Here is a 57,216-nt window from a genome sequence, read left to right on the forward strand (position 1 = left end):
TCAGCTTCAGCAGAATACGCATTTCCGGTTGAACTTCGAACTGTTCCAATGATCGGCGATTTTGTCGTAGTTATTTGCTTGATCTATGGGATTCATCTTTATGCCTAACGCCCCAACCATGGGCGGATTGAGCAGGCTAAGATAAGGAGCGGAGCGACGAAAGCCTGCGAAAAGCCGTCCACGTGAGTTGGTTTGTTAGCACTCAAAGCCTAGTTCCGCGCGCATAGTTTTGATGATTTTGTTTCTGGTATTTACCAGCGCCACGCCCAATTCAGTCATCCGGGTTTTACTAGGTGTCTCAAAGTTGAACTGACCAGTAGCGAATGAGTCTGGCGTTAGGCAGGTTCTAAGTTCTTCTAGCATTTGAGGCTGAAGATTCATCATGTTTTGATACGTTCCCTCAAACTCATCGAGCAACACTGTTAACTCGTTACTGCAAACTATTCTAAGGCTAACAAGTTCGTTGGTGGCCTTTTGAAAGCCCTCGTTGATATCTTTGGTGAAGGCGTTCAGCGTTTGCTGATACTCCACCATCGCCTCTGGGGAAGAATTTGACTCGTATAACTTGCGTGAAGCATTGGGCAGTGTTTCCGATAAATACTTGTCATAATCTTGCCCCGCTAGACGCGCAGCTTCTTCCATTTTCTTAAAATACCCTTGGTACTCTTCCTTACGGGTATCAAAGAGTTTTTCCTCTCTTTCGCGTTTTACTTTGTATTTGTGCAGCAATAATGGGAAAAGCCCAGACGATAGCAAGACCATGAATGCTGGAATTATGTACTTTGGCTCTATCCACATTGATGCAGTTGAGCATGCTTCCTCAATAGCCAAATATTCCTCCTGAGTGCTAACGTTTAGATAACTGGAATCATTCCTTGTTTAAACACGGAAGACTTCCTCTTTTTTTTGTAGCATGTTTAGTCCGTCTGCACCACCTGCCATACCGGTTCTCTGGTGTTGCGCGCAATTTTCTGCTGATGAAAAGCGGTAAAGTTCCTCTTTTTTGCTGTTATCAGGAAGTTGGTCTATAACTGTATTAATATACAGCATGCGGGCATACTGTGATGGCAAAATCCCTCTCTCTTCAGTCTGCGGCAGAGCAGATGTGTATTCATCGTGACGCAGGGCGAACCATTAACACTTATATCTGATAGAACAGTAGTTTCGCCATTTGCACCAGATGCACTGCCCCTTACAGATAGTTGATATGAAAGTGGAAGCGTATCTGAATTATCTGGGAAACAAAGGGGGCAGAATTTGCTGACTCGACAGCCGAGGCGATGCGCGTTCCCACCTTATTCCATGCATAAAAAAGCCCGCAATATTGCGGGCTTCTTAACGTTACTGCATTTAACAGCGCTAGCTTTTGGCTTTGCTGCCTGTACTGGCAGACTTATTGCCGGTTGACGATGAACGACGGGTGGTCGTTTTACGCTGTGTCGAACTACCGGAGCCAGCGCTTTTGGTTTTCGCCGACGTGGCACGGTCTGGTGCTTTGGTAGAACGGGTACTGTTGCTGCTGGTGCTACTGCTAGTACCACTAACGCTTGATTTTTTAGCCGCGGCGGCTTTGGTTGCCGCAGCCTTTTTGGCCTGCTCTGCTTTTTTAGCCTGCTCAGCTTTTTTCTGTTCCTGCTCTACATTGGCAACCAGCGCTTCTAACGTATTTAATGCCTGATCCAGTTTATTGGTGGCACTTTCAAGCTGCTGTTGGCCAGGATTAAGGCTGGCACGAATGGCGTTTAATCGCTGATTCAGCCACTCGGGTAACTGCAAACGTTTCTTCAGGTCTGCTTCTACCAACTGGCCACGGCTTACCAGACTGTCCATGGTCGAGCCGGTGCCTTCAACCAGTCGATCGATTTTATCTGCCGCCACATCCCGACTGGTGTCATATCCACCCAGGCCTGCCAACCAGGTATTGCGTCCGCTTTTCTCGACTTTCTTGACTGTTTTCACCATGACTCTCCTTTTTAAGATCGGTATTGGTCACCTCTGCCTGTGAGCAGGGTGACCATAATATTCAGGCCATTCCCTGGCATATCGTCCTTACAACGATTGCCTTACGCCTTGTTTTGCTTCTCGGCCAGTGTTGCCACTGCCGCAGTCAGAGCGTCAATGCGGGCAGAAAGCTCGTCGACTTTCTGTTCCATTTCCGGCTTGTCCAGACCCAATTTCTGGCGAACTTCGGCAACACGGGCTTCCACATTGGTTTTGGCCTTGATTTTACCTTTTGCTTCAGTTTCCAGTTTGGTGCCTTTAACCACCAGCTCATCAAACATTTTTGATGCGTCGGCGTTCAGTTTTTCGTAACGACCCTGCACTTCGTCCAGGCTCTTACCGTAAGCACCGAGGCCTGCCAGCCAGATTTTGCGGGCAAAGTCTTCGGCGTCATTTACTGTGTTTTTAATGCTGTCTAGTTTAGTCATTGTTTCGCTCCGTTATGTATCGACGCTGCTAAGATTACGCCGGTAAATTAGAAACCGCATACTAACTGAACGATTTTTATTCTGAGGCATGCTGTTAACTGACAGCACTTTGATATTTAAGTGTTTTTTATTTCTTCTTAAGAAAGGAATAAGCACTGGGACCGCTCCTCGTTTGTAACATTCTTTTTCAGTCAGGGAACTGTGATGCAAACAAAGCCTCCAATGCCCCTGAATTTGGCACTAATCTCCGCATTCACCTTGGAAACAGTGCAAGTGACCCCATAACCACTGACTAGCAGACTGTGTTTAACGCATGATCAAAGCAGAGAATGCGGCGCAATGCATCGTTTAAGCAAAACAAGATTTGGAAGGGCAATGGCAGTAGAACAATTCAAACAACTTCAGACCTATCTTGATGCCCAGGTACTGGGCCAATCTACGCTCACAAGAAATATTCTGATTGCCCTGCTGGCAGACGGCCACCTGTTGGTAGAAGGTCCGCCCGGGCTGGCTAAAACCCGGGCCGTAAACGCTCTGGCCACCGGTATTGAAGGTGATTTTCACCGCGTTCAGTTTACCCCGGACTTGTTACCAGCCGACCTGACAGGTACCGATATCTATCGCCCGGAAGACGGTAGCTTCGTTTTTCAGAAAGGTCCGCTGTTTCATAATCTTGTACTGGCCGATGAGATCAACCGTGCCCCGGCCAAGGTTCAGTCGGCATTACTGGAGGCCATGGCGGAGCGTCAGATCACCGTAGGTAACAAAACCTATCCGTTGCCTGAGCTGTTTCTGGTTATGGCGACACAAAACCCCATTGAGCAGGAAGGTACCTACCCGCTGCCGGAAGCGCAGTTAGACCGCTTTTTAATGCATCTGGAAATTGACTATCCGGGTGCTGAAACAGAATTAGAGATACTGCGCCTGACCCGCAACGAGGCCCTGCACCTTAAACAGGTGGCGGCCCCGAATCTGCGCCAGCAGGATATCTTTGCTGCACGCGAAGAAGTACTGCAGATTCATCTGGCCGAAGCGCTGGAGAATTATCTGGTGCAACTGATTATGGCCACCCGGACACCCCAGAAGCTGGATCAGGAGCTGGCTGGCTGGATTGAATTTGGTGCCAGCCCCCGCGCAACTATCTCTTTGGATCGCTGTGCCCGCGCTCACGCCTGGCTGCTGGGCCGTGATTTCGTCGGCCCCGATGATATACAGGCGGTTTTCAGTAATGTTCTGCGCCATCGGTTATTACTCAGTTATGACGCCGAAGCGCAGGGGATTACCACCAATCAGGTACTGGCCCGGATCCTGGAACTGGTACCGGTACCCTAGGAGCAGGCAGTGCAGGATATCACCCACTGGCTGAACCGCCATCATACCGACGGCGTTAATCTGGCATTGGACGAATTGCTCTATTATCAGGGCAAAACCGCCATGCTGGATCTCAAGCCGCGCAAAACCATACAGTCAAAACTGGCCGGAACCTATCTGGCCAAAACCCGTGGGCGAGGGATGGAATTCGACGAGGCCCGCCATTATCAACCCGGTGACGATATACGCGCCATTGACTGGCGGGTAACAGCCAGAACGGGTAAGACGCACACTAAGCTCTACCGGGAAGAAAAAGAAAGGCCTATCTTTGTGCTGACCGATCTCAGTGCCAGCATGCACTTCGGTACCCGCTTCGTGTTTAAATCCGTACAGGCTGCACATTTGAGCGCCCTGATTGCCTGGGCGGCGCGGAAGCGGGGAGATCGTATCGGTGGGCTGATTTACAATCAAAGCGAGCATCTTGAATACAAGCCGATGACCCGGCAAAAAGCCGTTCTGTCACTACTTAACGGCCTGTTACGGCTGCATCCGCAACAGACTGAGCAGCCTGCGCAAATCAGTTTTGCCGAATCCTGTGCCCGAATGCGGCGAATGGCTCACCCCGGAAGCCTGATCTTTCTGATCAGTGATTTCAGCCAGTTTGATGAGCAGGCCCGCCAGCATTTATTTCAGCTAAGCCGCCACTGTGAACTGGTGGCCTACCCTATCAGCGATCCATTTGAACATGAATTACCGCAAGTGCGTGTACCTCAGGATGTCAGTATTACTGATGGCAACCGCACCCGCAGCCTGACGCTGGGTGAAACAACCACGGCGCAGACATACAAAGAGCGGCACCAGCAGCAGCTTGAACATATCCATACTCAGCTCAGGCAATGTCGTTGCCAGGTATTGCCCATCAGTGCAGGGCTGTCGCTGGAACAGCAGTTAGGGGGTAAATTATGACCCCATCACCACTGGAACAGCTCAAAGACATACATCTGCCCGAGCCAGTCAGTTGGTGGCCGCCAGCACCCGGTTGGTGGATCCTGGCTCTGCTCAGCCTGGCGTTGATCATAACCGCCGTGCGCTGGCTGATAAGACGCTATCGCTATCGTGCAGCCATACGTGAAGCTCTTACGGAGCTTGAGCAAATCAGTGAAACTGACAACCACTGGCCACAACAACTGAATGCCTTGCTCAAGCGTCTGACGCTGAGTTATTTTCCACGGGCACAGACTGCATCCTTGCATCAGCAACAGTGGCTTGACTTTCTGGGCTCAAAATTACCAGAGAAAAAGCGGCAACATTTTATTCAGCAATATCAGCATGTGCTGGACTCGCTTTACCAGTCGGGTTCAGCCAAATTAACCATCACAGCGGGTAAAGCGTTAGTCAGTGATTGGATCCGTCAGGCATTGCCACCTTCGAAAAAGGAGGCCCGCGATGTTTGAATTTGCCTGGTTATGGGTACTGTTGGCTCTGCCCCTGCCCTTATTGATAAGAATACTGCCGTCCCGTAAGAAAGTGCAGACTGCGGCACTGAGGGTGCCCCGGGTAGACAATGATTTACCTGGCGTAAAATCCGCGTCCGGTCAGGGCACTGCAAGTTTAATACTGGCATCGGTTGCCTGGATCTGCCTGGTGCTCGCTGCGGCGCGTCCGCAGTGGCTGGGCGAACCCATTAACATTCCTGCCAAGGGGCGTGATCTGATGATTGCGGTGGACCTTTCCGGCAGTATGAAAGTCGAAGATATGGTGGTAAACGGCCAACAGGTAGACCGGCTGCGAATGATTAAACACGTACTCGGAGATTTTATTCAGCGCCGCGTAGGGGATCGTCTTGGACTGATTCTTTTCGCCGATACTGCTTATCAACAGGCTCCGCTGACCTACGACAGAGAAACTGTTGTCCAGTTGCTCGATGAGACTGTCATAGGGCTGGTCGGTGATCAGACTGCCATCGGTGATGCCATTGGCCTGGCGGTCAAGCGCTTCGAAGCAAGGCAGGAGTCTAACCGTATTCTGATCCTGCTTACCGATGGTCAGAACACCGCAGGAAATATCAGCCCCGAACAGGCCAATGAACTGGCGATCGCTAACGATGTGACCATCTACCCCATTGGTGTCGGAGCCGACCAGATGCTGGTGCAGAGTCTGTTTGGTAATCGGCGCGTCAACCCTTCTGCCGAGCTGGATGAAGATATGCTGACTCAACTGGCAGAAAGTACCGGCGGCCGCTATTTCCGTGCCCGGGATACCCAAAGCCTGGAGGCCATTTATGCGCGCCTTGATGAGCTTGAGCCGATTGCCCGTGAAAGCAGGCAAATGCGCCCTCAAACTGCACTATTTTACTATCCGTTAGCATTGGCATTGTTGCTTAGCGCACTGCTTTGTCTGCCGCCTGTCTGGCACTGGTTAAGACATTCAGGGAGGGCTCGGGCATGATGTGGTTAAATGAATTGCACTTTCTGCGCCCCTGGTGGCTGCTTACTCTGGTGCCGCTAGCGCTGCTGTTTATTGTGCTGCATTATCTGAATCGGCATCGGAGTGGCTGGCAGCAAGTGCTTGCACCCCATTTGTACCAACACCTGCTGAGCACACAGGGCGGCATTAAAAATCGCCCGCCGCTGTATCTGCTGGCTATCGGCTGGTTACTGGCCAGTGTTGCGCTGGCCGGTCCCACGTGGGAACGCTTACCTCAGCCGGTGTACCAGCTACATACCGGAAAAGTGGTGATTATGGATATGTCGTTTTCCATGCGAGCCACCGATATCAAACCCGACCGTCTGACAAGGGCCAGATACAAAGCCATTGATTTGATTAAACAAATCACCGAAGGGGAAACCGGTCTCGTGGCCTACGCCGGCGATGCCTATGTCATCAGCCCGCTCAGCAGTGACAGCGAAACCCTGATCAGCCTTATACCGGCCCTGTCGCCGGAAATCATGCCGCTTCCCGGCAGTGACCCACAAAGTGGCCTGCAACTGGCGGTAGAGCTGTTGCAAAGTGCCGGGTATCAGGAAGGGGAAATATTCTGGATCACCGATGGTGTGGAGATGTCGCAGATCGCGCCTCTGAGCAGATTGATCAACCAAAGCAATTACCGCCTTTCCGTACTCGGTGTCGGTACTGAAGATGGTGCTCCTATCAGCTTACAAAATGGCAAATTAATGAAGGACGGCAGTGGCAGCATTGTGATCCCTAAACTGGAGACCTCTGATTTGCAGCTTATCGCACGACAAGGCGGGGGTGTATTTACTGCACTTCGCCCGGATAACGGCGACATCGACACACTGATCAATCAGTCCTTGCTGGGCAGAGACAAAGCCGAACAGGAGCAGGAAGAAGATCATCAGGGTGACCAGTGGTACGAAGCCGGCCCCTATCTGCTACTCATTCTGTTACCACTGGCCGCCTATGGGTTTCGTCGCGGTCTTATGAGTGTGGCCATACTCTGCCTGCTGCTGCCAGGGTTTTATGTTCCCAAAGCACAGGCGGGTCTGTGGGACGATCTCTGGCAGCGCCCGGATCAACAGGGGCAACAAGCCTTTAACAATGAACAATACGATGCCGCCGCCAGTCAGTTTAACGACCCCTTGTGGCGCGGCAGCGCCCATTACCGGGAAGGTGACTACGCGGCGGCTTTAGAAGCCTTTTCTCAGAGCCAGAGCCCACAGGCGTGGTACAACCGGGGTAACGCCCTGGCCAGACTGGGAGAACTGGATCAGGCCATTGAAGCTTATGAAAAAGCCCTGGAGGCTGATCCTGATCACGAGGATGCCCGCTTTAATAAAAAACTGCTGGAACAACAGAAGCAACAACAACAACAGGATCAGCAATCTTCAGATCAGCAGCAGGATTCAGAACAAAATCAGCAACAGGATGAGAGCCAGCAGGGCGATAATCAGAACCAGCAAGGCCAGCAGGATCAGCAACAATCGGATGATCAGCAACAATCCGATGATCAACAGCAGGGTGAACAACAGTCTGAATCTGAACCGGAACAACAGGACCAGCAAGAACAAGCGCAACAAGAACAAGCTGACAAAGAAGACGAGTCGGCTGAACAGGAAAATGACAATCAACAGCAACAGGCCCAGGAGCAGCCGCTTAGTGACGAAGAACGTGAACAGCAGCAACGGCTTGAAAAGCTGTTACGCAGAGTTCCTGATGACCCGGCTTACCTGCTCAAACGCAAAATGATGCTGGAAAACCAGCAACGTCGTCGTCAATCTTTACCCAACAGATTACAAAGGAATTGGTAATGCAGAATTTCACCCGACCAATCAAATCTTACTGGGTCATGCTGATCGCCTGGTCATTAATGGCTTTGCCGGCCCTGGCGGATGTTACCGAAGTAACGGCAAGCGTGGATAAAAACCCGGCGATGGTGGATGAAGCCATTATTCTGGAGGTGTCCGCCAATGATGTGGTAGACAACAATCTGTTTGATTCCTCGGTGTTGCTCAAGGATTTCGTTGTCGGGCGTACATCGGTCAGTACCCAGACCCAGATCATCAATTTCGACATGACCCGAACCACCCGCTGGACGACCAGATTGATACCCCGTGAGCCCGGCCGTTATACCATTCCGGCTTTCGAGATTGCCGGCCAGCGTTCTGAGCCAATAGAGCTGATGGTATTGCCGGCCAGTCAGGCCACGGCCAATCAGGCCAGGGACATCTATATTGAGACCGAAGTGGATCTGAACAAGGTGTATTTGCAACAACAGATTCACTATGTGGCGAAGCTGTATTTATCCAGAGATCTGCAACGAGGCAGCCTCACTGCTCCAAAACTGGAGAATGCCGATATACGCCAGATCGGCAAGGACAAGGAATATACAGAAATCTCCAAAGGTCAGCGCTACCGTGTGATAGAGCGGCGTTTCGCGATTATTCCCCAGTCCAGCGGAACGTTTACCATCGAAGGGCCTATCTTCGATGGTGAAATCACCCAGTCCGGCAATCGCTCCTATGGCTTTTTTAACCAGTCGAAGCCCGTCAGCCGGGTCGGTCAGGCCATTGACATAGAGGTTTTGCCTATGCCGGACAATTACCAGCCACACTGGTTACCCAGCGAATACGTTGAGTTGCATCAGGAGTGGCAAGGTGCCGGTGAGCAGTACAAGGTAGGGGAACCCATTACCCGCATCCTGACGCTTACCGCGCTGGGTGTGGTAGAAGAGCAGCTGCCCGAAATAAACAGCCAGTACCCGGATGAGTTTAAGAGCTATCCGGACCAGGCCAGCACCAGCACAGTGGAAAAGGATGATACCTTAGTGGCTCAGCGCCAGGAAACCATAGCCATTATTCCAACCCGGGCGGGCGAATTAACCATCCCCCAGGTCAGGGTTGCCTGGTTTAACACGCTGACAAAGAAAACCGAATATGCCACCTTGCCTGAGCAGACATTGACGATAGCGCCGGCAGAGGTCACCCCGGGCACCGCCACCCCAACTCCGGCCCCGGCAGAAACAACTGTCGAAGATCCCCGTGGAGTTGATGAGGAACCTCAGCGCGATGGGCTTTCACCCGGGCTCCGTTCCGTGAATGACTCAGACTCCACAAACTGGTGGTCTGTCGCCACTATCCTGCTACTGGCCTTATGGCTATTGACCCTGCTACTCTGGTGGTGGAAAAGCCGTCATAAACAGACTAAGACTAAAGCTAAACCTAAGGCCGTCGGTGCAGAGAATGAAAAAAATCTGTGGCAGCAATTACAGCAGGCTGTAAAGCGCAAAGACAGCCAGGCAGTGATTACAGCATTGACACCCTGGCTGCGCTGTCACTTAGGTATTCAGGGCAATCTGGCCGATTGCCAGCAGCGACTGCAGGATGATGCTCTGAACGAGCAGATTAACCTGCTTCTCGCCAGCCGTTACGGCAAGATCCAGAATAACTGGCAGGCCGATAAACTGATCGCTTTATTGCACAAACACCGTAAAGCATCAGGAAAATCAAAATCCAGACCCGGCCACCAACTGGTGTCATTAAATATTGAATAACAATAAGAACAACATAAACAGGACCAGTATTATGCAGCATAGACAAATATTTCAGGCCAGTTTAATCGCACTGGCTATCGCCGGCTGTAGCCCGGCTCAGGAGTCACAAAAGCCGGCAACGGCTGAGAAGGTGCAACAGCAACAAAGTGAATCAGAGCGTCTGGCGAACTTTTTTGAACAGAGCTTTAAACAGGATCTTGAGCGCGCGCCCATGCGTCAGAGCTACCTGGGGATTAAGTGGGATTATGATAAATGGAACGATATCTCACAGCAGCACGAAGAAGAAACCGCCAGACTGCTCAAAGAACGCATGGCTACCCTGGAAAGCTTTGATACAGAGAAACTCAGCGATCAGGAAAAGTTGAGCTATCAGGTTTACAAAACAGACGTTAAGCGCAAGCTGGCTAATGACAAATTTCGCTATCATACCTATATCATGGATCAGTTCCGCGCCTGGCACACAACGGTACCGAGCTTTCTGATCAACATTCATAGTGTTAAAACTCTGGATGATGCCGAAGCGTATATCGCCCGCCTCAACGGCGTTGAATCACTGTTTAATCAGGTGATTGATCAGTTAAGAATCCGTCAGGAGCTGGGTGTGTTTCCACCTACTTGGTCTTATGACCAGATGATTGATGCCGCGAAAAATGTGATAACAGGTGCGCCCTTTGTCGGGATGGACAAATCATCCACTATCTGGAATGACTTCCAGAACAAAGTGGCCAGGCTGGATATTGGTGAAACCGAAACCCAGGATTTGCTTGAACAGGCCAGAACAGCCTTAATCACTAAGGTCAGGCCGGCTTATGAGAAGTTGATTGATGAACTGGCCCGGCAGCGGCAACTCTCACCTGAAGGTGATGGTGTCTGGCGTTTGCCTGATGGCGACAAGTGGTATAAAAACCGTCTGCAATGGTTCACTACTACCGATCTTAACGCCGATGAAGTGCATCAGATTGGCCTGGATAATGTCGCGCGGATCCATAATCTGATGCGCGAAATTATGCAGCAGGTGGAATTTGACGGTAACTTAAGCGAATTCTTCGAGTTTATGCGTACCGACGAGCAGTTTTACTACCCTGCCACTCCAGAAGGCCGTAGCCGCTATCTTTCAGAAGCCAAAGCCCTGATCGACACCATGGAACAAAAAATCCCTGAATATTTCGGCTTGCTGCCAGAGGCTGATATGGTCGTCAAGCGGGTAGAGGAATTCAGAGAAAAATCTGCAGGTAAAGCGTTTTATCAGAGCCCCGCCAAAGATGGCAGCCGGCCAGGCACCTATTATGCAAACCTGTATAATATGAGAGACATGCCTACCTATCAGATGGAAGCGCTGGCCTATCATGAAGGTATTCCGGGCCATCATATGCAACGTGCTATTGCACAAGAGCTGGAAGGTATTCCTGAATTCCAGAAATATGTATCGTTCACTGCTTATACCGAAGGCTGGGGACTGTATACCGAAGAACTCGCCAAAGACATGGGCTTTTATGAAGACCCCTACTCTGACTTCGGTCGTCTGGCCATGGAACTATGGCGGGCCTGTCGTCTGGTAGTGGATACTGGCATCCACGCGAAGAGATGGACTCGCGAGGAAGCGATTGATTATCTGATTAAAAATACCCCTAACCCGGCAGGCGATGCCACTAAAGCAATTGAGCGCTACATTGCCATGCCCGGCCAGGCTACGGCCTATATGATCGGCAAGCTGAAGATTATGGAACTTCGCCAATGGGCAATGGATGAGTTAGGTGATGACTTTGACTACCGGGGCTTTCACGATGAAATACTCAAAGATGGTCCGGTACCCATGAGTATCCTGGAAAGCAAGATCCGTAACTGGGTGGCAGAAGTCAAACAAGCCTGAAGTAAATAAAAAATTGAAAGTCCGGCAAACGCCGGACTTTTTTGTATTTATACTGGTACCACGCACTTTAAGTAGCAAAACATTATGTTTTTACGAAAGCAAAGCCCCTCCCCCCCGGTCAATACAGACATGATAAGCAAACAGAAACGCTACGAGACTCTGGTGCAGGCCATGCATAGTGATATCTATCGCTACGCATACTGGCTGGTGGGCAACAAGGCCATTGCTGAGGATATTACTCAGGAAACCTTTTTACGTGCCTGGAAGTCACTGGACTCCCTGAACGATGAGAAAGCCGCTAAATCCTGGCTGATCACCATATTGCGTCGCGAAAATGCCCGCCGCTTCGAGCGTAAGCAGTTTGATCTGGTGGATATGGATGATGTGGCCCTTTGTGATGGCGGACCAGATCATGATACTCAACTGGAACACCAGGAGCTGCACAAGCTGATGAGCGGGCTGAGCGAGGAATACCGCGAGCCTCTGATTCTGCAAATCATGTTTGGCTTTAGCGGTGATGAAATTGCAGCACAGCTGACACTGAACAAAAACACCGTAATGACCCGACTATTCCGGGCCAGAAATCAGATTAAAGAGGCCTTGGAAAGTAGTGAAAAGACAAGAGGGCGTAACAATGGATGATTTAGAATTCCGCCGTACCATTTATGCCGACCCCTATTGTGACAGAGACGATGTCAAACAGGCTGCCGGGAACGATCCTGCAAAGCAGCAATTCTGGGATGAAATGAAGCGACTGGATAAAGCTCTGAAAAATACGGCAAAAGTTCCGGTGCCTGACGGTCTGGCACAACGCGTATTGCTAAAGCAGTCTATGCAAGCCCATAAGCAGCAACAGGTAAAGCGCCGCTGGCACTTGTCTATCGCCGCATCAGTGATTTTCATGCTGGGTGTGAGTTTTACCTTATGGCAACAACAGGACGTGGATTTGTCAAAACATGCGCTGGCCCATGTTTACCATGATGCGGGCGCACTGCAGGTAGACGAGAATGTGCCTCTTGAACAGGTGAACGCCAAGCTGGCGAGTTTTGGCGGCCAGTTTACCGACGATATCGGTAAGGTTTATTACGCTAACTTCTGTGACTTTAACCGGGTCAAAAGCCTGCACATGGTGATTGAGGGTGAACATGGTAAAGTCACGGTGTTTGTCGTACCCCATAAAGACAACCAGAAACTGCAGCAACAATTTAACGACGAACGCTATCAGGGCCGGGGGATGGCACTGCAACAGGCAAGTCTGATAATGGTGGGAGCCAATCAGCAGTCATTGCAAAAAATCCAGAATAAACTGCAAAGCCGGTTATTGTTCGCGGCCTGATACACAGCACGTTAATCACAAAGAACAAAGAGGTTGATCATTTAAGTTATCAGCTTTCAGTCCACAGCCATCAGTTCGAAAACTGAAGACTGATAGCTGATAACTTTTCTGAAAACCTCTTTGCCTTGTTCAACGAAGACAGAGAACTTACATTTTCTCCATGGTTTCAATCCCAAGCAGTTCCAGACCTGTTTTCAGAGTTCTGGCGGTCAGACTGGCAAGCAATAACCGGCTCTGGCGCAGCTCTGCAGCCACATCGGTTTTGAGGATTGGACAGGCCTCGTAGAAGGTCATAAACAGACTCGCCAAATCAAACAGGTAGCTGCATAAAACATGGGGGGCAGCGTCTTTTTCAACCTGCTGCAGGGCCTCGATAAACTGCATTAACTGTACCGCCAGCGCACGCTCCTGAGGCTCGCTAATTATTAACTCACCGTTAATCCCTTCCTGAGCGACTCCGGCCTTGCGAAAAATACTCTGCACCCTGGTATAAGCGTACTGCAAATACGGCGCGGTATTGCCCTCAAAACTGAGCATGGTATCCCAGTCAAAAATATAATCGGTGGTACGGTTTTTACTTAAATCGGCATATTTGACTGCACCAATGCCGACTTTACGCACAATTTCTGCGCGCTGCTGATCATTAAGCTCTGAGTCTCTTGAGGCTAGCAGCGTTGCCGAGCGTTGTACCGCTTCATCCAGCAAATCGGCCAGCTTGATGGTAGCGCCACTGCGCGTTTTAAATGGCTTGCCATCTTTACCCAGCATCATCCCAAAAGGGCAATGCTCATAGGTGGTGCTTTCACGCAACAGACCGGCTCTGCGCCCCACAATTTCAGTTTGTCTGAAATGCAGTGCCTGACGGGCATCGGTGAAGATCAATATGCGGTCGGCATCTAAATCGAATGAGCGATAACGCATCGCGGCCAGATCCGTAGTGGAATACAAATAACCGCCACCGGATTTCTGAATAATATAGACCGCCGGTTTGCCTTCTTTATCAGCCAGTTCAGGTAAAAACACCACCTGAGCCCCCTGGTCTTCCACCGCAATATTTGCTTCCTTCAACTGCGCCACAATACCTGCCAGCTCTTTGTTATAGGTACTTTCGCCCATAATATCGCCGCGGCTGAGTGTCACATTGAGTTTTTGGTAAACCTCTTCACTGTGGGCAATAGAAACGTCGATAAACTTTTGCCATAACTGACTGCACTGGGTGTCGCCACCTTGCAGCCGCACCACATATTCGCGGGCCCGGTCGGCAAAGCCCTGTTCTTCATCAAACCGGATTTTGGCCTCACGGTAGAAATCCTCCAGATCTGACAGTGCCGTTTCCGCCACCTGATCCGAGGCCAGCTTGTCGCTCAGATGAGCCAGTAACATGCCAAACTGAGTGCCCCAATCTCCCATATGGTTCTGACGAATGACCTTATGCCCCATAAACTCCAGGGTCCGGACCACAGCGTCACCGATAATGGTGGAACGCAAATGGCCCACGTGCATTTCTTTGGCCAGGTTGGGTGAGGAATAATCCACTACGATGGTTTGCGGTGTTTCTTTATCGATGCCCAGGTGTTCGTGCACAAGCGCATCACCCAGTTTTTGAGCCAGCCACTGTGGACGCAAATGAATATTAATAAAACCGGGACCGGCTACCTCCAGTTTTGCCACCATATCGTCAAGCTCAACGGCGCTGAGGATCTGCTCTGCAATATCTCTTGGCTTTTGTTTCAACGCCTTCGCCAGTGCCATGGCACCGTTAAACTGGTAATCACCAAACTCAGGGCGGGTACTGCGGGTCAAAGGCAGGTTAGTGTCTTTGGGCGCATCAATCTTACCCAATGCCTGCTTAAATCTGTCCAGTAATAGCTGTTGTATATTCATCGTTAAGTTCAACTCTTTTTTCACCACAGAGGCACAAAGAACACGGAGGTGGAGAACCGTTTTTCAGGTTTATGTGAAAACTGCATCAACATTCATTCCCAACGCCCTCTGTGCCCTCCGTGACTCTGTGGTTAGATGTTAATGTTCGCGGGTTTGTACAAACTTAATATCAGGATGGCGTTCCTGTGCCAGTGACAAGTTGACCATCGTCGGCGCAATGTAGGTCAGGTTATCGCCACCATCCAGCGCCAGATTCGCCTCGGCTTTGCGTTTAAACTCATCGAGTTTCTTCGCGTCATCACAATATATCCAGCGGGCGGTACTGACATTCACCGGCTCGTAAATAGCTTCCACCTTGTATTCGGCTTTAAGCCTGGCCACGACTACATCAAACTGCAACACGCCCACTGCACCCACGATCAAATCGTTGTTCTGCATGGGTCTGAATACCTGTACGGCACCCTCTTCAGCCAGCTGAATCAATCCTTTCAGTAATTGCTTCTGCTTGAGTGGATCGCGCAGACGGATACGTTTAAACAATTCGGGCGCAAAGTTAGGAATACCGGTGAATTTCAGCATTTCACCTTCACTGAAGGTATCGCCAATCTGAATCGAACCATGATTGTGTAAACCGATGATGTCTCCTGCATAGGCGGTATCCAGCGCTTCACGATCACCGGCCATAAAGGTCAGTGCGTCGGAAATCCGCACATCCTTGCCGATACGGCTCTGGAACAACTTCATGCCTTTTTCAAAGGTGCCTGAAACAATCCGACAAAAGGCAATACGGTCGCGGTGTTTGGGGTCCATATTAGCCTGAATCTTAAACACAAAGCCGCTGAATTTTTCTTCTTCGACAGAAACTTCACGCTGAGCAGCCGCTCGGTTGAGGGGACGCGGCGCCCATTCCACCAGCCCATCGAGCATATGATCCACGCCAAAGTTACCCAAAGCGGTACCGAAAAACACCGGCGACAGTTCACCGCGCAAAAACTCTTGCTGGTCAAACTCATGGGATGCCCCCTGAACCAGTTCCAGTACCTCACGTAACTCCTGGGCATAACTGCCGATAGCCTCGTCCAGTTCCGGATTATCCAGCCCCTTTATTATGCGGCTGTCCTGCATGGTGTGGCCCTGGCCGGTCTGGTACAAAATGGTTTCATCACGAAGCAGGTGGTAAACCCCTTTGAATTCCTTGCCCATGCCGATGGGCCAGGTAATGGGTGCACACTTAATTTTCAGCACCTCTTCCACTTCATCCAGCAATTCCACCGGGTCACGGGTGTCACGATCAAGCTTGTTCATAAAGGTGATAATGGGCGTATCACGCAATCGGGTCACTTCCATCAGTTTGATGGTACGGGCTTCAACCCCTTTAGCCGAATCGATTACCATCAGACAGGAGTCCACCGCTGTCAGGGTCCGATAGGTATCTTCTGAGAAGTCTTCGTGCCCGGGCGTATCCAGCAGGTTCACCAGATGGTCATGGTAAGGGAACTGCATCACCGAGGTGGTAACAGAAATGCCTCGTTCTTTCTCCATTTCCATCCAGTCTGATTTGGCATGTTGACCGGACTTCTTACCTTTTACCGTACCCGCCTTTTGCAGGGCTTTACCGAACAATAAGACTTTTTCCGTAATGGTGGTTTTACCGGCATCGGGATGCGATATGATGGCAAAGGTTCTGCGCTTATTAAGTTGTTCAAGATAGCTTTTACTGGCCACGTTACTCTCTGTTGATGTTGCTGTGCCAGATTCTCTGGCAGCGGTCAGAAATGGAAATCATATGGTCACGGATTGTAGCCGAATAGTTGTTCTGTGTCGCCCCTGAGCTTGACCAATAATCGCTGCAACAGACAAGTCTGACCCGTGGAAGACGCTGTAGCTGCCGGCCGCTAAAGTATCGTGATACTTTAATACACAGTCGGAGTGATCTAAAAACTCATCAGGCGCATAATTGACAGCCACAAAGCGGTCGAAGGAATGAAACAAATGGAAAGTTTTGATAGTCAGCAACTACAGTACTTTTTCGAACAACTCTGGCGAACATCCGATGAACCATTCTGGATCTGTAAACCGGTTGCGGATGACTTTGAAATGGTGATGGCTAACCAGGCCGCTTTGAATATCGAGCCAGCACAGCAGCCCGGCACGTTGCTTAGTGAAATTGCGGGACAAGGGCCGGAGTGGAACGAGTTAATAGCCAACTATCATCGTTGCCTTAACAGTGGCCAGACTCAGATTGTTGCACAGCGCCCCAGACTCAAGGGTAAAAAATTCTATTTCGAGGCCATATTAGTCCCTATCCTCGACAATTCTGGCAAAGTCACACATATCTGGGGCACAGCCCGCAACCTTACCCGCTTTATGGAAGTGCAGGACGAACTGCAAACGCTGAATAACCAGTTGGAACAGAAGGTGGCCGAACGCACGCAGGCGCTGCATCAGGCTATGGCCAGACTGGAGCATCAGTCATATACCGATTCCCTCACCGGCCTGTCAAATCGAAGACGCTTTAATCAGGTTCTGGAGTTGGAAGTATCAAGACTAACCCGGAGCAATGGCACACTGTCGCTGATGATGCTGGATATTGATGATTTTAAACAGTTTAATGACACCTACGGGCATCCTACAGGTGATAGCTGTCTCGCGCAGATTGGTGGCTTGCTGCATCATGCGATAAAACGTCCCACCGACCTGGCTTGCCGATATGGCGGCGAAGAGTTTGTCATTATTTTACCGGACACCACCGTTGAAGGGGCGCATAAACTGGCTGAAGATATCCGCGAAGCGCTGTCAACACTCAGCATTAATCATAATGGCACGGCGATAAACGAAAACATCACCATGAGTATAGGGTTAGTCAGCTGCGCACTTCAGGAACAGAGTCAGCTGAAAGATGTGATAAACACCGCAGATTTACTTCTGTACCAGGCCAAATCCAGGGGCAAAGATACTCTGGTTTTTAGTGATAAAATTATCACCGGAAAGAGCGAATGACTCTGGCCAGACAGCACGTTGGCCGCTGACAGAATGTCACAGCTGCGCAAATGAATATTTCATAATCAGCGCATCTTCGCGGCCTTCTGCACAGGGATAGTAATTTTTACGCCTTTCGATAAGTTCAAATCCGGTTTTATGATAGAGATGAATAGCGCCCTGATTAGACACCCTTACCTCCAGCCAGATTTCTTCGATATTCTTTTCCCGGCATTGAGAAAAAAAATGCTTCAGCAACAGATAGGACATCCCCTGCCCCCTGGCTGAAGGGGCAAGGCCGATATCCATCAGTGTGGCTTCCCTGAGCACCTGCAGGCCCACGTAAAAGCCTATCAACTGCTCATTGGCGGTCAGTTGCCAGGCGAAATACGGTGGTGCCAGACAACTGGCGAAGGTGGAGCGAGACCAGGGATAAGAATGACAGGCACATTGCAAATGAAACGCACCGTCATAGTTGTGGCTATGGATCTGGCTGAACGTCAAAGGTGCTGTTGTAATAGCTGCCATAGCTGTCTTTTGAGTTCGGGGCTGTGAGCTAATATCTGCGGCGTGGGAGCACAGAGTGTATTACCATCAAAGCTGAGCGTATCACCAATCTGCCACTGCCATTCCTCTGTTCGCTGCTGCGATTTCAGCGCCAGCTGAATATCTTTAAACATCGGGTGCTGATTATCCACCATTTCACACGGATTCGGTGCTGACACCGCTGCCGGCATCTTATCAGAGTCTGTGTGATTATCAGTTAAAGGCCGATCGGCTTCAGGTTGACTCGCTGGCGATGTCGCTGCAATCGGCGGCTCCTGCTCCGGGCGCTCAGATGGAGCTGAAACTGCAGCCGTTTGGCTCAGCGACTCGTCACGGGAAAAGGCCAGGTGTTCGGGCGAACGCAATTGCCACTGAACAATACCGAGTTCAGTCAGAATCGCTTGTTGATAGGAACTTAAGGCTTTCATCTGATAAAGCTTACCATGAAGTGTTCAGGTCAAAGAATAAAAACAACAGCACAAAACCGGGGACCTTGCAGGCATGCGACCGCCAGGGAGGGCGGAAGTGCAGGTTATGCAGGAGCACCATGGCGTATGGAACACCATGGAACAGCTTTAGCTGGCCTGCGAAGCAGGTGAGTTACAGGGAAGTAGCTTATAATCACCAGCCCGTCCATCCATGGACATAAAAAAATCTGCGATTGAGGCAGGTTTCTTGAAAGCTGGCAGGGGTGGAGGGACTCGAACCCCCAACCATCGGTTTTGGAGACCGCTGTTCTACCAATTGGAACTACACCCCTGCAATGGAGGCAGAATTATACCCATGCACAACCAAAGGTAAAGAAAATTCCCTGTGATGAGTTTCGATCGCACAAAAGTTAATCACCCGTCTGTTCCCTGCCAGCTTCAGCGGCCAGATACCATAGTTCCGAGGTCAGTTCTGCCAGCGGTAACATCGTCTGAGTCTGTAGCCAAAGCGCGAGGCTGTCCTGCTCCATTGCACTGGCATAGCGTTCGACCAGCGCTCGCGCATAGCGATCATCCAGCTGATTAACCAGAACCGCACAGGCCAGATCAAATTCAGCCACCGAGCGGGCCTGATACTCCCAGTCCAGCACCATACCCTGGGGCTCAATACAAATATGAGCAAAGGCCAGATCATGGTGACAAAAGGTGTTTTTAGATAGTGCCCGCCAGTGCCGCTCATACTTCGCCACGTTATTATACAATGCACCGCAGCTTATTCTGGCGAGCTTAAGATATCGGCTCCAGTCTGATATCAGATCCAGTTCAGGGCAATGAACAGGTTGTTGATGGATACGTGCCATGCGCCCGGCCAGTATCAGCACTTTCTCATCAGTGCTGACATCAATATCCTCTAGGGTTTTAAAGTCCTGCCAGGCTTCCAGCACAAATTCACCGGTTTCAGAAAAATACACAGGCTCAGCCGCCAGCCCGGCCGTAGCCAGTTGTTTCTGCATGGCAAAAAGGGCCCGGCGGTCTAGCCGGGTTGGCGTGTTTTTAGCAAAACATTTTAAAAAATAACGGTGATTACCTGCCTGTAATTCATAGCTACTATTTATTGCGCCGCATGGCAGTGCCTTAAGCTGAAAATCCGTGCCGATAAAATCCAGCAGACGCAATTCAGCGCTGACAGCTTCAGGCAGCATAGGGGCTTGGCGACTGATTCAGGTAACTGCCGCGCCATTTGATATAGCCATACACGGCAAAACCGAAATAGCCCAGGAATAAAACGGCAGTGAGCAATAATCCCGACTGCCAATACAACCATGCAGCCAGCATATTGATGACAATCCAGTATAGCCAGTTCTCCAGCACTTTCTGCGTAACCAGATAAGTGGTAAACAGGCTGAATACGGTCACCAGCGCATCCACATACAAAAACTGTGCATTGAAATACGGGCGCAGCACACCTGCCAGTAAAATCGAAATCAGCAATAGTGTTACCACAGCAACCAGATGGTAGGCCAGAGGGCGCGTTGTTACTTCTTTTTCGCCATTGTCATTGTCATTGTTAGCTAACGCACGCCAGTGCCACCAGCCATACACTGCCATCCCAAGATAATACACATTCAATACCGTCTGTAATGGCAACGTGTGCTCCCAGAATAACCAGCTGTAGATGGCCGTACTGACCAGTGCGCAGGGCCAGCACCAGATATTTTGTCTGGCAGCCAGCCATACATACGCCAGAGCCAAAACCACAGCGATAATTTCCCAGCCCGACTGACTGGCCCACTGGCTGGCCAGTAACGCCATTGTGTCGCTCACTGGCCGCTACCCATGGCATCGCCATTTAAGAATTTACACACAAAAATGGCCTGGCCAATTTCCTGATGGCTGCGCTGCATCTCTTTGGCCAGAATCTCCATGGTGGGGAGATAATCGCCACTGACCCGGGTACTGGTCATGCTGGTGTCCACCTCCAGTTGCGGATACTGATTCAAGCGTTCAATAAAGTTCTGGATCGGCGCAATATATTTTTCCGCCAACGGATACAGCGATATCTCCGCTACCAGTTTGTTTGCCTGATTGTTTTGCATTGCTCTTCCTTAAAATAAATAGTCCAGACTGATACCCAGCATACGGCCGTCACCGAACTGATAGTAGGGTTTGGGGATCTCATAATACTCACGGGGATCATTGCTGAAACCGCCGAATCCACGTACCTGATATTCACGGTCGAAGATATTGCGCCCCCACACTGAAAGAGTCCAGTCCTGCTGTGAGTAGGACAAACGGCTGTTTACCAGTACGGAACTGTCAGAGCGCTCATCATGGCCATCAGAAAAATAGAAACTGTCTTTACCATCGGCCTCAATATGCCAGCGCAGGCTGTCAGTGATATCCCAGTCCAGCCCCAGATTAAAGGTATAACGGGGGGCCTGGGCCTGATCTCGCTCTTCCACATAAGAGCCATCGGCGCGATCATAGCCCTCGAATGTAGCCCGCAGCCAGCCGACGTTTGCAAATACACTTAATGAAGAATGGAGCTGCCATTCTGTTTCCAGTTCCAGACCGTAATTGGTGCCATTGTCCGCGTTATCAATAATATCGATAAAAGTGGCGGAACCGTCGTCTCTGTACTGCAGATCGTAATCGCTGATTTGGGTATCTTTGCGCTCCATATAAAACGCCGCCAGACGCACATGGCCATTGTCCGTATTACCTTTTACGCCAATCTCATAATTCCAGTTGTATTCAGGAGAAAACAGTCGCTGTTCCTCACTCACCCGCTCGTCGGGATTAAAACCACTGGCTTTATAACCACGATAAATACCGGCATATACCATTGCTCCGCTGGCTACAGAATGGTCCAGCACCAACTTACCGCCAACAATGGTATCTTCAAGAGATTCAGTGAAACCGGCGTTGTTATGGTAGTCAATGCGAAAACGATCGATCCGTAACCCTGCGGTCAGGCGGGTGCTGTGATTAAAATGCGTACGGGTCTGTGCATAAAAGGCCAGGTTATCAGGCTGATAGGTGCTCTGAAAATCGTTCTCGGCATAGGTATACTGGCGCAGCAAGTCTTCATCAACGGATTTGCCATACAGGCCCAAGACCCAGTCGGTGGTACCAGTAAAAAGCCGGGAACTGTCATCGGAGATAGCCCGTAGCTCCAGAGATTTGGTGTCACGCTGGCGATAATAGGCATCGAAGGAGCTGTACTCCCAGGGATGAAAACCTACATAGGTCCAGTCTTCATCATAGCCATAATCAATATCCGAATCGGACAGCGCGCCGATAGCCAACAGCCGCCCCCAGGACAGTTGCCAGTCGGCCTTCAGGCTCAGCGCATCGGATTCCTGACGGTCAAAGCCAGGTTCATCGGAGCGGGTTTTATCATCGTTATCCAGTGAAAAGGCATCGTAGCCATTGTCGATATCAAAGTACTGGTAATTCAAATCCAGACTCAGATCTTCGCTTGCCTGCCAGGCCAGTTTGATTCTGGATGTCAGCTCGTCGCGATTGCCGGTGTCATCCCGATCCAGATGGATGTTTTCAATAAAGCCATCACTTTTATATTGCTGCAGTGCCACCCGGTAGGCCAGCTTGTCAGTAAGATCGCCGCCATGAGCCACACCGGCCGACCAGGTGTTGTGCTCGGCCAGACTCAGACTCAGGCGCGAAGCCTGATCTGCACCTGCCGGTGTAGTCTGGATCTTGATCGCACCGGCCAGAGCATTGGCGCCAAATTCGGTGGCCTGAGGGCCTTTTAATACTTCAACCTGCTGCACATCAAACAGAGTGCCGATGGCGGCAACACCGGAAAAATCCACATCATCCACCACCACACCGACTGATGGATTAACGGGTTCAGAAAACTGGCTGCGCTCACCGATACCGCGGATCTGCACATAACGACCGCGGGAAGCACCGGAGGCAAAGTTGACATTGGGGGCCACATTCAGGATCTGTTCAAGATGCTGGGCCTGACGCTCGGTAATCTGCTGCTGACCAATGACTGAAATGCTGGACGGCACCACCTGTAGATTTTGCGCATTGAAATCAGACGTAACCAGAATATGTTCAAGGCCGGTAGCTTCGTCGCTGCTCGTCTGTGCGTTAGCAGAAAAAGCCAGTGCCACGGCCAGATATAGAGTGTTTTTTACTGTTGTCATTCAGGGATCTTCTCGTTTAGTGTGAAAAGATCCGGTATTACGGCAGGTCAATGGGAGATATTTGGGGCAGGCCCCGAACCATTCCTACGCCGGTATTATCCGGATCAGGTTTAAGGGTTCCCACCACTGCATCTTTCAGCAGATACGGATCTCAGCCTTGCGGCACCCCTTGGCTAATGGACTTGTGCATTGAGCGACAAATCTGGCGCGGATTGTAGCAAGCCTGCATACAAGCGCAAGCTGCAAATACTCACCAGACAAGGTATAGCAGATTATTGTTGGCTCTTATCCTGCCATTTGATAGAAAATCAGACCGGATGTTTTACTGGTTTTGACTGGCTGATGTGGGCCGTCAGCACCTGCTGCATGGCGGCCTTCACTGGCATATCCAGCGGCTCACAGCGGCTGCGGGGCAAATAAAGTAAGTGCCCACCCACCTGATAACTCAGTGGCACATAGACGGCAATCACATCATCGTCATTGGCAAAATCAATATCCTCATTGGTGACAAAACCAATCATACGAATATCCTCGTGCATCCTTACCAACACCACTTTTTGCAATTCGTGCTGATCTGAGCTGGAGAATAAGCGCATAATATCCCGGGCGCTGCCATACAGGGTTTTCACCAGCGGTATGCGGTTAAGGCTGTTTTCCAGCCACTCAAATATCTGTCGCAGTAAATAGGCCTGTACCAGCAGCCCCAACAAAAAAATAATCACTAGACCGGATAACACCCCCATCCCGGTGACATACCAGCCCGGTGGCAACACATATTCCAGCAAAGGGCTGAGCAAGGATTCCGCCCAGCTGAAAAACCAGTACAGCGCCCCCAGGGTAATGGCAATAGGAAGCGAAAAGAGTAACCCTTTGGCAAAGGTCTGAGAGATGGACGTCATCGGTGTTCCTGGCAGTGTTAAATCACAACAGCCAATGTAGCACTGGTAAGGGCAAAGGGAAAATGGTCAAACCTGAGGAGGCGCTCTCACCCTTTGTGGCCTAGTGCAAACACATGCGCAGAAGTCACAATCACCTTTGCGCAGGCCCAAAGTTATTGGGCCGATGGCATTAACCCCATAGCCTGACACCAACCAGCCCCTGTGATAACAGGTAAAGTGCAATAGTCAGGTTCAGAAATATCAGCAAGCCATAGCAACAGCACGATCCTGGGCAGATAGGCGCTAAGCAGACTGACCTTTTTCAGTGTATGGGGACCATAATGCAATACTTCACCGGCGACAGGATCCTCAGTCTTGACCAGTACCACTTTGCCTGTTGATTGCTGCTTAAACCCGTTAGTGGCATCGGCAATAAGCCGGCGTTCCGGGCCAGCAAAGGGTACCGATAATTGTGTACTGTTTTCAGTCACACGCAGTGGCCAGGGAATAAGACGCAAAAAGGAATCTGCCAGCTCTGCCACTTTGTCATCCAGCTTCAGCACGCCTTGATCAACCAGCTTCAGGACAGAGAGACTCACCAGCATCTTGGAAACAGAGCTGAAACGAAACTGCGTATCCTGATTGATGCGGGTATGCTTTTTCAGGTTCGCAAAACCAGAGCCGTGAAACCAGAGATTACCGTCAGCTTGCAGCAGGCTCACTCCGATACCCGGTGTATTTGTTTCTGAGCGAATCTTATCTATTGCCTGACCGAGATCCTCCAGGTTATCCGGTACAGGTTGGCTTGCCCAGGCCTGGGAAATTAACAGCAGGTACAGCAGTAAAAATAGATTCTGAATAAGTTTGGTATCGACAAAAATTACCCGCCTTTGTGGACTGTCACAGGAGATGCGTTAATTTATGCCCGGCTGGAGAAAAACAGGCCCGTGTTATACCGATACAGCCTGACATCTGAAGAGCATGTGCGCGCAGAAACCGGCTATCTGGCTAAAGTCAGTATTGATAAACAGCGCCATATTATGATAGACCCGCAACTGAACGCCTACGTTGTTGAGGTTGATCGTTCCCCTCGCCTGCTGACCCAATTACCCGCTGTGAAGCCCAATCGCTGGCAAATAAACGGAGAATGGCTGTATTACACGGCTCACAAAGAAAATACCGCACTTCTGCACAGAGTTAATATCGACACAGGTAAAGCCGAACACAAAGAGCTGGCCAAAAACCGCTTTCGGTTAAACTTTGATCTTAGCCATAGCGAATCCAAGCTGGCGGTAGTCAAATCCCGGCTGGCAGACAGTGATCTGGTAGAAGTCAGGCGTTAAGGTGGGTAGTCGGTCCAGTGCCGCTGCTCACTGTCCTGCAGACTGCGCACACTGACCCATATCAGACCAGCAAAGCTAATTGGCGCGTTTCATGTGTGGATACCTGCAAATAAAACTAACGAATCAATATCACTAAAGAGTGAATCCAAAAAGTAGTCACCCAAATGTTCTCCTTGCTGCTGGTAAAACGAACGGCCATTTGCCAAATCGTTTAGCGCAGCATCGAGAACCGCTATTTTCATTTAAATTTATCACGCAGCTGTTGTTTAGCTTTATCCCAGTCATGAATGACTTCAGTTCCCTCTCTTACTGAGTGCTCCGTTTTCTGTAAAACTTGCTGATGCCAGGATGGTGATGCGGGAATGGTCTCAGGGTTGGAAGTCAGTTCCTGCCACAAGGTTTCCATGACTTGAAGTTTCTCGGCAGTAGATAACTGTTTTAGCTGTTCAACTGTGATCATAAAATCAGCAAGACCTTAGTAAAACCTTATGTCAGCTTAGCAATGCCAGAGAAATAACTCAATCGAAGAAAGATTGCTCCGGATCATACTTCTTACCTTTGAGCACAATCAAGTAATCGAGCAAACACATCCCTGATGATCGGCCCCCAGCTCGGTCTTCCACGACCTAGGGTTCAGGCGGGCGGCGCGGTGCGCCTGAAGATTCCACCTTCGCCCCTTCGGGCCGTGCTTCGCGCGTTCACCAAGCATTGCAGGAGCAATGCAGAACAGCTTTAGCTGGCCTGCGAAGCAGGTGAGCTACAAGGATGTAGCGAATAAAAACGCTCCCGGCGTTTTAGTCGAACCTTAGGAGGTTCTCACCCCATTGGGCCGCGTATAAACGAAAAAAGCCCCGATAAACTACATCGGGGCTTTTTTCGTTTATATGGCGGACGCAGGAGGATTCGAACCTCCGACCGCTCGGTTCGTAGCCGAGTACTCTATCCAGCTGAGCTATGCGTCCTGAAACTTTTTAACTTTAGCAGCTGACTGCCAAAGCGAGGGCGCATTTTACAGAATGACCGGATTTATTCAAGCATTAGTATTGCCCTTCTCTGTATTCTCTGCCTGTCCAGCACCTTTGAGCACAGTATTAGTACAGTTTTACTTTGTTGTGTCATCTAAGGCTGCTGGGTGCCTCCGTGGTGGAAAGCTCTTGTTTGTGATTTTAGTGTTTTACGTGGTCGGATTTGGACGTTCGGAGCGCCTTCAATTTACCTGCCCAATAGATTTACCGGCACTTTCAGATAATGAACACCATTCTCTTCCGCCGGCGGCAGTTCGCCGGCGCGGATATTGACCTGAATACTGGGAATAATCAGCCTTGGCATACCCAGGGTTTTATCCCGCTTTTCACGTTTTTGCACAAACTCCTCAATAGAGGTGCTGGCACTGATATGGATATTGCTGGTCTTATGTTCCCCAACCGTGGCCATATAGCGAAGCTCCCTTCCCTCTGGCTGATAGTCGTGGCAGACATAAATCCTGGTGTCATCATCCAGCGCATATAGCTTTTGTACGGATTCAAATAACAGTTTGGCGCTGCCACCGGGGAAATCACAGCGTGCCGTACCGGCGTCGGGCATAAACAGGCTGTCGCCCACAAAGGCATTACCGTCAATCAGGTAGGTCAGACTGTCATTGGTATGGCCCGGCGTGGTAATCACCCGGCCTTGAAAACGCCCCACTGAAAAGGTATCGCCCTCGGCAAAAAGATGGTCGAAATCCCGCCCCTGCACGTCCTGCGTATCTCCTAGATTAAATAAGCCCTGAAAGGTCTGCTGTACCTGAGTAATACCGCTGCCAATGGCAATTTTACCGCCCAGTTCGGCGCGGATATGTTGGGCAGCCGTCAGGTGGTCTGCATGAGCATGGGTTTCCAGAATCCACTTTAAAGACAGCTCATTGTTTTTCACCGCCTGAATCAACTGGTCGGCAAATTCAGTACTGGTGTGCCCGGCCGCGTAATCAAAATCCAGCGCCGGGTCGATAATTGCCGCTTCTTTGGCTTGTGCATCAAAAATCAGATAAGACAGGGTTGAGGTGTCCTGATGAAAAAAAGCCTGTACCTGTAATGACATCTGTTGCTCCTCATTAACTGAACGCCCTTGTAATTTAGCAAAATACGAATTACTATACAACCAATGGTTATAAGTTATTCCTTTTTGGAGTTTTGGTGACACTGGTCTTACTTGCAGCATCCAGTATAGGTCTTAGTCTGGGCATTTTTGGCTCCGGCGGTGCCGTGCTGGCATTACCCGTACTGGTGTATCTGGCAGGCCATGAGCCCAAGCTGGCTATTACCGGCGCACTGTTTATTGTAGCGGCCATCAGCTCGCTCTCATTGCTGCTCAGTCGCAGCAAACGTCTGGTTGACTGGCAACTGGCTTTACGCCTTGGCATCACCGGTATGCTCGGTGCCTACATGGGTGCCTGGCTTGGCGGCCTGGTCTCTGGTGTAATGCAATTAACAGTATTTGCGTTACTGATGCTGATGGCCAGTCACTTTATGTACAGTGGGAAAGTCCGCCTGGATGATAAACAAGCCAGTCTGCCCATAATGCTCGGTGTCGGCACCGCAGTAGGCATGCTCACGGGTTTTACCGGCGTTGGCGGGGGATTTTTATTGGTGCCCGCTATACTCAGGTTTACCCCACTGGATTTTTTTCGCGCCAGAGCCACCAGTTTAGTGCTGATTAGTGCCAGCGCCTGGACAGGCTTTGCTAAAAACGCCTGGTTGTTGCCTAAGCAAAGCGAACTTGACTGGTTACTGTTACTGTTAGTGGCCGCAATGGGCGTGGTCGGCAGCCTGCTGGGGCAGCGCTGGTCAGTTAACTGGCCACAGCACAGGTTACGAAAAGGCTTTGCACTATTACTGGTGATATTAGCCGCATTTATTCTGACTCAGACTTTAGGAGAATACTTATGATTAAAACCGCACCACAGTTAGTGGCTGAAGCCAAAGCCGGGATCAAAGAAGTGCCCATCAAAGAACTGGAACAACAGCTTGCTCATCAGATTGTGATCATCGATGTGCGCGAGCCGCAGGAGTATGCCCAGGGTTTTGTTCCGGGCGCGGTTAACCTGCCCCGCGGCATTCTGGAAACCAGTCTCACCGAACTGCCACAGGTGAAAGGCGCAGAGTCGCCATTGGAAGAACTGGCCCAGCGCGAGCTTTACCTCTATTGTCGAAGCGGCGCTCGCAGTGCTCTGGCCACCGAGTCATTAATGAGAATGGGCTTTGATAAAGTCTACTCGGTAGATGGTGGCTTTGAAGCCTGGAAGAAAGCGGATCTTCGGATTGAGACCCCTTAACACGATCTGAAAAGGCTGTCGTGTAATTTAGAGAAATCTGAATTAATAATTGACAGCCTGTTTTTTTGAACTATATTTCGTTTATTTCTAAATTAGCAATTACTGTATTTAAGGGTGGTTATGGCTGACAAACTAATCGAACTGGTCACGGCGAAACGCAAGCTGGTGTACTGGGGCTTATTGATTCTGACCCTGGTTTTTGTCGCCCAGTTGCCGGGCATCCAGATCGATACCGATCCGGAGAATATGCTGCCGCAGGACAATCCCCAGCGAGAATTCCATAATCAGACCAAAACCCGTTTTTCCATGCACGATATGGTGGTGGTGGGTGTGGTTAATCCTGATGGTATTTACAATCCAAAAACCCTGAGCCATCTGGTCAGCCTGACTGAATTCGCCACAGGTATCGAGGGTGTGGTGCAGGCCGATCTGATGTCACTGGCCAATGTGGACAATATCGATCAGCAAGAGCCTGGCACTATCCGCTTTGAGTGGATGATGAAAACCGTCCCACAAACCGACGAGCAAGCCCGTGAAATTCGTGACAAAGCCGAACGCCTGCCGCTTTTATACAATACGTTAGTCTCCGGCGATGGCCAGGCCGCGGCACTCTATGTGCCCATTACCGATAAAAACCAAAGCTATGCCATTGCCCAGCAACTGCGCAGTAAAATCAGTGAATTAGACAGCCAGGACGAGTGGCACATTACCGGCTTGCCGGTGGCCGAAGACCGGTTCGGTTATGAGATGTTTGTGCAGATGGGGATCAGTGCGCCGCTGGCGGGGCTGACTATCTTTATTCTGCTGTGGGTGTTTTTCCGCAATATCCCCTTTATTATCGCGCCTATGATCGTCGCCATGGCAACGGTGTTGATCACTATGGGCCTGCTGATCGGCATGGGCTTTACCGTGCATATTATGTCATCGATGATCGCTATTTTCCTGATGCCCATTGCGGTGGTGGACTCGGTACATATTCTGTCGGAGTTTGCTGATCGTTATAAGCCCGGTGACGAGGTCAAAAAGGTATTAAAAGAGGTAATGGGCCACCTGTTTACGCCGATGCTGTTTACTTCCATTACTTCTACTGTCGGCTTTCTATCGCTGATGATCACCCCTATCCCGCCGGTACAGATCTTCGGTGCCTTTGTGGGCTTTGGAATTATGCTGGCCTATTTGCTGACCGTGATATTTGTACCTGCTTATTTAAGCGGTCTGAGTGAAAAAACCCTGCTGAATCTGACTCAGAAACTGCCCGATGAGAGTCAATCTAAACTTGCGCCTGCGCTGGTGCGCCTCGGCAGGCTGGCGGGCAGCCACGCCAAACTCTGGCTGGCTGGTTTTATTGCGCTGTTTGCACTCGCTGTGTGGGGCATCAGCCAGATCCAGATCAACGACAACCCGGTGCGCTGGTTTAAGGCCGATCACGAACTGCGCATCGCCGATCGGGTGCTGAATGAACACTTCGCCGGCACCTATGATGCTTATCTGGTGATGCAGCAACAGGGGGATGCCAGTGCAGATGTTAAAGCCCTACTGGCAGAAATCGCAGATAGTGAAGAACTGTCACAAAATACCGCCAACTGGCTGTTACAGCAGCAACAGCAATTTGATGCCAGCAGCAGCCTGTCGACGCTGATCAGTGCCATTTATGATAAAGGCTTTGAGCTGGATATGGATGAGTCGGATCGCCTCACTGAACTGGCCCTTGAGCTGGAAAAACTCGAGAGTCAGAGCAAGGCCTTTTTAAACCCGGCTGTTCTTAACTATATGAGCGGTTTACAGCAACACCTTAAAGACAGTGGTCTGGTGGGTAAGTCCAACTCCCTGAGCGATATCGTAAAAACCGTTAACCGTGAGCTACGCAGCGGTGAAGACAAAGACTTTGCTTTGCCGGATACCGCCAATGGCGTATCTCAGACCCTGTTGCAATATCAGTCTTCTCATCGCCCACAGGATCTGTGGCATTTTGTGACGCCTGATTACCGTCAGAGTCTGATTTGGCTGCAACTGACCAGTGGCGATAATAAAGATATGACTGCGGTTGTGGCCCTGGTGAAAGACTATATTGCCGCTAACCCTCTTCCCGACGGCCTGCAAACAGACTGGGCCGGTAAGGCTTACTTAAATGTGGTCTGGCAACAGCAAATGGTAGAGGGCATGCTCGATAGCCTGGTCAGTGCCTTTGTGATTGTGATGCTGATGATGATGTTGCTGTTCCGCTCAGTCAGCTTCGGTATTCTGGCCATGTTGCCATTAACCCTGACTATTACCCTGATTTACGGCCTGATCGGCTGGATTGGCAAAGACTATGATATGCCAATAGCCGTGCTCTCAGCCCTGACCCTGGGCCTGTCGGTGGACTTTGCCATTCACTTTATCGAACGCTTCCGGGCCACCTGGGCCAAACAGCAGAACTGGCAACAAAGCCTGAAACTGATGTTTGAAGAGCCCGCCCGGGCCATATCACGTAACGCCATTGTGATTGCTATGGGTTTTACGCCTTTGCTGTTTGCGCCCCTGGTGCCTTATATCACTGTGGGCGTATTTCTGGCGTCGATTATGGCAATTTCGGCACTGGTCACCCTGGTGATGCTGCCTTCAGTGATGGCGCTGACCCGTAAGTGGTTATTTGGTAGCGATAAATAAACAGGAGAAATACGATGAAATTACCCTACAAATGGTTATTGCCGCTGTCATTGCTGCTCAGCCCCCTTGCTCAATCCCAGCAGGTGGATGTGCAGGATATTGTCAAACGCGCCGAACTGGCCGCTTACTATGCCGGTGACGATGGCCGCAGTGCCGCGCGTATGTTGATCACCGATGCCCAGGGCCGCAAACAAATGCGCCAGTTTGTGATCCTGCGTAAAGATCGCGAAGATGGCGGTTCGCAGGACATGATGGTGTTTTTCTCCCGCCCCGCCGATGTGCGCGATACGGTATTCAGAGTGGTAAAAAACACCGATCGCGATGACGATCGCTGGCTCTACCTGCCGGGTCTGGATCTGGTGAAGCGCATTTCTGCCGGAGATAAACGCACCTCCTTTGTCGGTTCACACTTTTTCTATGAAGATGTATCCGGGCGCAGCACCTCACAGGATAACTTTAGCCTGCTCGAAGAAACAGATAAGCAGTATGTACTGGAAGCTAACCCCAAAGATCCTGGCTCAGTGGAATTTACCCGCTATCAGGTGAGTATCGATAAGGCCACCATGCTGCCGGTTAAAATCGACTTTTTCGACAGCAAAGGCGATAACTATCGTCGCGTCGAGGCTTTAAAAACGGAAGAAATACAGGGCTATCCCACTGTCACCCATTCCAGGGTTCAGGATCTGCGCAGTGGCGGCGAAACAGAAATGCAATTTCGTTTTATCAGTTACGATCTGGGCCTGCCAGATGATGTATTTTCTGAGCGCAGCCTGCGTAATCCACCCCGTGACTGGCTGGAGCTGAGAGACTGATAATGAGTTCAGGTCGTATCCACTTATTCGCTGCGCTGATTGCTCTTGCGCCCGGCTTTGCTGCCTATGCCCAGCAAAATACTGATGACGGCTGGCAATTGAATTCCGATTCAGAACAGAACTCAGCCCAACAACAGGATGACTGGGGCTGGGAAGATGACGACTGGGGAATTGAAGAAACTTCTGCCACACTGCCCCTGCACGGCTTTGCGGAACTGGCACTGGGCAGAAGAACAGACGCCAGCCCTTACCATGATGCATTGAGTCTTGGTGATACCCGGTTGCGTCTGGAAACCAGTTATCAGTGGCAGGAAATCAACTTCGAGGCCAAGGCCGAAGGTCGCTACGATGCGGTACTGTCTGACTGGCAGGGCCGTATCCGTGAGCTGTCCGCACAATTCAGCTTAGGTCAGCAATTCGATATCAAAGCCGGTCGGCAGATCCTGACCTGGGGCACCGGGGATTATCTGTTTCTCAATGATCTGTTCCCCAAAGACTGGCAGTCCTTCTTCGCCGGGCGCGAAGATGAGTATCTAAAGGCACCTTCTGATGCCGTCAAAGCTTCTGGCTATTTCGACTGGTTTAATCTGGATCTGGTCTACAGCCCGGAGTTTGACAGCGACAACTATATCAGTGGCGATTACTTTTCCTTCTTTAACCCCTGGGCCGGTGGAGTAATAGCCCCACAACCCGGCTTTAATGCACAACAGCCCTCCGGCGATGAATGGGCATTGCGGCTGTTTCGTAATATTGAAGGAAAGGAGCTGGCCTTGTATGCCTATGATGGTTATTACAAAAGCCCGGAGGCCCTGAGTCCGGAGGGTATTCCCACTTTCAGTGCCCTGCAGGCTGTTGGCGCATCGATTCGCATGACACTGGGCAGCGGTCTGTTTAACGCCGAAATCAGTCGCCATCGCAGTAAAGATGATCCCACGGGTGATAATCCCCGCATCCCCAACAGTCAGTGGCGCGTACTGCTGGGCTATGAACAGGAACTGGTGACCCGGCTGACAGGAAGCGTTCAGTTCTACCTTGAACATACGCAGGAGCACAGTGCGCTGGTGGCAAACTCGCCTTTTGTGGATTGGGAAGCAGAGCAAAACCGTGTGGTACTGACCAACAGACTGACCTGGAGAAACAGACAGGATAATTTAACCCTGTCCTTTTTCGGCTTTTACTCCCCCACAGATGATGACGGTTATCTGCGCCCGGCGCTGGATTACCGTGTGGATGACAACTGGAGTATGAGTGCCGGAATGAACCTGTTTTTTGGCAAGGATGAGCACAGCTTTTTTGGTCAGTTTAAGGACAACAATAATCTCTACGGGCGGATTCGATACAGTTTTTAACAGAGTTCAGTGGTCATTAAGTGAACCACTGATTTAACATTAACCTGGGAGTAGTAGTAATGAGTGCAGAAAGAGCCCTGACTGCCTTTGCCGGTTTTATGGTGTTATTATCCGTGGCCCTGACGGTATGGGTGCACCCATACTTTGTCTGGTTGACGGTGTTTATTGGTGCCAATTTATTCCAGCAGTCATTTACCGGATTTTGCCCGGCCACCATCGTGCTGCGCAAGGTGTTTGGCTTTAAAACCGAAGCAGAGCTGGCCCGGCAGAAATAGTCCTTGTAGCAGGTAACGCATGTGGAAAATATAACATTACATCAGCAGGAAGCCGCCGAGGCGGCGGCCTTTTTGCGTTCTTTGGGCAATGAGCACAGATTGCAGATCCTGTGCAGACTGGCCAGCGGAGAATTGCATGTGGGAGCACTGCACCAGAGCTTTGATTTAAGCCCATCGGCATTTTCACAACACCTGGCAGTCTTACGTCAACAAGGCCTGGTGGAGTGTCGTAAGGAAGCGCAGACGGTGTATTACCGCATCAAAGATCCTGACACCATGAAGTTTATGCAATTGCTGCAGGCTAAGTTCTGCCCTGACTACTAGAGCGCCGATAAAACCCGGTTATAGATCCTGATTTTCATCAGGATCTGTTTAAGTCCGGCTGAGTTTTATAGTGATCAGTGCAAGTTGGCCTCTCGCAAAGGCGCTGAGACGCAGAGGATTAACTCTTTGATCTTCTTTACCTCAGCGCCCCTGCGTCTCTGCGAGAATATGATCTTTTTCGTGGCTTTACTCCGGACTGTCCCTGTCCTACGCCCTGCGGACCGCCATACACTACTGGCGTCAAAATCGCTCCAGGCGATTTTTTCAGGTGGTTGGTGTTCTGTTTTCTCTCTCAGAGGCGCAGGGGCGCTGAGATGTTAAAGTACATGCCCTTTAAACCTCAGCGCCTTTGCGGCTCTGCGAGAATAGTCCTTTTTTGCAAAGAGAAAAAATCAGGTATCCATATTTAACCGGCGCAGCTCCTGCTCGGTTTGCTTTTGCAGTTCCTGCATGGTTTTACCATGAGGTGTAGGGGCTTTGGTTTGTGGGTCTACCCGCACAAACACAATATCATCGGCAAAGCAGATGGTTTTCTTGGTGGCCTTATTGCGTACCAGACAGGAAACGGTAATAGAGGTACGCCCGACTTTTTTGGTTTCCAGGCCAAATTCCACCACATCCCCTGACAACGCCGGGCTTTCGAAGCTGATCTCACCAATATGCTTGGTCACAAGATAATTGCTTTCCAACTGGCAAATAGCGTAGATTGCCGCTTCTTCATCTATCCATTCCAGTGCCCGGCCGCCAAAAAGGGCATTGGCATAGTTAAGATCATTGGGCATTACCAGACGACGGGATAAAAAGCGCATTCGTATTCCTCGAGTATTTTCAATAAACTCAATTATATCAGCTATTTTGTGACTCAGGAGACCCAGTGTCCGCACCAACATTACCAGATACCTGGCTGCAGCAGCGCCTGAGCGGACGATTTCATCGCCAGCTGGTGTTAATCAGCGGCAGTGAAACCTGGACAATGGCCCGGGCTGAACAGATCCGCCAGCAATTCTCCGGCCGCAGCCTGTGGGTTGGTCATCAGGCTGATAAAGCCGGCGTGGACTGCGGAGCTTATCGTCACTATCTGGGGCGGGAATATGACCTGCTGGTTTACAACGCTTTTTCGGGCTTGCGCGCCAATGCCCTGATGGCGCTGTCTGGTACCGTTACTCAGAATGGGCTGATGTTGCTGCTTTGCCCTGATTTTAAAAGCTGGCCGAGATTTACCGATCCCCAGTGGGCTAAGCGCTTTTCTTACGGTTTTGACCACAGCAACATACAAAGCCGGTTTATCCACTGGCTGCTCGAACAAGCTGAATCTGACCCAAAGGTTTTACATCTGACTGAACAGGGTATTAGAGGGGAAATGGCCCCGCTAAGCATTGCGCAAGCGCACCCTGACGGCCCTTGTATCACCCAGGACCAACAGCGGGCCGTAGAGGCCGTGATTAAAGTAGCGACCGGGCATAGAAACCGCCCGCTGATCCTGACCGCCGATCGCGGCCGGGGCAAATCTTCGGCGCTGGGCATTGCCGCAGCCAGACTGATAACCTCTGAGAAAAAAAATATTCTGATTACTGCGCCCGCTATAGAGCAAACCGAACAGTGTTTTATCCATGCTGCCAAAAATATTGAGAGTGCGCAGAGACATGCCTATCAACTGACTGCAAAAGCCGGTGGCAGTATTCGCTTTCAACCTGTGGATCAGATTATTCGTGAGAAAGCCGGGGCCGATCTGTTAATGGTAGATGAAGCGGCGGCCATCCCTGCGCCGCTGCTTAAAACCCTCGCCGAAGGTTACAGCCGGGTCGTATTCAGCAGCACAGTGCATGGCTATGAAGGCTGTGGGCGCGGCTTTGAACTGCGCTTTAAGCCTGTGTTGCAGAAGCTGCGTCCGCAGGCCCGTTATCTGCACCTCAATCAACCTGTACGCTTTCAACAGGGCGACTGTCTGGAAAACTTCTGGTTTAAGGTGATGCTGATGGACAGCACTAAAAGGCAGTCGGATGTATCGCCCATCAATACCGATACGCTCGAATTCCTGCAACTTCAGCCAGATAAACTGATTAAACAGCCGGAATTATTGCATCAGCTATTTGAGCTGTTAATCAACGCCCACTATCAGACCAGCCCTGATGATCTGGTGCGCCTTTTAGATGCACCGCAAAGCCGGCTTTTTGTATTAAAGACTGAGGACAAAATCATCGCTGCGATATTAGCCGACGAAGAAGGGGGGGACAGGCTCAGTCCTCTTTACACTGATATTACCCTGGGCAAACGCCGCGTTCAGGGCCATCTGCTGGCGCAGAATCTGAGCCATTGGCTGAATGACAGTACATTGGCCGGTTTGCGCTATTTACGTATTGTGCGTATCGCGGTCACACCAGAATATTGGCAACAGGGGCTCGGTAGTCATTGTCTTGTTGAACTCAGGCAATATGCCAAAGCCCAGGACTTTGACATGATTGGCAGTTCATTTGGCGCAACCGGCCAGCTGATGGGGTTCTGGCAAAAAAACGACTTTGTGCCCTGCAGACTGGGGCTGAAACAGGATATGGCCAGTGGTGAGCATAGCATGGTCGTACTGCTGGCATTATCAGATAACGCCCGGAATAGTCTGCCTGCTCTGCTGAAGGAATTTCAACGGGAGTTTATTGCACTGTTACCCGTTTTTTTTAGGGCTTTAGATCCCGACCTGGTACAACATATTGTGCTGCAATTTCCTGCAATGGACCCCATTTCCGACGGTGATATTCAGAAGCTGAGCCGGTTTAGCAAGGGCATTGGTGCACCCGATAGCGTATTTGTGCAATTGCAGCAGCTGAGCCTGTGGTTATGTCAGCAGACTGTACCCGCAGATAATGGCACCCGGGCGCTGATACGCTATAGCCTGCAACATCAGTCGCAGCAACAGATCTGTGAGGAGTTTAAACTCAACGGGCGCAAGGCATTCGCATCACTCGTGCGTCAACGTGTAGAGACCTATCTTCATCACTGAACACTATAGTTGATGACAAACCTGTCAAAGCAGCGTAAAAAGCACTATCTGAATCCGACGTGTCACCAATTTGACTGCTGTTACACTTCCCCGACAGGGACTCACCAGTGATGTTCTGGACAAGCTCGCCAATGACCTGAATGAAAAAGGTTATTGCCTGACGCCCGCTCTGTTCCCCATAAATCTTGCCCAGACGTTGCTTACAGAAGTACATCAGCTTAACCCGTATCACTTTGAACCTGCGGGTATCGGGCGTGAATTACAGCAGCAGCAAAATCAGTTTGTACGCACCGATGCCATACACTGGCTTAAAGGGCAGACGGCAGCCCAGCAAGAGTTTCTTATGCTGATGGAAGAACTGCGCATGGCGCTCAACCGCCGTCTTTTTATGGGTCTGTTTGATTATGAATGCCATTTTGCTCACTACGGCCCGGGGGATTTTTACAAAAAGCACCTGGATGCGTTTAAAGGCAGGACCAACCGGGTATTAAGCACCGTATACTACCTGAATCCGGGCTGGAGTCGCGCCGATGAAGGTGAGTTGCTGATGTATGAGCGGGGTAATAGCCACCCCTTCCTGGCAGTGACACCGCTGTTCGGTCAGATGCTGATTTTCCTCAGCGAGCGCTTTCCTCATGAGGTGAAACCCGCCCGGCGAGACCGATACAGTATCGCCGGATGGTTCCGCGTTAATGGCAGTATCGGCGGGGCGATCGATCCGCCCGCATAAACACCCGGAACCGGGGCTAAAAATAGGTATCGCCAATTCCCTGAGCAATCTTGATCAGGCCCAGTTGCATATCATCAATAAAGTCATGCAGTTTTTCCTGTTTCAGCGATTGCGGGCTGGCCTGGCGCAACTGTTTGCTTAACGCGTCAATTGGCACAATCACATTCTCGTGACCTGGCAACTCCTGCAAACAGCTTTTCACCTGTTCCAGTGAATGGCAAAGAGAACGGGGGAAACGCGGCTCAAGTAACAAAAACCTGAGCACGTCAGCACGACTAATACGCAAACGCATTTCACGCCTGTACATCTGGTATGCCGACAGGGATTTGAGCACCCCCATCCACTGAATATTCTCAAATGCCGGTTGTTCGTGACTGAGTTCCCGCAACAGATTGGCCGATCGCACGTCGATAATACGGGTGGTCATATCAGCCCGCTCCAGATTACGGCCCATCCGCAAAAAGGCATAAGCCTCGTCATGAGTCATGGTGCCCGCTAGCATACCGGTAATGGTTTGATTGCCACGAATAACACTAATCAGAGACTCGTAACGATGGCGCCGGGTCAACGCAGACTGGCTGTTGCTCTTTGCCGTCAGGTACAGTGCGTTTATTTGTTCCCAGCACTCGCGGGGAATGATTTCTCTAACGGTGCGGGCGTTCTCTCTGGCCGCGGTGATAGAGCTGATAATTGACCCGGGATTATAACTGTCTGCGACCATATATTTAACGACACTGCGTTCGTCGGCCTGCTCATAATGCTCATGGAAATCCTCTCTGACAGACAGAATGTCGATAATCGGCTCCCAGCCCAGCTTTACTGAACTCGGAATATCGAGCAACAGATGCGAGTTTACATTGATGAGCCTGGCGGTATTTTCCGCACGCTCAAGGTACCTGACCATCCAAAAAATACTGCTTGCTACACGAGATAACATAACTATGACTCCATATCCACTATCCAGGTGTCTTTGCTGCCGCCGCCCTGAGAGGAATTGACCACAATTGAACCTTTGCGCAATGCCACGCGGGTTAGCCCGCCGGTGGTCACCTGAATGTCCTTAGCGCTGAGAACAAAAGGACGTAAATCCAGATGTCGGGGCTCAGCCTTGTTATCAATCAAAGTAGGGGCGGTAGACAGAATCAGCATCGGCTGAGCTACATAATTACGGGGGTCCCGACGTATCAGGCGTTTGAATTTTTCACATTCGGCTTTGGTACTGTGAGGGCCGATAAGCATGCCATAACCACCTGACTCATTAGCCGGCTTGACCACCATGTTCTGAATATTTTCCAGAACATAGTCCCGCTCATCTTTGTTTATGCACTTGTACGTCGGTACATTCGAAATAATCGGTTCTTCGTTAAGATAGTAACGAATAATATCGGGAACAAACGCATAAACGACCTTATCGTCTGCCACGCCAGAACCTGGTGCATTAGCCAGTGCCACATTGCCGGCCTTCCAGGCGCGCATCAGCCCCGGCACCCCCAGCATCGATTCGGGATTAAATGCCTCAGGGTCGATAAAGTGATCGTCGATACGACGATATATCACATCCACCCTCGCCGGCCCTTCAATGGTGCGCATATAGACAACATCTTCTTCATCTACAAACAGATCTCGTCCTTCAACCAGTTCTGCTCCCATTTGCTGGGCAAGATACGCATGCTCAAAATAGGCTGAATTGAAAATGCCGGGCGTCAGCACCACGATCTCCGGTTGTTCAATATCGCGCGGGGATAACTCACACAATGTGTCGTAAAGGTGCGACGGATAGTCATCCACAGGTAAAATATTGTACTGCTCAAACATCTCCGGAAAGACACGTTTCATCACCTGACGGTTTTCCAGCATATACGAGACACCGGAAGGAACACGCAGATTATCTTCGAGGACGTACACTTTACCCTTGTTGTCTCTGACTAAATCAGAACCGCAGATATGCGCCCAGATACCGAGTGGAGGTTTTACGCCTTTGCACTGGGGTAAAAAGTTTTTAGATTTTTCGAGCAGATCGGCCGGGAAAATACCGTCTTTAACAATTTTCTGATCGTTATACAGATCATCAATAAACATATTCAAAGCTTTGACCCGTTGCTTCAGGCCTGCTTCTATCTCCAGCCACTCTCGCTTATCAATGATCCTTGGAATGATATCAAATGGCCATGCCCGGTCGATGGAGCCTTCGTCTTCATGATAAACCCTGAAGCTGATGCCCATGACATGTATCGCAGATTCCGCAGCCGCCTTATATTCTTCGAGATCTTTATCGTTCAGACCACGTAAGTAGCTGCATATTGTCTCGGCAGCAACCCTTGGCTTTCCCGACGCCCTCATCAATTCATCGTAAAGATTGCTGACCTTGTAGTTTCCCCAGCGAATCGCCATACCGGCACTCTCCTTTTGTGAATCAACCTTAACTTGAAACGGTACACAGTATAGATACTGGCAGTTAACAGGCAGAATGCAAAAATGATTGTCTTTACTATCCTCTAAAGGGAAAATGCCGCTGGTATCCATTTATGCTCTCAACGGCATGTCTTATTAGAGGTAACCTGTGACATATTGTCTGGCGATTAGCGTTAACAAAGGACTGGTATTTGCGTCCGACTCCCGCACTAATGCCGGTGTTGACTATGTGGCAACATATAGCAAAATGCACCGGTTTGTGTGGCCACAAGAACGCAGTCTTGTATTGCTGACAGCAGGTAGCCTGGCCACCTCGCAGGCTGTGGTCAACGCCATACAGTCAGATCTTGAAGATCCCGACGCTGCCTTTAACCTGCGCAAAGGAAAACACCTGTATGACCTTGCCAGCTACATCGGTACCTTGAGTCAGAGAGAACAACAACTGCATGCGCCTGCCCTTGAAAAAAGCAATGCCAGCGCTGAAGCCAGTTTTATTCTCGGCGGCCAGATTAATGGTAAAGCCTGTGAAATCTATATGATTTATCCGCAAGGCAATTACATAAGTGCCTCGGAAGATACCCCCTATCTGCAGATAGGCGAAAACAAATATGGAAAGCCCATACTGGATCGGATCATTACGCCAACAACCTCATTGGAAGACGCGGCGCGCTGTGCGATGGTGTCACTCGACTCCACCGTGCGCAGTAACATCAGCGTGGGTTTACCCATTGAACTGGCGATCCACACCAACAACAACATTGAACCGGTCTGGCACAGTAAGTACGCGGCGTTCAGCCCCATGTACAAATCACTACAGAAGCAGTGGAATGAGGGACTACGTCAGGCTTTCTCAGGTCTGCCGAGGTTCGACTGGGAAAAAGACAACTAACAGCCCTTATCCGATGTTAGTTGTATTTGCGGCACCGATGACTTTATGTACAAAACGAAGTTTATCGGTCGCCATAGTGGAAATCACAAAGGGATAGGCATCATCCAGGCCCATGCTTCGATTAAGGGCGTTTAATACAGCCGTCAGACGGCACCAGTCATTAAACAACTGATTAAAGTGCGCTTCATTTTTTGCTTCATCACTTTGTGGCAGCTGCTGCAACGGGTTGATAACCTGATGAGAGGAAACACTGAAGTCAAAATCACTGGCAGTTTCCAGCGTGTCCACCATATGCAGATAGTGGGCCCAGCTCTCAGCAAAGTCTTCCCAGGGGTGCATGCTGGCGTACGCACTGATCCACACTTTATGCCAGTCAACAGAAGGCCCCTGAGCATAATAGTTCTGCAAAGAAAGCGTATAGTCCAGTCGCTCGTCACCAAATAAAGTTCGGAACTCTTCCAGCCAGCCACTGTTTTTAATTAATCGGTCCCAATAGTAATGACCCGATTCATGCCGAAAATGCCCTACCAAAGTGCGGTATTGTTCATTCATCTCTTCACGCACCTTCATCCTTGAACTGTGCTCGGCTTCGCGCAGATTAAGGGTAATCACTCCGGCATTGTGCCCGGTGGTAACAAAGTTTTTTACCGTCAGTTCATTGCCGTATTCGTCTTCAGTCTGATCTTCCATGAAGGAGAAACCCAGACCCTGATTAGGATCCTGCTGCCTTGATATCACCGGCAATTCAAGCTTATACAACGTATATAACAAGCGGCGTTTTGCCTGCTCCATCCGAAACCAGAGTAACTTATTATTTGGCTGGTCCAGGTTAGGGATCGTCTGGGTCATGCGGCAAGAGGTGCACAACTCATTGGTATCTTCATAAGGCACCATCCAGTTACACACATCGTACATATGATAATTTTTACACTGACGATAAGCGCGCCCATTGCTCGATGCTTGCCAATATCCATTGCGGTTTTTTGTAAACGCACTGAGCTGGCGGTCATCGGGAAGAAAACCGAGCATCAGCCCACAATTAACGCAACGGGTGTTGGCGAAATGTAAGGTATTACCGCACTGACATGAGAAGGTTTTCATATTCGTTGCTAAGGTGCCTCCGGCACTATTTCAATTAACACTCCTTCATCATGTTGTATTTTAACCGATATAGCAATCCGGGTTGGCTTCCGCCAAAATACAAACACATTAACGGCTACTGCCCAAAACGCTTACCACCACCTTGCAGATAAGCCTGCTCTTCTGAGGAAGACCTGCGATTCAACACCCTGTTCCGATGAGGAAAACGACCAAACTGCTGAATAATATCACGGTGTTCCAGCGCATACTTATAGGCATTCTGTGCCGCCTGATGTTGCGGGTCATCAGGATATGCCTCCATCAACTGAGCGAACATGGCTACGGATTGTTGCTGCGCCTGTATCTCTTCTGCGTGCTCAAGTGGATGATAAAAAAACAACCGCTCAACCAGAGTAAGATGCTTATCGTATCCGCAGGTTATTCCCTCGTAGCATAAAGTCAGAGCTTTATCGTCGAAGGCAAAGGCTTCGGGCTTACCGCGATAAACATTACGACTGAACTGGTCGAAGAGCAGAATCAGTGCCAGGCATCCCCTGGCTGTTTCAGCCCAATGATCCAACTCTCCCTTGTCCGCCCGTTGCAGTGTTGCAGCGAACTGCTGGCGAATAACGTCATCGGTTTGCCCGGAAGAGGCGTACCACATTTTCTGTTTCTCTCTGGCTGCCAGTTCATCACGGATGTCACCGAACCAGAAATCCAATATCACCTGATAGTTGTTTGAACGCACCATTAAAAAAATTTTCCATTACGTATTGAAACCCAATTCATTAGCCCTATATAAGAATTGTCGATGCCGAAAGGGTCGACATTAACCGCCGCCGAATAATCGGGGCACAACAGGGCAACTGCCCGAAACCATATTGCTTGATGAGGATATGATTATGCGCAATATAGATCTCTCTCCACTTTACCGTTCTTTTATCGGTTTTGACCACCTTGCATCCATGATTGATGCTGCCTCTCGTAACGAGAAACAACCCTCTTACCCACCCTACAATGTAGAATTGCTGGGAGAGGATAAATACCGTATTACCATGGCCATCGCCGGGTTTGATGAATCAGAGCTGGAGATTCAGGTTGAAGAAAATACCCTTCAGGTTACCGGCAACAAGCCTGCTCAGGAAAAAGATCAGGAGCGAAAATTCCTTCACAAAGGAATTTCAGAGCGTAGCTTTGAACGCAAGTTCCAGTTAGGCGACCATGTCAAAGTGCTGGCGGCCGATTTGAAAAATGGACTGCTGCATATTGATCTGGAAAGGGTTATTCCTGAATCGAAGAAGCCCAGGAAAATAGAAATCGGCAGTCAACTGCTGGAAAACTCATAGGCTGTAGACTCTCGCTTGCCATCGCGGGCGAGAGGATAGTGGCTAAACAGTAATCATGAGTGAGTCCTTCCCTGGACGTAAACGGGCGATAGCATCGCCCGTTTTTTATTTCTGCACCAGAAACTCTAGTATCAGGTTGTTGACCTCTTCTGCATGAGTGATTGGCGCCATATGGCCACCAGACACAGGTCTGGCCGTTAACCTGGGAAGCTGGTGAGCAATAACAGCAGCCACCGCGTGAGCGGACTGGCGACTGTTTTTACCCGTCATTAATAACACGGGCTGTTCAATTTTTGCGTACTTCTCCGGTGTATAGGTCTCTCCTAACAACGCCTGAAAATCTAACTTTAGCTTATTTACCTGCTGTGAAAACAGCGCCTGCATCTGCTGCGGTAAACCGGCAAAATATCCTGCTCCGTTCCAATAATCCACAAACGCCTGTGCAGCTTCACTTGCTGCTTTGCGTGACATATCTGAAGCCAGCCCCTCGACCTCCTGGCGGGCGGGATTGTCTTTATCCAGCAGGTGAAACGCCACTGGTTCAAACAACATCAGAGATGTAACCCTCTGATTCTGCTCTAAGGCGAGTTTCAGAGCCAGAGCACCGCCATAAGAATGGCCAAGCAAGTGAAAGTGCGCTATCTCCAGTTCATCCAACACCTGCATCACCCGGCGGGCTTCTGTTGACAGGCTAAAAGACCCGGCATCTTCTGCATCGGGCCCCTCGCCATAGCCAAACAGATCCAGATTCACTACCCGGTAATCTGCTTCAAGCAACGCAGTCAGTGCTCGCCACTGGCGCGCGCTGCTCATTGAGCTGTGCAGCATGACAATGGCCGGACTGTTATCTGAACCTGACGGGTAAACCCCTTGCATCTGTATCTCCTTCTAAAAAGATTATTTCTCTCGCTAAGGCGCAGGGAGATCAATTGTCCCGTTTTTGAATCCTCTGCGGCTTTGCGCCTCTGCGAGATCATAATTATGTCTTTCATCCCACACCAGGCGTAAACAGATCCTGATTGCCATCAGGATGACAGTTGTGTCTGATAGCTGCTGGCTGACAGCTTTAAAAACAAAACGCCGGTAGGAGTGATCCAGTACCGGCGTTTTTTATCTGTATTCAGAGCTCTGCCAATGCAGTCTGTTATTTTTAATCGAGCAGCTTGCTCAACTCTTCACTAACCTGCTCTACCGGCTTAGTACCATCAACTTTATGATAGGCACATTTGTCCTTTTCTGCTTGTTGCTGATAATAGTCAACCAGTGGCTTGGTCTGCTCATGGTAAATGGCCAGGCGTTTGCGTACAGTTTCTTCCTGATCATCGGGGCGGACCACCAGGTCTTCACCGGTAACATCGTCTTTACCGGCGACATTGGGTGGGTTGTGTTCAATATGATAAACGCGACCTGAAGCCGGATGTACACGACGACCCGCCATACGGGAAACAATCACATCGTCTGCCACATCAAACTCGATTACATGATCCACATTAATACCCTGGTCCTGCATCGCATCAGCCTGAGGAATAGTGCGGGGGAACCCGTCAAGCAGAAAACCGTTTTCGCAATCGGCCTGAGCAATACGCTCTTTTACCAGACCAATAATCAGCTCATCAGAGACAAGCTTACCTTCGTCCATGATCTTTTTCGCTTCCAGGCCAAGTTCTGTGCCCGCCTTTATCGCTGCTCTTAACATATCCCCGGTGGATATTTGCGGAATACCAAACTTACCCATTAAAAACTGGGCCTGGGTACCCTTTCCTGCGCCGGGAGCGCCAAGCAAAATAATGCGCATACCTGGTCCTCTTACTGGTCTGTTAAAGTTAGATGAATATTAAACAAAGACGGACTTTACACATTAAGCCCTGAGCTGACAAGGCGAAAAGGCACGGTATTGGTGCATATCCGACCATAGTGTGACTCTTCCGCTGCCCCTGATTGTCATCAGGCGTAGGCTATGTGTGTGTTTTGTATTTTTTTCGTGCGCTTCGTGGTCGAAAAGCCTTAAACCACGAAGGGCTCGAAGAGCACGAAGATAGCTACAACGTCGCGCTTTAAAACCTTTGCGACTTAGCGACTCTGCGAGGTCTACTTCTCTCGTTATATCGGGATTAAACCGTTCCTGACAGTAAAAACGGGCCCGAAGGCCCGTTTGTTCAGCTTTTTTAAAACTTTACTTTACCAGGCTTACCAGTAGCTGGTTGACCTTGTTCACATAGCTGGCAGGGTCTTTCATACTGCCCTGCTCTGTCAGTGATGCCTGGTCAAATAGAATGTCGGTCAGTTGCGTGAACCTGTCTTCATCCTGAATATTGGCCAGGGTTTTAATCAACGCATGCTCAGGGTTTACTTCAAAGTGATAGCTCACCTCCGGCACCGGCTGGCCTGCCGCCTGCATCAGTTTAACCATCTGTGTACTCATTCCCTGATCATCAGCCACCACACAGGCAGGAGAGTCAATCAAACGATGACTCAGCTTCACATCTTTGACTTTATCACCCAGTGCCTTTTTAACCCGCTCTGTCAAACCTTCAACGTCTTTCTCAGCTTGCTCCTGGGCTTTCTTACTCTCTTCGTCTTCCAGTTCGCCTAAATCCAGATCACCTTTCGTGATCGACTGGAATGACTTTTCCTTATAGTCGGTAAGATGTGACATCAACCACTCGTCGATCCGCTCTGACATCAACAACACTTCAATGCCTTTCTTGCGGAAAATCTCCAGATGAGGACTGGTTTTCGCTGCGGCATAGCTGTCTGCAGTAATGTAGTAGATCTTGTCCTGGCCTTCCTTCATGCGCTCGATGTAATCATCCAGAGACACCTTTTCCTCAGAACTATCATCTTCCGTCGAGGCAAAGCGAAGCAGCCCGGCGACTTTTTCCTTATTGCTGAAATCTTCTGCAGGCCCTTCTTTAAGTACATTCCCGAACTCTTGCCAGAAACTCTGGTATTGTTCAGGTTGGTTCTTAGCCATCCGTTCGAGCATCTGCAGCACTTTTTTGGTACAACCCTGGCGCATAGCCTGTGAAATACGATTGTCCTGCAGAATTTCCCGGGACACATTCAACGGCAAATCATTAGAGTCCAGTACGCCTTTTACAAAACGCAGATACGTGGGCATAAATTGTTCTGCGTCATCCATGATAAAGACGCGTTGTACATAGAGTTTCAGACCGTGTTTCTGCTCTCTGTTCCACATGTCAAAGGGTGCCTTAGCGGGCACATATAACAAACTGGTGTATTCAGTTTTACCCTCAACTTTATTATGAGACCACAACAGAGGATCGCCGTAATCATGAGAAATATGCTTGTAGAACTCTTTGTATTCCTCATCGGAAACTTCTGATTTATCCCTGGTCCACAGAGCGGTTGCTTTGTTAATGGTTTCCCAGTGAGCAGGCTCCGCAGCGATCTTTTCACCATCAGGACCATCACGTTCTGGCACTTCTTCTTTGTACATCTGTACGGCAACACTAATATGGTCAGAGTACTTTCCGATGATCGAACGCAAACGCCAGTCATCGAGAAATTCTTTCTCATCTTCTTTCAGATGCAAGATGACATCAGTACCGCGTTCGGGCTTATCAATATCAGCAACCGTAAAATTGCCTTCGCCTTCACTTTGCCATTCCACACCGCGATCGGCTTCCTGACCCGCCGCCCGGGTCCGCACAGTTACCTTATCTGCGACAATAAAGGCAGAGTAAAAACCCACACCAAACTGACCGATCAATTGGGAATCCCTGGCCTGATCACCAGAAAGTTTACTAAAAAATTCAGCCGTTCCTGATTTGGCAATAGTCCCCAGATGTTCGATAACATCATCCCGGGTCATACCAATACCATTGTCAGAAATGGTCACAGTGCCGGCATCTTTATCCACCGACAAGCGAACGCGTAGTTCACCATCATTCTCATACAAGCTATCATCAGACAAAGCTTTAAAGCGCAGCTTATCTGAGGCGTCAGCGGCATTAGAGACCAGCTCCCTCAGAAAAATTTCTTTGTTCGAATAAAGGGAATGGATCATCAGCTGAAGTAATTGCTTTACCTCAGTCTGAAAGCCATGGGTTTCTTTATGGGCTGTTTCGGCCATAAACTCAACTCTCCTGGTTCGTGTAATACTGCCACTCAGGCGCACTGGCCCTTGCAGCAGACTGAAAAAAATGACTCGAACTAGGAGATAGGGATTAAGTAGAGAAAATCAATGGCTGCAACAGAAATTACAATATTCTGCGACCAGAGAACGCATGGGTGAGGGTCGAACCGTCCAGATATTCCAGCTCGCCGCCCACCGGAACCCCATGAGCAATGCGGCTGGCTTTGATATCTCTTGAACGGCACATCTGGGCAATATAATGCGCCGTTGCCTCACCCTCCACCGTAGGGTTAGTGGCAAGAATCACTTCCTCAACGGGGTTGTCATCCAGCATCTGGGCAAGATTATCGAGACCAATTTCGGCCGGCCCGATGCCATCAATAGGTGACAAATGCCCCATCAACACAAAGTACAGCCCTTTGAATTCACTGGTTTGCTCAACGGCCATGACATCCTGTGGGCTTTCCACCACACAGAGGACACCAGCTTGCTGACGTTTCGGGCTGGCACAGATATCGCAAAGCCGAGATTCGGTAAAAGTACGGCATTGCGCACAATGTTGCACATGCTCCATGGCATTTCGCAGGGCATCAGACAGGGCCAGCGCACCGTCACGATTTCGTTCGAGCATCTGAAATGCCATACGCTGAGCTGTTTTCTGACCCACGCCCGGCAAATACTTAAGGCTGGTAATAAGTTCATTAAGTAATGGACTGAATTTCATGCACTTTTCTGTCTGATGACTAAATTAAGCAGGCATTATGAACCTGTCATAATGCCATAAAGAAGCTCAATGAAACGCCTTAAAACGGCATTTTCATACCCGGAGGCAGTGGCATGCCGCCCGTCACAGATGACATTTTTTCCTTGGTTGTTTCCTGTATGCGCCTTACTGCATCGTTAGTGGCCGCAGCAACCAGATCCTCGATCATATCTTTATCATCTTCCATCAGACTCTGATCAATTTCGACTTTGCGTACATTATGATTACAGGTCATTGTAATCTTAACTAATCCAGCACCTGCTTCACCTGTCACTTCAAGATCCGCCAGCTCTTCCTGGGCCTGCTGCATGCGATCCTGCATCTGCTGGGCCTGCTTCATGATATTACCCATTCCGCCTTTAAACATAATTACCTCTTTCTATATCAGCACGCTGTGCCTGTTGTGTTCTCTATACCCGGATAACCTCATAGACAGAGTATTATCTGGGTACAATACTTTGCGCCACCAGTGACGCACCAAATTCATTTTTTAACAGGGTTACGCCTTCATCGGAGTCCAGGATCTGCTCGGCAAACCGTTGGCGCACCTTTTTAATCTCGACACCCAGAGCAAAAGGCGTATTAACAGGCTCTCCTTGTTCAACCTGCATTTCAATCTCATGGCCCAAAGCCTGTTCCAGCGCCTCCGCCAATTGCTGATGTGCCGATGGCGTGTAAAGATGTTGCTTGCTTTGCTGCAAGGTCAGCCTGACGCGATTACCGGAGATATTGCAACGACTGTGCAAGGCTAATTGCTTGATCAGGCCACTGACAGGCATTTTCTCAATAAGCTGGCTCCAGCTGTCAATTTGTGAGGCATGAAGTACTTTTTCCTGCTCACCCACAAATACCGGAATCTGCATATCAACCTTCAGCACGGCTTCATCTTCTTGCTGGTATTCGGCCAGTATCGCATCTGTTTCCAGCTCGCCCTGTAACTGCCTGACATTCTCTTTGTCTGACTCTGGTGAGTCAGGTTCAGTCAATTGCCCGCCAGGCTCTTCAGCAACGGGCGCGATGTATTCATTATCCGTTGGCCCGGCATCTGCCTGTGATACGACAGCGCGTTCAGGTTCGCCTTCTGCTTTTTCTCGCAGGCCAGGGTCATTGAGTAACGTTGACGTGTTCTCAGAAAACAGTGTTATATCCTGCTCCGGCGCAGGTTCAGAATCAAACTGTTCAATGGCGTCATCGTCCCAGGGCGGCGGAGATTCATATTCAGATGCGAAGGACTGCCCCCCTCTGAGTATGTCAGTACCAGCCTGGTGAACCTCAGGTGCTTTTACAGCTGGGTTGTTGTGCCCGGCTTGTTGCTCTGAAACGGTTCCCTGTTGATGCTTAGCATCCGGTGAGACTATCTCTGCAGACCTGGTGACATCACCCGGGAATCTGAAGGGTGTTTTCTTGTCAGCCTGTTCAGCCTGGACCTGTTGTTGTGATTCGCTGCGCAGCTTTTTCCTCAGCGCCAGTAGTTGTTCTGTTCTGCTTAAATTTGGCTCTGGCTCTGGCTCTGGCTCTGGCTCTGGCTCTGGCTCTGGGAACACAGCATCATTATTCTGTTCAGTTTGTTCAACCCTGGAAGGATGCAATTGTTCAGCCTGCTGCCATATTTGTTGTTGTTGCGCTTCCAGTTGTTCAACATCTTCCTTTGTCTCAGGCGCTTGTGGCGATTGCGATGAGCCACTAGGGCTATCCGGCATCAGCTGCTCAATTTCTGCCAGTGTTTTTTTTTGAGATGAAGGAGTGAAGGCCAGCATTCTTAACAGGGTCATTTCCAGGCCAGCCCGGCCATCTGCGGCGTAAGGCAGATCTTTTCGCCCCTGCAGGGCTATTTGATAGAGCAGTTGTACCTGCTCCGGATCAAGGCCTTTAGCCAACTGATATATAGCCCTTGCTGTCACCGTCTCCAGTTTACAACTGTCTGGCACCAATTGTGTCAGGGCTATCTGATGCAGTAAGCTGAGTATTTCAGCCAACAACTGGCCATAGTCAGGAGCCTGAAAGGAGAGCTCATCTACTTGTTGCAGTACTTTTTCAGACTCGCCTTTTATGACACTGTGCAACAATTTCAGCACCTGATTTTTATCCATCAGGCCCAGCATTTCCACAACCACACGCACCGATACCTGGCCATTCCCCTGAGCAATGGCCTGATCAGTAAGGCTCAGTGCATCGCGCATACTCCCCTGGGCTGCGCGGGCAATCTGGGCCAACGCCTCAGCATCAAACTCAAAGGACTCCTGGCTAAGGATATGCTTTAACTGCTGTGTAATCTGCTCTCTTGACAGTGCCTTGAGATTAAACTGCAGGCAACGCGATAAAATGGTTACCGGGAGCTTTTGCGGATCGGTGGTCGCCAGCAGAAACTTCACATGCGGAGGGGGTTCTTCCAGGGTTTTTAGCAGCGCATTAAAACTGTGTTTGGAGAGCATATGCACTTCATCGATCAAATAGACCTTGAAGCGCCCGTGAGTAGGACGGTACTGAACATTATCCAACAGTTCACGGGTGTCTTCTACTTTAGTGCGTGATGCCGCATCAATTTCCAGTAAATCAACAAAACTGCCGGCATCTATTTCCTTGCAGGTTGAGCACTGGCCACACGGATTTGCACTCTGGCCTTGTTCACAATTGAGACTCTTAGAGAAGATCCGCGCAATGGTGGTTTTTCCGACCCCCCGGGTCCCCGTGAACAGATACGCGTGATGAAGGCGATCATTGTCCAACGCATTAGAAATAGCACTGACGACATGCTCTTGCCCAACCAGTTGAGCAAAGTTTGCGGGGCGCCATTTACGAGCAAGAACCTGATAACTCATTGAGTCTGTTAATCTCCCTCGAACTCACACAAAAAATGGCAGTTGATTTTCTGTTCTGATAGCTTCGCTGCACCACCGAGATCAGGCAGGTTAATCACGAAGGCTGCATGCTCAACAATACCACCAAGCTGGCGAACCAAGGTTGCCGTTGCCAGCATCGTGCCCCCTGTCGCTAAAAGATCATCCAGCAACAGCACCTTTTCATTACTGCCTATGGCATCTCTATGCAACTCTAAAACATCTGAGCCGTATTCCAGTTCATAGCTTTGCTGAATCACCGCCCTGGGTAACTTATTAAACTTACGTACAGGCACAAAACCGGCGCCAAGCGCCTTGGCCAGAGGTGCACCAAATATAAACCCCCTGGCTTCGGTACCGGCTATCTTGTCAAACTGATGGCTCTGGTAATGCTCAGCCAACAGATCAATGCAGCTGGCGAAGGCCTTTTTATCCTGCATTACCGAGGTCACATCGCGAAACTGAACGCCCGGTCGGGGATAATCCGGTACAGTGGTAATCACAGACTTAATATACTCTGCGCTCATACACCCTGCCTGTATTCGGTTTTGGAGTTTTCAGAAATAATAAACACCCCAGGCCAGTATGACATGCAACAAAGGCAGGGCCAGTAACACCACCAGCACTGCCAGAAAGTATTTCATGTTGAAAGGATCTTTGAATTCTTTATCTTGATGCATAATGCTTTACCTTGATAAACAACAGCCGCAAATTTTAATCCAAAGCCAGTTGAATTGATAGGCGTTAAGCGTCATGCCGTTAAGAATTAGTCAACAATACCTGCTTTTGTAACAAAGACTCAACGGCCTGTTTAACCTGTTGATGTAACTGTTGCGGAGGAAATTGCGGCATCGCCTGTTCCATGGCACTCAACAAAGTATCGAATTGCAGAGGCCCCTGTTGTTCAATATGGTTAAGCATAAAGGCATTAACCTGATCGATCTCGGTAAAACACACCTGATCCTGATTGTCTCTGCAAACAACAAAAAAGTAAGGACCACTGGCCTGCAGCGGCTGGAAGTCAGGACAGATTCGGTGAACGGGAAACTGATAGCTCAATACCCAAGCCAGTTCAGATACCTGAACTCTGTGATACTCCCCTTCCCCATCCCAGTAATCTCCTGAGAGATCATCCTTACTTGTGCTGATTGCCAGTTCAACCCACTCATAATGGGCCAGCTCTGCCAGAAAAGGAGGATCGGAGGAAACAACCTGATATTCATTCGCCAGGAACTCGACAAACTCTTTGCTGATATCAACAAAATAGGGGGAACGACAGTGATGCTGATGATAAAAAGTACGGCATAGTTTCAACCACTGATCCTGCTCATACAGTGATTGCAGCACCGGGAAGCCATTCCCAAGAAAACCAAGAATATTATTGAAGAACAGGTCGCGATAAATAGCCATTCGCCTGCTTTCCAGATCTGGTGGGGGGGCACAGGTCTCCGGGTTCTTCAGGTGTTGCGCGAATTGTTGTTGTAGCTGATGAAAATCTCGCATCAGGCTCTTTTCCCCATTGCTGGAATATGCTTTTCCTGCAAAGCCCCAATTCTGCGGACCTCCTGTAATAAAACATCCATTGGCGGGATATTGAAATCACGCTCAAGTAAAGTGGGAAATACACCGTGATGATCATAGGCCATATCCAGAAGGTCCCACACCGGCTCAATGACATCGGCCCCATGAGTATCAACGATGAGATCGTCAGCCTCGTTGTAGTGGCCTGCAATATGAGCATAAGCAATGCGTTCAGTGGGCATAGATTTTAGAAACTTTTCTGCGTTATACCCATGGTTGACTGAATTGACATAGATATTATTTACGTCGAGAAGTAACCGACAGTCTGCCTCCTGCAATACGCCAAGAGTAAATTCCTGCTCCGACAATTCCTGGCCCGGTGCGGCATAGTAAGACACGTTTTCCAGAATCAAGGGACGCTCGATAATATCCTGTACCAGCGTGACTCTCTCTGCCACATATTTCACCGCCTCTTCCGTAAAAGGTATAGGCATAAGATCATACAGGTGCCCATCTGCAGAGCAATAGCTCAGATGTTCACTGTAGTCCTCAATGCCATGTAGATCGAGGAAAGCCTTTACAGTCTTAACAAACTCGATATCTAAAGGATCTGGACTGCCAATTGAAAGAGACAGTCCATGGGTCTTAAAAGTCTGTTTAGTTGTAAGTGTTTTGAGTTTTCGTGCATAACCACCGCCGAGGGGTATCCAGTTTTCCGGAGCTATTTCCCAGAAGTCCACGCACTCAGGTATGGAACCTTCCAGTTCATCCAGCATTTCACGACGTAAACCCAGGCCTACCTGTTTCGCTTGTTGTCTCATTGTTCCTCCCGTAAAAAAGGCCGGCAAAGCCCGGCCTTTCCGGAACAGCCAGCACTATATTATTTCATGCCACCACATTTGGCTTCGCCACATTTGCCTTCTTTTTTGGCTTTATCGCCACCGCATTTGCCTTCTCCACACTTACCTTCTTTTTTAGCTTTGTCGCCGCCACATTTCCCTTCGCCACATTTACCTTCTTTGTGAGCCTTGTCGCCGCCACACTTTCCTTCGCCGCACTTACCTTCTTTTTTAGCTTTGTCGCCACCACACTTGCCTTCTCCGCACTTACCTTCTTTTTTAGCTTTGTCGCCGCCACATTTCCCTTCGCCGCACTTGCCTTCTTTTTTGGCTTTATCGCCGCCACACTTTCCTTCGCCGCATTTGCCTTCACTGTCTTTACCTTCGGCGAATTGCATGTAACCAGACTCAAGAGTCTGCATGCCGAAATTCCCGACCTCGTTGGCGACTGCCACATGACTCAAAGAGCCAATTACTACTGCGCCCAACGCTGTTGCTATACCTGTTTTTTTAATCTGTTTCATCACTATCTTCCTGTTTTTCATTATTAAACATAGGCCAATTGGCACTACCAATAGCATAGACCAAGGTGACTAAAAAAATATTTCATTCATCGCCGCATTTTGCTGTTCAGAGGGCATTAAAACTTCAGGAGAGTTTTAGGACAGCTTTAGCTGGCCCGCGAAGCGGGAGAGTCTCAGGGATGAGACGAGCACTAAAACTCCGGGAGAATTTTAGGACAGCTTTAGCTGGCCCGCGCAGCGGGAGAGTCTCACGGATGAGACGAGCAAAAAAAAAGCCCCGAAGGGCTTTTCTTACAAACTAATACCACGGTTACGGGCTTTATCCTTAATATACGGCTCCCAGCTTCTTGCGCTGCGTGCGGTATTCTTATCTTTCTTGGCAAGCTGCACATATTTGTGCGCTTCCTTAAACTTACCTTGATAAAAATACGCTTCCATCATCGCCATATACAACCGGCCCGACTCGTTCTCAGGAGTACGGTCAACTGCTTTCTGAAGAGCACTAATCGCCTGACTATAATTTTCAGCAGCCAGCAATAAACTGCCTTGTCTGCGGAAATGATCAGGATCATTGCTCAAAGCTGCTGCCTGACCATAGTAGTTAGCGGCCTCTTTGAGTTCTTTCGCCTGATGCCAGACATTAGCGATACCTGACAACCTTGAGGCATCCCTTTCCAGTAAGCCTTCTTTCAGGTATTTCTCCTGTAACTTCGCTGACTTATAGGGAATGTCATTAGTCGCATACAGTTGCGCCAACGCATTGATCTCTGACTTTTTCTTCAGGTAGCCCTGGTTTAACGCCATTTCGAAAGTAGACAAGGCTCTTTTGTAGTCCTCTACTAACATGTAGAAGAAGCCTAACTGAGTCCACCACTGAGGCGTATCCGGGAACATTCTGACAAGTTCCTCAGCCACTTCAATCGTCTGTGGATACATCTTACGTTCATAGTAAGAGGTCATTTTCAACACGTAAGGGTTCTTATTGGGCTCTTCGTACAAAGCAATCGCTTTGTTTGCCGGCTCAATAATCTTATCCAGTTGCTTCAGTTCGTAATAGGCCTGCGCCATACGTACGTAAACATCCGGGTTTTCCTTACAGGTGAAATCCTGCCACTTTTTATACCACTCTACTGCGGTAGCGTAATTTTCTTCCTGAAGATTCAAATCAGCAACCAGTTTGAGCGTGTTAGCGTGTTCAGTATCGTTAAGCAGTTTCTTCCTGGCCGCACCTTCAAGATAGCTCAAAGCACGTTTTGCCTCGCCCTCTTTAGCTGCCAGCAGATTACCTACAAAACGATCTGTATAAGCGCGATCGAACTCATCAGATGTATCGATATCAAGCAATATCGAAATGGCTTCATCCACCAGGTCATTACTGTAGGCTTCAAAAGCATCCTGAATCTTTCTGCCCACTCGCTGGCTTGGAACCTTGGAGGAAGGCTGTTTATAATCAGGACACACGACGGCCGGAGAACTCTGAGCCATTACCCCGGTGGAGTAACTACCCAGCGCCAGCACGGTTACTGCTAACACCTTAGTGATTGGATTTTTCGTTAATCTCATTACGATTTCTCCAATGTAAAGTCCAGTTGAACCTTCATGTCAAACTGTTTAACCGGTTTACCATCCACAACCTTTGCCTTGTATTTCCAACGACTGAGGGCACGTCGGGCTTCCCGGTCAAAAATACGTTTTGGCTCAGCATCAATAACCTGAATATCTTCTACACCACCCAATTCGTTAATGGTGAAAGATAATCTTACCCAACCTTCTTTACCATCTCTGGCTGCTTCAATTGGGTACTTAGGTTCGATTCTGACAATTGGCGTAGCTTCACCGTCGCGCATCAATGACCCAGGGTCACCAATATCAACAGAGGCTCCACTTACATCCACACCTGGCATGTTAAATGCCATATCAGCATCAGGCTCTGCCGAATCGGGTTCCTGAGGCTCCATTTTAGGAGGCTGTTGTGGCGGCGGTGGCGGCGGTGGCGGCACCCTTGAACGGGTTTGTGTCGACTGATCAGGCTCATTCATAACGATATCAATGACAGGAGCCGGAGGCGCCTCATCAACAGGTCTCGATGAATTAGCAATGAGTTTGGCCATTAACACAAACAAGGCAAAGGTAATGGCCGCACCTATTAGTATAGAAACTATTAGACGAAGCATATTAATTTTCCTTTGCTGCTATGGAGATCCGATCAATACCAGCGGCTTTGATCTGATCCATTACTTCTACCACTACTCCGTGATTAGATTCCATATCGGCCTGAACAATCACCACATCGGTTGGTTGCTCTGCCAACAGGCGCTCTAAGTTTGCACGGACCCGTTCAACATCAATCTGACGCTTGTCCATCCATACATCACCATCTTCGGTTATGGCAATAAAGATGTTGGCGGCTTTCTGCCTGCTCGCCTGATCAGACGTAGGTTTATTTACTTCTATACCCGCCTCTTTAATAAAAGAGGTCGTGACGATGAAGAAGATCAGCATGATAAACACGATGTCGAGCATCGGTGTCATATCAATAGTCGCGTCTTCTTCTTCGGTACGTTGTTTACGAGCCATATAATTCTCTCTTTAATGATGAGGCAAGCTGTCGACCAATCTCTCTTTGGAAATTTTTACCTTTGCTTCCAGCCGGGAGCTGAAAAACACACCCGAAAGGGCCGCTACCATTCCGGCCATCGTTGGAATAGTCGCCATAGAGATACCGCCGGCCATCAGACGAGGATTCCCCGTCCCTTGCACAGACATAACTTCAAAGACTGAAATCATGCCCGTCACTGTACCCAACAATCCTATCAGAGGACATATAGCCACTAAGGTTTTAATCAACAACAATCTCTCACTGAGCTTGTCTGATGCTTGTGAAATCCATGCTTCACGGATTCTATGCGCATACCAGGATGTGGTGTCCTTACGGCTTTCCCAATCATTGATGATCTGTTTCATCACTTTCGGGAACACCGAGGACACATACCAATAGCGCTCAATCATCAATAACCACATGAGGAAGAGCGCGGCAGCGACGATATAAAGCACGTCACCGCCGGTAGCGATAAAATCCCTGACAGATTCCCAGAGTTCTATCAGGTATAACATATTAAGCTTTCTCCGCCTCAGCGTGGACAGCAACGATACCCGCTGCCTGCTCATCCAGGGTATGCATAATAGACTTACTGCGACCCGCTACGATGCTGTGTAACAGAATCAGTGGCAAGGCTGCAATAATACCCTGAGCCGTGGTTACCAATGCCA

59 protein-coding genes, 2 tRNA genes and 1 riboswitch (1 of these 62 only partly in view) are annotated in these 57,216 nt (G+C 49.7%); of the genes, 22 read left to right on the forward strand and 39 right to left on the reverse strand.

The features are described 5' to 3' along the window. Positions 1-195 precede the first annotated feature (195 nt). The 4 genes from CDA54_RS04715 to CDA54_RS04725 form a co-directional block, all read right to left on the reverse strand. Positions 196-831: an ATP-binding protein gene (locus CDA54_RS04715; protein WP_099033867.1), complete on the reverse strand. Its 636-nt coding sequence runs from the start codon at positions 829-831 to the stop codon at positions 196-198. Positions 832-879: 48 nt separating this feature from the next. Then, positions 880-1,071, reverse strand: coding sequence for a hypothetical protein (locus CDA54_RS19550; RefSeq protein ID WP_180237113.1), 192 nt, complete (start codon positions 1,069-1,071; stop codon positions 880-882). Positions 1,072-1,359: 288 nt separating this feature from the next. Then, on the reverse strand, positions 1,360-1,959 hold the full coding sequence (locus CDA54_RS04720; RefSeq protein ID WP_180237114.1) for a hypothetical protein: 600 nt from the start codon (positions 1,957-1,959) through the stop codon (positions 1,360-1,362). A 104-nt stretch (positions 1,960-2,063) separates the two neighbouring features. After that, complete coding sequence (locus CDA54_RS04725; protein ID WP_099033869.1) at positions 2,064-2,429, reverse strand: phasin-related domain-containing protein; 366 nt, start codon at positions 2,427-2,429, stop codon at positions 2,064-2,066. Positions 2,430-2,804: 375 nt separating this feature from the next. Here CDA54_RS04725 and CDA54_RS04730 point away from each other — a divergent pair, with 375 nt between their 5' ends. From CDA54_RS04730 to CDA54_RS04770, 9 genes are all read left to right on the forward strand, one after another. Further along, a complete protein-coding gene (locus tag CDA54_RS04730) occupies positions 2,805-3,761 on the forward strand; it encodes an AAA family ATPase (protein WP_099033870.1) in 957 nt (318 codons plus the stop codon). Positions 3,762-3,770: 9 nt separating this feature from the next. Beyond that, positions 3,771-4,706 carry a DUF58 domain-containing protein gene (locus CDA54_RS04735; protein ID WP_099033871.1) on the forward strand — a complete coding sequence of 312 codons (936 nt, stop codon included), beginning with the start codon at positions 3,771-3,773 and terminating at the stop codon, positions 4,704-4,706. Further along, a complete protein-coding gene (locus CDA54_RS04740) occupies positions 4,703-5,194 on the forward strand; it encodes a DUF4381 domain-containing protein (protein WP_099033872.1) in 492 nt (163 codons plus the stop codon). The genes CDA54_RS04735 and CDA54_RS04740 overlap by 4 nt, the downstream gene beginning before the upstream one ends. Continuing rightward, positions 5,187-6,188 carry a vWA domain-containing protein gene (locus tag CDA54_RS04745; RefSeq protein WP_099033873.1) on the forward strand — a complete coding sequence of 334 codons (1,002 nt, stop codon included), beginning with the start codon at positions 5,187-5,189 and terminating at the stop codon, positions 6,186-6,188. Before CDA54_RS04740 ends, CDA54_RS04745 begins: the two co-directional genes overlap by 8 nt. Continuing rightward, positions 6,185-8,008 (forward strand): VWA domain-containing protein, encoded by a 1,824-nt coding sequence (locus tag CDA54_RS04750; RefSeq protein ID WP_099033874.1) that lies wholly within the window; start codon positions 6,185-6,187, stop codon positions 8,006-8,008. The genes CDA54_RS04745 and CDA54_RS04750 overlap by 4 nt, the downstream gene beginning before the upstream one ends. Further along, positions 8,008-9,750, forward strand: a complete 1,743-nt coding sequence (locus CDA54_RS04755) for a BatD family protein (RefSeq protein WP_099033875.1) — start codon at positions 8,008-8,010, stop codon at positions 9,748-9,750. Before CDA54_RS04750 ends, CDA54_RS04755 begins: the two co-directional genes overlap by 1 nt. A 31-nt stretch (positions 9,751-9,781) precedes the next feature. Then, positions 9,782-11,620, forward strand: a complete 1,839-nt coding sequence (locus CDA54_RS04760; RefSeq protein WP_099033876.1) for a DUF885 domain-containing protein — start codon at positions 9,782-9,784, stop codon at positions 11,618-11,620. An 84-nt stretch (positions 11,621-11,704) separates the two neighbouring features. Then, positions 11,705-12,262, forward strand: a complete 558-nt coding sequence (locus CDA54_RS04765; RefSeq protein ID WP_099033877.1) for a sigma-70 family RNA polymerase sigma factor — start codon at positions 11,705-11,707, stop codon at positions 12,260-12,262. Next, complete coding sequence (locus tag CDA54_RS04770; protein ID WP_099033878.1) at positions 12,255-12,956, forward strand: DUF3379 domain-containing protein; 702 nt, start codon at positions 12,255-12,257, stop codon at positions 12,954-12,956. The genes CDA54_RS04765 and CDA54_RS04770 overlap by 8 nt, the downstream gene beginning before the upstream one ends. Before the next feature lie 147 nt (positions 12,957-13,103). Here CDA54_RS04770 and argS read toward each other — a convergent pair whose 3' ends face one another. Then, positions 13,104-14,840 carry an arginine--tRNA ligase gene (gene argS / locus CDA54_RS04775; protein ID WP_099033879.1) on the reverse strand — a complete coding sequence of 579 codons (1,737 nt, stop codon included), beginning with the start codon at positions 14,838-14,840 and terminating at the stop codon, positions 13,104-13,106. A gap of 138 nt (positions 14,841-14,978) precedes the next feature. Continuing rightward, positions 14,979-16,565 carry a peptide chain release factor 3 gene (gene prfC, locus CDA54_RS04780; protein ID WP_099033880.1) on the reverse strand — a complete coding sequence of 529 codons (1,587 nt, stop codon included), beginning with the start codon at positions 16,563-16,565 and terminating at the stop codon, positions 14,979-14,981. A gap of 267 nt (positions 16,566-16,832) precedes the next feature. Here prfC and CDA54_RS04785 point away from each other — a divergent pair, with 267 nt between their 5' ends. After that, positions 16,833-17,840 carry a sensor domain-containing diguanylate cyclase gene (locus CDA54_RS04785; protein WP_180237115.1) on the forward strand — a complete coding sequence of 336 codons (1,008 nt, stop codon included), beginning with the start codon at positions 16,833-16,835 and terminating at the stop codon, positions 17,838-17,840. 36 nt (positions 17,841-17,876) lie between these two features. Here the strand turns inward: CDA54_RS04785 and rimI are convergent, their stop codons facing one another. From rimI to CDA54_RS04830, 9 genes are all read right to left on the reverse strand, one after another. Further along, positions 17,877-18,347, reverse strand: coding sequence for a ribosomal protein S18-alanine N-acetyltransferase (rimI, locus tag CDA54_RS04790; protein ID WP_099033882.1), 471 nt, complete (start codon positions 18,345-18,347; stop codon positions 17,877-17,879). Next, positions 18,320-18,793: a hypothetical protein gene (locus CDA54_RS04795; RefSeq protein ID WP_099033883.1), complete on the reverse strand. Its 474-nt coding sequence runs from the start codon at positions 18,791-18,793 to the stop codon at positions 18,320-18,322. The genes rimI and CDA54_RS04795 overlap by 28 nt, the downstream gene beginning before the upstream one ends. Positions 18,794-19,048: 255 nt before the next feature. After that, positions 19,049-19,125, reverse strand: a tRNA-Trp gene (locus CDA54_RS04800). Positions 19,126-19,203: 78 nt separating this feature from the next. Further along, the gene (locus CDA54_RS04805) at positions 19,204-19,995 is read right to left on the reverse strand and encodes a phosphotransferase (protein WP_099033884.1); all 792 of its coding nucleotides are present in this window, start codon (positions 19,993-19,995) and stop codon (positions 19,204-19,206) included. Beyond that, positions 19,985-20,617, reverse strand: a complete 633-nt coding sequence (gene pnuC / locus CDA54_RS04810; protein ID WP_229748062.1) for a nicotinamide riboside transporter PnuC — start codon at positions 20,615-20,617, stop codon at positions 19,985-19,987. Before pnuC ends, CDA54_RS04805 begins: the two co-directional genes overlap by 11 nt. Beyond that, positions 20,614-20,889: a hypothetical protein gene (locus CDA54_RS04815; RefSeq protein WP_099033886.1), complete on the reverse strand. Its 276-nt coding sequence runs from the start codon at positions 20,887-20,889 to the stop codon at positions 20,614-20,616. The genes pnuC and CDA54_RS04815 overlap by 4 nt, the downstream gene beginning before the upstream one ends. A 9-nt stretch (positions 20,890-20,898) precedes the next feature. Continuing rightward, positions 20,899-22,971 carry a TonB-dependent receptor gene (locus tag CDA54_RS04820; protein ID WP_099033887.1) on the reverse strand — a complete coding sequence of 691 codons (2,073 nt, stop codon included), beginning with the start codon at positions 22,969-22,971 and terminating at the stop codon, positions 20,899-20,901. A gap of 64 nt (positions 22,972-23,035) precedes the next feature. Continuing rightward, positions 23,036-23,151: riboswitch (TPP riboswitch) on the reverse strand. 128 nt (positions 23,152-23,279) lie between these two features. Next, positions 23,280-23,870, reverse strand: a complete 591-nt coding sequence (locus CDA54_RS04825) for a DUF502 domain-containing protein (protein ID WP_099033888.1) — start codon at positions 23,868-23,870, stop codon at positions 23,280-23,282. 152 nt (positions 23,871-24,022) lie between these two features. Next, complete coding sequence (locus CDA54_RS04830) at positions 24,023-24,760, reverse strand: serine hydrolase (protein WP_099033889.1); 738 nt, start codon at positions 24,758-24,760, stop codon at positions 24,023-24,025. Between the two features lie 36 nt (positions 24,761-24,796). Here CDA54_RS04830 and CDA54_RS04835 point away from each other — a divergent pair, with 36 nt between their 5' ends. Beyond that, complete coding sequence (locus tag CDA54_RS04835; protein WP_099033890.1) at positions 24,797-25,192, forward strand: hypothetical protein; 396 nt, start codon at positions 24,797-24,799, stop codon at positions 25,190-25,192. Positions 25,193-25,430: 238 nt separating this feature from the next. Here the strand turns inward: CDA54_RS04835 and CDA54_RS04840 are convergent, their stop codons facing one another. The 3 genes from CDA54_RS04840 to CDA54_RS04850 all read right to left on the reverse strand — a co-directional run bounded on the left by CDA54_RS04840 (position 25,431) and on the right by CDA54_RS04850 (position 27,271). After that, complete coding sequence (locus CDA54_RS04840; RefSeq protein WP_099033891.1) at positions 25,431-25,652, reverse strand: addiction module protein; 222 nt, start codon at positions 25,650-25,652, stop codon at positions 25,431-25,433. A 425-nt stretch (positions 25,653-26,077) separates the two neighbouring features. Beyond that, a tRNA-Arg gene (locus tag CDA54_RS04845) sits at positions 26,078-26,154 on the reverse strand. A gap of 250 nt (positions 26,155-26,404) precedes the next feature. Then, positions 26,405-27,271: an MBL fold metallo-hydrolase gene (locus tag CDA54_RS04850; protein ID WP_099033892.1), complete on the reverse strand. Its 867-nt coding sequence runs from the start codon at positions 27,269-27,271 to the stop codon at positions 26,405-26,407. A 95-nt stretch (positions 27,272-27,366) separates the two neighbouring features. On the opposite strand from CDA54_RS04850, the gene CDA54_RS04855 reads away from it, so the two are divergent. The 7 genes from CDA54_RS04855 to CDA54_RS04885 all read left to right on the forward strand — a co-directional run bounded on the left by CDA54_RS04855 (position 27,367) and on the right by CDA54_RS04885 (position 33,914). Further along, complete coding sequence (locus tag CDA54_RS04855) at positions 27,367-28,119, forward strand: sulfite exporter TauE/SafE family protein (protein ID WP_180237116.1); 753 nt, start codon at positions 27,367-27,369, stop codon at positions 28,117-28,119. Beyond that, positions 28,116-28,505, forward strand: a complete 390-nt coding sequence (locus CDA54_RS04860; RefSeq protein ID WP_229748064.1) for a rhodanese-like domain-containing protein — start codon at positions 28,116-28,118, stop codon at positions 28,503-28,505. The genes CDA54_RS04855 and CDA54_RS04860 overlap by 4 nt, the downstream gene beginning before the upstream one ends. A 120-nt stretch (positions 28,506-28,625) precedes the next feature. Continuing rightward, positions 28,626-31,154, forward strand: a complete 2,529-nt coding sequence (locus CDA54_RS04865; protein WP_099033894.1) for an efflux RND transporter permease subunit — start codon at positions 28,626-28,628, stop codon at positions 31,152-31,154. Between the two features lie 14 nt (positions 31,155-31,168). Further along, positions 31,169-31,966: an outer membrane lipoprotein-sorting protein gene (locus tag CDA54_RS04870; RefSeq protein ID WP_099033895.1), complete on the forward strand. Its 798-nt coding sequence runs from the start codon at positions 31,169-31,171 to the stop codon at positions 31,964-31,966. A 2-nt stretch (positions 31,967-31,968) separates the two neighbouring features. Beyond that, a complete protein-coding gene (locus CDA54_RS04875; RefSeq protein ID WP_229748065.1) occupies positions 31,969-33,315 on the forward strand; it encodes a hypothetical protein in 1,347 nt (448 codons plus the stop codon). 59 nt (positions 33,316-33,374) lie between these two features. Beyond that, on the forward strand, positions 33,375-33,590 hold the full coding sequence (locus CDA54_RS04880) for a YgaP family membrane protein (RefSeq protein WP_099033896.1): 216 nt from the start codon (positions 33,375-33,377) through the stop codon (positions 33,588-33,590). A 21-nt stretch (positions 33,591-33,611) separates the two neighbouring features. Beyond that, positions 33,612-33,914, forward strand: a complete 303-nt coding sequence (locus tag CDA54_RS04885; protein WP_099033897.1) for an ArsR/SmtB family transcription factor — start codon at positions 33,612-33,614, stop codon at positions 33,912-33,914. 392 nt (positions 33,915-34,306) lie between these two features. Here the strand turns inward: CDA54_RS04885 and CDA54_RS04890 are convergent, their stop codons facing one another. Beyond that, complete coding sequence (locus tag CDA54_RS04890) at positions 34,307-34,723, reverse strand: acyl-CoA thioesterase (protein WP_099033898.1); 417 nt, start codon at positions 34,721-34,723, stop codon at positions 34,307-34,309. Between the two features lie 65 nt (positions 34,724-34,788). Here CDA54_RS04890 and CDA54_RS04895 point away from each other — a divergent pair, with 65 nt between their 5' ends. Together CDA54_RS04895 and CDA54_RS04900 are read left to right on the forward strand one after the other, a co-directional pair. Beyond that, on the forward strand, positions 34,789-36,906 hold the full coding sequence (locus tag CDA54_RS04895) for a tRNA(Met) cytidine acetyltransferase TmcA (RefSeq protein WP_099033899.1): 2,118 nt from the start codon (positions 34,789-34,791) through the stop codon (positions 36,904-36,906). A gap of 70 nt (positions 36,907-36,976) precedes the next feature. Beyond that, on the forward strand, positions 36,977-37,636 hold the full coding sequence (locus CDA54_RS04900) for a 2OG-Fe(II) oxygenase (protein WP_229748066.1): 660 nt from the start codon (positions 36,977-36,979) through the stop codon (positions 37,634-37,636). A gap of 16 nt (positions 37,637-37,652) precedes the next feature. On the opposite strand, the gene CDA54_RS04905 is transcribed toward CDA54_RS04900, so the two are convergent. Beyond that, positions 37,653-38,573 (reverse strand): alpha-E domain-containing protein, encoded by a 921-nt coding sequence (locus tag CDA54_RS04905; protein WP_099033900.1) that lies wholly within the window; start codon positions 38,571-38,573, stop codon positions 37,653-37,655. A gap of 2 nt (positions 38,574-38,575) precedes the next feature. Next, complete coding sequence (locus CDA54_RS04910; RefSeq protein WP_099034084.1) at positions 38,576-40,027, reverse strand: circularly permuted type 2 ATP-grasp protein; 1,452 nt, start codon at positions 40,025-40,027, stop codon at positions 38,576-38,578. 169 nt (positions 40,028-40,196) lie between these two features. On the opposite strand from CDA54_RS04910, the gene CDA54_RS04915 reads away from it, so the two are divergent. Then, entirely contained in the window at positions 40,197-40,937 is a 741-nt protein-coding gene (locus tag CDA54_RS04915; RefSeq protein WP_099033901.1) for a proteasome-type protease, read from the forward strand. Between the two features lie 6 nt (positions 40,938-40,943). Here CDA54_RS04915 and CDA54_RS04920 read toward each other — a convergent pair whose 3' ends face one another. Together CDA54_RS04920 and CDA54_RS04925 are read right to left on the reverse strand one after the other, a co-directional pair. Further along, the gene (locus tag CDA54_RS04920) at positions 40,944-42,038 is read right to left on the reverse strand and encodes a zinc-binding metallopeptidase family protein (RefSeq protein WP_099033902.1); all 1,095 of its coding nucleotides are present in this window, start codon (positions 42,036-42,038) and stop codon (positions 40,944-40,946) included. A gap of 115 nt (positions 42,039-42,153) precedes the next feature. After that, complete coding sequence (locus CDA54_RS04925; protein WP_099033903.1) at positions 42,154-42,768, reverse strand: DUF924 family protein; 615 nt, start codon at positions 42,766-42,768, stop codon at positions 42,154-42,156. Positions 42,769-42,919: 151 nt separating this feature from the next. Here CDA54_RS04925 and CDA54_RS04930 point away from each other — a divergent pair, with 151 nt between their 5' ends. After that, a complete protein-coding gene (locus tag CDA54_RS04930) occupies positions 42,920-43,363 on the forward strand; it encodes an Hsp20 family protein (RefSeq protein WP_099034085.1) in 444 nt (147 codons plus the stop codon). Positions 43,364-43,468: 105 nt separating this feature from the next. Here CDA54_RS04930 and CDA54_RS04935 read toward each other — a convergent pair whose 3' ends face one another. The 16 genes from CDA54_RS04935 to CDA54_RS05005 form a co-directional block, all read right to left on the reverse strand. Beyond that, positions 43,469-44,239: an alpha/beta fold hydrolase gene (locus CDA54_RS04935; RefSeq protein WP_099033904.1), complete on the reverse strand. Its 771-nt coding sequence runs from the start codon at positions 44,237-44,239 to the stop codon at positions 43,469-43,471. Positions 44,240-44,513: 274 nt separating this feature from the next. Continuing rightward, the gene (gene adk / locus CDA54_RS04940; protein ID WP_099033905.1) at positions 44,514-45,158 is read right to left on the reverse strand and encodes an adenylate kinase; all 645 of its coding nucleotides are present in this window, start codon (positions 45,156-45,158) and stop codon (positions 44,514-44,516) included. A gap of 378 nt (positions 45,159-45,536) precedes the next feature. Continuing rightward, positions 45,537-47,459 carry a molecular chaperone HtpG gene (gene htpG, locus CDA54_RS04945; protein ID WP_099033906.1) on the reverse strand — a complete coding sequence of 641 codons (1,923 nt, stop codon included), beginning with the start codon at positions 47,457-47,459 and terminating at the stop codon, positions 45,537-45,539. 127 nt (positions 47,460-47,586) lie between these two features. Continuing rightward, entirely contained in the window at positions 47,587-48,186 is a 600-nt protein-coding gene (gene recR, locus CDA54_RS04950) for a recombination mediator RecR (protein ID WP_099033907.1), read from the reverse strand. Between the two features lie 79 nt (positions 48,187-48,265). After that, positions 48,266-48,592 (reverse strand): YbaB/EbfC family nucleoid-associated protein, encoded by a 327-nt coding sequence (locus CDA54_RS04955; RefSeq protein WP_099033908.1) that lies wholly within the window; start codon positions 48,590-48,592, stop codon positions 48,266-48,268. 73 nt (positions 48,593-48,665) lie between these two features. Then, positions 48,666-51,044 carry a DNA polymerase III subunit gamma/tau gene (dnaX, locus tag CDA54_RS04960; RefSeq protein ID WP_099033909.1) on the reverse strand — a complete coding sequence of 793 codons (2,379 nt, stop codon included), beginning with the start codon at positions 51,042-51,044 and terminating at the stop codon, positions 48,666-48,668. An 8-nt stretch (positions 51,045-51,052) separates the two neighbouring features. After that, a complete protein-coding gene (apt, locus tag CDA54_RS04965) occupies positions 51,053-51,589 on the reverse strand; it encodes an adenine phosphoribosyltransferase (protein ID WP_099033910.1) in 537 nt (178 codons plus the stop codon). 30 nt (positions 51,590-51,619) lie between these two features. Then, complete coding sequence (locus CDA54_RS19925) at positions 51,620-51,742, reverse strand: hypothetical protein (RefSeq protein WP_268235297.1); 123 nt, start codon at positions 51,740-51,742, stop codon at positions 51,620-51,622. Between the two features lie 79 nt (positions 51,743-51,821). After that, positions 51,822-52,565, reverse strand: coding sequence for an HvfC family RiPP maturation protein (locus tag CDA54_RS04970; protein WP_099033911.1), 744 nt, complete (start codon positions 52,563-52,565; stop codon positions 51,822-51,824). After that, the gene (locus tag CDA54_RS04975; protein WP_099033912.1) at positions 52,565-53,404 is read right to left on the reverse strand and encodes an HvfB family MNIO-type RiPP peptide maturase; all 840 of its coding nucleotides are present in this window, start codon (positions 53,402-53,404) and stop codon (positions 52,565-52,567) included. The genes CDA54_RS04970 and CDA54_RS04975 overlap by 1 nt, the downstream gene beginning before the upstream one ends. A gap of 59 nt (positions 53,405-53,463) precedes the next feature. After that, positions 53,464-53,946 (reverse strand): HvfA family oxazolone/thioamide-modified RiPP metallophore, encoded by a 483-nt coding sequence (locus CDA54_RS04980; RefSeq protein WP_099033913.1) that lies wholly within the window; start codon positions 53,944-53,946, stop codon positions 53,464-53,466. Positions 53,947-54,237: 291 nt separating this feature from the next. After that, entirely contained in the window at positions 54,238-55,509 is a 1,272-nt protein-coding gene (locus tag CDA54_RS04985) for a tetratricopeptide repeat protein (protein ID WP_099033914.1), read from the reverse strand. Further along, a complete protein-coding gene (locus CDA54_RS04990) occupies positions 55,509-56,120 on the reverse strand; it encodes an energy transducer TonB (protein WP_099033915.1) in 612 nt (203 codons plus the stop codon). The genes CDA54_RS04985 and CDA54_RS04990 overlap by 1 nt, the downstream gene beginning before the upstream one ends. Position 56,121: 1 nt before the next feature. Then, positions 56,122-56,523 (reverse strand): ExbD/TolR family protein, encoded by a 402-nt coding sequence (locus CDA54_RS04995; RefSeq protein WP_099033916.1) that lies wholly within the window; start codon positions 56,521-56,523, stop codon positions 56,122-56,124. A gap of 12 nt (positions 56,524-56,535) precedes the next feature. Beyond that, positions 56,536-57,060, reverse strand: coding sequence for a MotA/TolQ/ExbB proton channel family protein (locus tag CDA54_RS05000; protein WP_062477759.1), 525 nt, complete (start codon positions 57,058-57,060; stop codon positions 56,536-56,538). A gap of 1 nt (position 57,061) precedes the next feature. Then, positions 57,062-57,216, reverse strand: partial view of a MotA/TolQ/ExbB proton channel family protein gene (locus tag CDA54_RS05005; protein WP_099033917.1) — the final stretch only. Its footprint extends 1,198 nt past the window's final position; only the last 155 of its 1,353 coding nucleotides appear in the window; the start codon falls outside the window, past its right edge; its stop codon occupies positions 57,062-57,064.

Origin of the sequence: Lacimicrobium alkaliphilum (genome assembly GCF_002591895.1) — a bacterium.
GTDB lineage: Bacteria > Pseudomonadota > Gammaproteobacteria > Enterobacterales > Alteromonadaceae > Lacimicrobium > Lacimicrobium alkaliphilum.

What these genes read in the sequence shown, in the direction of transcription:
- CDA54_RS04725 (WP_099033869.1), bottom strand. Translation starts at nt 2,429, where the DNA reads ATGACTAAACTAGACAGCATTAAAAACACAGTAAATGACGCCGAAGAC.
- CDA54_RS04905 (WP_099033900.1), bottom strand. Translation starts at nt 38,573, where the DNA reads ATGTTATCTCGTGTAGCAAGCAGTATTTTTTGGATGGTCAGGTACCTT.
- CDA54_RS04815 (WP_099033886.1), bottom strand. Translation starts at nt 20,889, where the DNA reads ATGCAAAACAATCAGGCAAACAAACTGGTAGCGGAGATATCGCTGTAT.
- CDA54_RS04850 (WP_099033892.1), bottom strand. Translation starts at nt 27,271, where the DNA reads ATGTCATTACAGGTACAGGCTTTTTTTCATCAGGACACCTCAACCCTG.
- CDA54_RS04985 (WP_099033914.1), bottom strand. Translation starts at nt 55,509, where the DNA reads ATGAGATTAACGAAAAATCCAATCACTAAGGTGTTAGCAGTAACCGTG.
- CDA54_RS04755 (WP_099033875.1), top strand. Translation starts at nt 8,008, where the DNA reads ATGCAGAATTTCACCCGACCAATCAAATCTTACTGGGTCATGCTGATC.
- CDA54_RS04840 (WP_099033891.1), bottom strand. Translation starts at nt 25,652, where the DNA reads ATGATCACAGTTGAACAGCTAAAACAGTTATCTACTGCCGAGAAACTT.
- htpG (WP_099033906.1), bottom strand. Translation starts at nt 47,459, where the DNA reads ATGGCCGAAACAGCCCATAAAGAAACCCATGGCTTTCAGACTGAGGTA.
- adk (WP_099033905.1), bottom strand. Translation starts at nt 45,158, where the DNA reads ATGCGCATTATTTTGCTTGGCGCTCCCGGCGCAGGAAAGGGTACCCAG.
- CDA54_RS04995 (WP_099033916.1), bottom strand. Translation starts at nt 56,523, where the DNA reads ATGGCTCGTAAACAACGTACCGAAGAAGAAGACGCGACTATTGATATG.
- CDA54_RS04920 (WP_099033902.1), bottom strand. Translation starts at nt 42,038, where the DNA reads ATGAAAACCTTCTCATGTCAGTGCGGTAATACCTTACATTTCGCCAAC.
- CDA54_RS04990 (WP_099033915.1), bottom strand. Translation starts at nt 56,120, where the DNA reads ATGCTTCGTCTAATAGTTTCTATACTAATAGGTGCGGCCATTACCTTT.
- CDA54_RS04980 (WP_099033913.1), bottom strand. Translation starts at nt 53,946, where the DNA reads ATGAAACAGATTAAAAAAACAGGTATAGCAACAGCGTTGGGCGCAGTA.
- CDA54_RS04745 (WP_099033873.1), top strand. Translation starts at nt 5,187, where the DNA reads ATGTTTGAATTTGCCTGGTTATGGGTACTGTTGGCTCTGCCCCTGCCC.
- recR (WP_099033907.1), bottom strand. Translation starts at nt 48,186, where the DNA reads ATGAAATTCAGTCCATTACTTAATGAACTTATTACCAGCCTTAAGTAT.
- CDA54_RS04765 (WP_099033877.1), top strand. Translation starts at nt 11,705, where the DNA reads ATGTTTTTACGAAAGCAAAGCCCCTCCCCCCCGGTCAATACAGACATG.
- CDA54_RS04970 (WP_099033911.1), bottom strand. Translation starts at nt 52,565, where the DNA reads ATGCGAGATTTTCATCAGCTACAACAACAATTCGCGCAACACCTGAAG.
- CDA54_RS04770 (WP_099033878.1), top strand. Translation starts at nt 12,255, where the DNA reads ATGGATGATTTAGAATTCCGCCGTACCATTTATGCCGACCCCTATTGT.
- CDA54_RS04865 (WP_099033894.1), top strand. Translation starts at nt 28,626, where the DNA reads ATGGCTGACAAACTAATCGAACTGGTCACGGCGAAACGCAAGCTGGTG.
- CDA54_RS04925 (WP_099033903.1), bottom strand. Translation starts at nt 42,768, where the DNA reads ATGGTGCGTTCAAACAACTATCAGGTGATATTGGATTTCTGGTTCGGT.
- CDA54_RS04740 (WP_099033872.1), top strand. Translation starts at nt 4,703, where the DNA reads ATGACCCCATCACCACTGGAACAGCTCAAAGACATACATCTGCCCGAG.
- CDA54_RS04860 (WP_229748064.1), top strand. Translation starts at nt 28,116, where the DNA reads ATGATTAAAACCGCACCACAGTTAGTGGCTGAAGCCAAAGCCGGGATC.
- CDA54_RS04760 (WP_099033876.1), top strand. Translation starts at nt 9,782, where the DNA reads ATGCAGCATAGACAAATATTTCAGGCCAGTTTAATCGCACTGGCTATC.
- CDA54_RS04910 (WP_099034084.1), bottom strand. Translation starts at nt 40,027, where the DNA reads ATGGCGATTCGCTGGGGAAACTACAAGGTCAGCAATCTTTACGATGAA.
- CDA54_RS04880 (WP_099033896.1), top strand. Translation starts at nt 33,375, where the DNA reads ATGAGTGCAGAAAGAGCCCTGACTGCCTTTGCCGGTTTTATGGTGTTA.
- dnaX (WP_099033909.1), bottom strand. Translation starts at nt 51,044, where the DNA reads ATGAGTTATCAGGTTCTTGCTCGTAAATGGCGCCCCGCAAACTTTGCT.
- CDA54_RS04795 (WP_099033883.1), bottom strand. Translation starts at nt 18,793, where the DNA reads ATGAAAGCCTTAAGTTCCTATCAACAAGCGATTCTGACTGAACTCGGT.
- CDA54_RS19925 (WP_268235297.1), bottom strand. Translation starts at nt 51,742, where the DNA reads ATGCATCAAGATAAAGAATTCAAAGATCCTTTCAACATGAAATACTTT.
- CDA54_RS04785 (WP_180237115.1), top strand. Translation starts at nt 16,833, where the DNA reads ATGGAAAGTTTTGATAGTCAGCAACTACAGTACTTTTTCGAACAACTC.
- CDA54_RS04820 (WP_099033887.1), bottom strand. Translation starts at nt 22,971, where the DNA reads ATGACAACAGTAAAAAACACTCTATATCTGGCCGTGGCACTGGCTTTT.
- CDA54_RS04875 (WP_229748065.1), top strand. Translation starts at nt 31,969, where the DNA reads ATGAGTTCAGGTCGTATCCACTTATTCGCTGCGCTGATTGCTCTTGCG.
- CDA54_RS04930 (WP_099034085.1), top strand. Translation starts at nt 42,920, where the DNA reads ATGCGCAATATAGATCTCTCTCCACTTTACCGTTCTTTTATCGGTTTT.
- argS (WP_099033879.1), bottom strand. Translation starts at nt 14,840, where the DNA reads ATGAATATACAACAGCTATTACTGGACAGATTTAAGCAGGCATTGGGT.
- CDA54_RS04825 (WP_099033888.1), bottom strand. Translation starts at nt 23,870, where the DNA reads ATGACGTCCATCTCTCAGACCTTTGCCAAAGGGTTACTCTTTTCGCTT.
- CDA54_RS04730 (WP_099033870.1), top strand. Translation starts at nt 2,805, where the DNA reads ATGGCAGTAGAACAATTCAAACAACTTCAGACCTATCTTGATGCCCAG.
- CDA54_RS04975 (WP_099033912.1), bottom strand. Translation starts at nt 53,404, where the DNA reads ATGAGACAACAAGCGAAACAGGTAGGCCTGGGTTTACGTCGTGAAATG.
- CDA54_RS04890 (WP_099033898.1), bottom strand. Translation starts at nt 34,723, where the DNA reads ATGCGCTTTTTATCCCGTCGTCTGGTAATGCCCAATGATCTTAACTAT.
- CDA54_RS04935 (WP_099033904.1), bottom strand. Translation starts at nt 44,239, where the DNA reads ATGCAAGGGGTTTACCCGTCAGGTTCAGATAACAGTCCGGCCATTGTC.
- CDA54_RS05000 (WP_062477759.1), bottom strand. Translation starts at nt 57,060, where the DNA reads ATGTTATACCTGATAGAACTCTGGGAATCTGTCAGGGATTTTATCGCT.
- CDA54_RS04955 (WP_099033908.1), bottom strand. Translation starts at nt 48,592, where the DNA reads ATGTTTAAAGGCGGAATGGGTAATATCATGAAGCAGGCCCAGCAGATG.
- rimI (WP_099033882.1), bottom strand. Translation starts at nt 18,347, where the DNA reads ATGGCAGCTATTACAACAGCACCTTTGACGTTCAGCCAGATCCATAGC.
- CDA54_RS04870 (WP_099033895.1), top strand. Translation starts at nt 31,169, where the DNA reads ATGAAATTACCCTACAAATGGTTATTGCCGCTGTCATTGCTGCTCAGC.
- apt (WP_099033910.1), bottom strand. Translation starts at nt 51,589, where the DNA reads ATGAGCGCAGAGTATATTAAGTCTGTGATTACCACTGTACCGGATTAT.
- CDA54_RS04750 (WP_099033874.1), top strand. Translation starts at nt 6,185, where the DNA reads ATGATGTGGTTAAATGAATTGCACTTTCTGCGCCCCTGGTGGCTGCTT.
- CDA54_RS04805 (WP_099033884.1), bottom strand. Translation starts at nt 19,995, where the DNA reads ATGCTGCCTGAAGCTGTCAGCGCTGAATTGCGTCTGCTGGATTTTATC.